General features: G+C 42.0%; 35 protein-coding genes. 12 read left to right on the forward strand and 23 right to left on the reverse strand.

The genetic code is table 11. From position 1 onward, the window contains the following. Together AC6RV6_RS02570 and AC6RV6_RS02575 are read right to left on the reverse strand one after the other, a co-directional pair. A partial coding sequence (locus tag AC6RV6_RS02570; RefSeq protein WP_500238734.1) for an Hpt domain-containing protein occupies nucleotides 1–2,223 on the reverse strand: 2,223 nt, incomplete at its 3' end. A 181-nt stretch (nucleotides 2,224–2,404) separates the two neighbouring features. Further along, entirely contained in the window at nucleotides 2,405–2,770 is a 366-nt protein-coding gene (locus AC6RV6_RS02575; protein WP_500238735.1) for a sll0565 family protein, read from the reverse strand. Nucleotides 2,771–2,898: 128 nt separating this feature from the next. Here AC6RV6_RS02575 and AC6RV6_RS02580 point away from each other — a divergent pair, with 128 nt between their 5' ends. Continuing rightward, a complete protein-coding gene (locus AC6RV6_RS02580; RefSeq protein ID WP_500238736.1) occupies nucleotides 2,899–3,174 on the forward strand; it encodes a DUF6439 family protein in 276 nt (91 codons plus the stop codon). Between the two features lie 11 nt (nucleotides 3,175–3,185). Here AC6RV6_RS02580 and AC6RV6_RS02585 read toward each other — a convergent pair whose 3' ends face one another. Both AC6RV6_RS02585 and rlmD read right to left on the reverse strand, forming a co-directional pair. After that, nucleotides 3,186–3,629, reverse strand: a complete 444-nt coding sequence (locus tag AC6RV6_RS02585) for an ATP-binding protein (protein ID WP_500238737.1) — start codon at nucleotides 3,627–3,629, stop codon at nucleotides 3,186–3,188. Nucleotides 3,630–4,054: 425 nt separating this feature from the next. Next, nucleotides 4,055–5,431, reverse strand: a complete 1,377-nt coding sequence (rlmD, locus tag AC6RV6_RS02590; protein WP_500238738.1) for a 23S rRNA (uracil(1939)-C(5))-methyltransferase RlmD — start codon at nucleotides 5,429–5,431, stop codon at nucleotides 4,055–4,057. A gap of 150 nt (nucleotides 5,432–5,581) precedes the next feature. Here rlmD and AC6RV6_RS02595 point away from each other — a divergent pair, with 150 nt between their 5' ends. Continuing rightward, nucleotides 5,582–6,067 (forward strand): bilin-binding protein, encoded by a 486-nt coding sequence (locus AC6RV6_RS02595; RefSeq protein ID WP_500238739.1) that lies wholly within the window; start codon nucleotides 5,582–5,584, stop codon nucleotides 6,065–6,067. Nucleotides 6,068–6,142: 75 nt separating this feature from the next. After that, entirely contained in the window at nucleotides 6,143–6,583 is a 441-nt protein-coding gene (locus tag AC6RV6_RS02600; protein WP_500238740.1) for a hypothetical protein, read from the forward strand. Between the two features lie 41 nt (nucleotides 6,584–6,624). Here AC6RV6_RS02600 and AC6RV6_RS02605 read toward each other — a convergent pair whose 3' ends face one another. After that, nucleotides 6,625–7,431 (reverse strand): hypothetical protein, encoded by an 807-nt coding sequence (locus AC6RV6_RS02605; RefSeq protein ID WP_500238741.1) that lies wholly within the window; start codon nucleotides 7,429–7,431, stop codon nucleotides 6,625–6,627. Between the two features lie 91 nt (nucleotides 7,432–7,522). On the opposite strand from AC6RV6_RS02605, the gene AC6RV6_RS02610 reads away from it, so the two are divergent. After that, a complete protein-coding gene (locus AC6RV6_RS02610; protein ID WP_500238742.1) occupies nucleotides 7,523–8,020 on the forward strand; it encodes a tetratricopeptide repeat protein in 498 nt (165 codons plus the stop codon). Nucleotides 8,021–8,119: 99 nt separating this feature from the next. Here AC6RV6_RS02610 and AC6RV6_RS02615 read toward each other — a convergent pair whose 3' ends face one another. The 3 genes from AC6RV6_RS02615 to AC6RV6_RS02625 all read right to left on the reverse strand — a co-directional run bounded on the left by AC6RV6_RS02615 (nucleotide 8,120) and on the right by AC6RV6_RS02625 (nucleotide 12,536). Further along, the gene (locus tag AC6RV6_RS02615; RefSeq protein WP_500238743.1) at nucleotides 8,120–10,345 is read right to left on the reverse strand and encodes an O-linked N-acetylglucosamine transferase, SPINDLY family protein; all 2,226 of its coding nucleotides are present in this window, start codon (nucleotides 10,343–10,345) and stop codon (nucleotides 8,120–8,122) included. Nucleotides 10,346–10,435: 90 nt separating this feature from the next. Beyond that, the gene (locus AC6RV6_RS02620) at nucleotides 10,436–11,098 is read right to left on the reverse strand and encodes a type IV pilin-like G/H family protein (protein WP_500238744.1); all 663 of its coding nucleotides are present in this window, start codon (nucleotides 11,096–11,098) and stop codon (nucleotides 10,436–10,438) included. Between the two features lie 106 nt (nucleotides 11,099–11,204). Then, nucleotides 11,205–12,536, reverse strand: a complete 1,332-nt coding sequence (locus AC6RV6_RS02625) for a class I SAM-dependent methyltransferase (RefSeq protein WP_500238745.1) — start codon at nucleotides 12,534–12,536, stop codon at nucleotides 11,205–11,207. Between the two features lie 550 nt (nucleotides 12,537–13,086). Here AC6RV6_RS02625 and AC6RV6_RS02630 point away from each other — a divergent pair. From AC6RV6_RS02630 to AC6RV6_RS02640, 3 genes are all read left to right on the forward strand, one after another. Beyond that, the gene (locus AC6RV6_RS02630; RefSeq protein ID WP_500238746.1) at nucleotides 13,087–13,290 is read left to right on the forward strand and encodes a TLTLP motif-containing protein; all 204 of its coding nucleotides are present in this window, start codon (nucleotides 13,087–13,089) and stop codon (nucleotides 13,288–13,290) included. Between the two features lie 164 nt (nucleotides 13,291–13,454). Then, nucleotides 13,455–13,976 carry an inorganic diphosphatase gene (locus AC6RV6_RS02635; protein WP_500238747.1) on the forward strand — a complete coding sequence of 174 codons (522 nt, stop codon included), beginning with the start codon at nucleotides 13,455–13,457 and terminating at the stop codon, nucleotides 13,974–13,976. A 601-nt stretch (nucleotides 13,977–14,577) separates the two neighbouring features. After that, nucleotides 14,578–15,462, forward strand: coding sequence for an MBL fold metallo-hydrolase (locus AC6RV6_RS02640; RefSeq protein WP_500238781.1), 885 nt, complete (start codon nucleotides 14,578–14,580; stop codon nucleotides 15,460–15,462). 165 nt (nucleotides 15,463–15,627) lie between these two features. On the opposite strand, the gene AC6RV6_RS02645 is transcribed toward AC6RV6_RS02640, so the two are convergent. Then, nucleotides 15,628–17,640 carry an ATP-binding cassette domain-containing protein gene (locus AC6RV6_RS02645; RefSeq protein WP_500238748.1) on the reverse strand — a complete coding sequence of 671 codons (2,013 nt, stop codon included), beginning with the start codon at nucleotides 17,638–17,640 and terminating at the stop codon, nucleotides 15,628–15,630. Nucleotides 17,641–17,849: 209 nt separating this feature from the next. On the opposite strand from AC6RV6_RS02645, the gene AC6RV6_RS02650 reads away from it, so the two are divergent. Both AC6RV6_RS02650 and AC6RV6_RS02655 read left to right on the forward strand, forming a co-directional pair. Beyond that, nucleotides 17,850–18,746 (forward strand): HipA domain-containing protein, encoded by an 897-nt coding sequence (locus AC6RV6_RS02650; RefSeq protein ID WP_500238749.1) that lies wholly within the window; start codon nucleotides 17,850–17,852, stop codon nucleotides 18,744–18,746. Then, nucleotides 18,743–19,510, forward strand: coding sequence for an HIRAN domain-containing protein (locus AC6RV6_RS02655; RefSeq protein WP_500238750.1), 768 nt, complete (start codon nucleotides 18,743–18,745; stop codon nucleotides 19,508–19,510). Before AC6RV6_RS02650 ends, AC6RV6_RS02655 begins: the two co-directional genes overlap by 4 nt. A 143-nt stretch (nucleotides 19,511–19,653) precedes the next feature. Here AC6RV6_RS02655 and devC (AC6RV6_RS02660) read toward each other — a convergent pair whose 3' ends face one another. Further along, nucleotides 19,654–20,823, reverse strand: coding sequence for an ABC transporter permease DevC (gene devC, locus AC6RV6_RS02660; protein ID WP_500238751.1), 1,170 nt, complete (start codon nucleotides 20,821–20,823; stop codon nucleotides 19,654–19,656). Between the two features lie 2 nt (nucleotides 20,824–20,825). Between devC (AC6RV6_RS02660) and devC (AC6RV6_RS02665) the strand changes: the two genes are divergently transcribed. After that, on the forward strand, nucleotides 20,826–22,052 hold the full coding sequence (gene devC / locus AC6RV6_RS02665) for an ABC transporter permease DevC (RefSeq protein WP_500238752.1): 1,227 nt from the start codon (nucleotides 20,826–20,828) through the stop codon (nucleotides 22,050–22,052). A gap of 2 nt (nucleotides 22,053–22,054) precedes the next feature. Here devC (AC6RV6_RS02665) and AC6RV6_RS02670 read toward each other — a convergent pair whose 3' ends face one another. The 5 genes from AC6RV6_RS02670 to AC6RV6_RS02690 form a co-directional block, all read right to left on the reverse strand. Further along, nucleotides 22,055–23,458, reverse strand: a complete 1,404-nt coding sequence (locus AC6RV6_RS02670; RefSeq protein WP_500238753.1) for a fatty acid desaturase — start codon at nucleotides 23,456–23,458, stop codon at nucleotides 22,055–22,057. Nucleotides 23,459–23,556: 98 nt separating this feature from the next. Further along, nucleotides 23,557–24,756 carry a hypothetical protein gene (locus AC6RV6_RS02675; RefSeq protein WP_500238754.1) on the reverse strand — a complete coding sequence of 400 codons (1,200 nt, stop codon included), beginning with the start codon at nucleotides 24,754–24,756 and terminating at the stop codon, nucleotides 23,557–23,559. Nucleotides 24,757–24,775: 19 nt separating this feature from the next. Continuing rightward, the gene (locus AC6RV6_RS02680) at nucleotides 24,776–25,384 is read right to left on the reverse strand and encodes an alpha/beta hydrolase (RefSeq protein WP_500238755.1); all 609 of its coding nucleotides are present in this window, start codon (nucleotides 25,382–25,384) and stop codon (nucleotides 24,776–24,778) included. Nucleotides 25,385–25,418: 34 nt separating this feature from the next. Continuing rightward, entirely contained in the window at nucleotides 25,419–26,261 is an 843-nt protein-coding gene (locus tag AC6RV6_RS02685; RefSeq protein ID WP_500238756.1) for a GNAT family N-acetyltransferase, read from the reverse strand. 12 nt (nucleotides 26,262–26,273) lie between these two features. Continuing rightward, nucleotides 26,274–27,548, reverse strand: a complete 1,275-nt coding sequence (locus AC6RV6_RS02690; protein WP_500238757.1) for an ATP-binding protein — start codon at nucleotides 27,546–27,548, stop codon at nucleotides 26,274–26,276. Between the two features lie 181 nt (nucleotides 27,549–27,729). On the opposite strand from AC6RV6_RS02690, the gene AC6RV6_RS02695 reads away from it, so the two are divergent. Together AC6RV6_RS02695 and AC6RV6_RS02700 are read left to right on the forward strand one after the other, a co-directional pair. Continuing rightward, a complete protein-coding gene (locus AC6RV6_RS02695) occupies nucleotides 27,730–29,286 on the forward strand; it encodes a polysaccharide biosynthesis/export family protein (protein WP_500238758.1) in 1,557 nt (518 codons plus the stop codon). A gap of 62 nt (nucleotides 29,287–29,348) precedes the next feature. Further along, nucleotides 29,349–31,628, forward strand: a complete 2,280-nt coding sequence (locus tag AC6RV6_RS02700) for a GumC family protein (protein WP_500238759.1) — start codon at nucleotides 29,349–29,351, stop codon at nucleotides 31,626–31,628. A gap of 11 nt (nucleotides 31,629–31,639) precedes the next feature. On the opposite strand, the gene AC6RV6_RS02705 is transcribed toward AC6RV6_RS02700, so the two are convergent. From AC6RV6_RS02705 to AC6RV6_RS02740, 8 genes are all read right to left on the reverse strand, one after another. Next, nucleotides 31,640–32,473, reverse strand: a complete 834-nt coding sequence (locus AC6RV6_RS02705; protein ID WP_500238760.1) for a carbohydrate ABC transporter permease — start codon at nucleotides 32,471–32,473, stop codon at nucleotides 31,640–31,642. A 102-nt stretch (nucleotides 32,474–32,575) separates the two neighbouring features. Further along, entirely contained in the window at nucleotides 32,576–33,727 is a 1,152-nt protein-coding gene (locus AC6RV6_RS02710; RefSeq protein ID WP_500238761.1) for a serpin family protein, read from the reverse strand. 90 nt (nucleotides 33,728–33,817) lie between these two features. Further along, a complete protein-coding gene (locus AC6RV6_RS02715; RefSeq protein ID WP_500238762.1) occupies nucleotides 33,818–35,137 on the reverse strand; it encodes a serpin family protein in 1,320 nt (439 codons plus the stop codon). Between the two features lie 113 nt (nucleotides 35,138–35,250). Continuing rightward, nucleotides 35,251–36,108, reverse strand: a complete 858-nt coding sequence (locus AC6RV6_RS02720) for a hypothetical protein (protein WP_500238763.1) — start codon at nucleotides 36,106–36,108, stop codon at nucleotides 35,251–35,253. Continuing rightward, nucleotides 36,105–36,656: a sigma-70 family RNA polymerase sigma factor gene (locus AC6RV6_RS02725; protein WP_500238764.1), complete on the reverse strand. Its 552-nt coding sequence runs from the start codon at nucleotides 36,654–36,656 to the stop codon at nucleotides 36,105–36,107. The genes AC6RV6_RS02720 and AC6RV6_RS02725 overlap by 4 nt, the downstream gene beginning before the upstream one ends. Nucleotides 36,657–36,675: 19 nt before the next feature. Further along, nucleotides 36,676–37,125, reverse strand: coding sequence for a DoxX family protein (locus AC6RV6_RS02730; protein WP_500238765.1), 450 nt, complete (start codon nucleotides 37,123–37,125; stop codon nucleotides 36,676–36,678). Nucleotides 37,126–37,249: 124 nt separating this feature from the next. Then, on the reverse strand, nucleotides 37,250–40,153 hold the full coding sequence (locus AC6RV6_RS02735) for a S8 family serine peptidase (RefSeq protein WP_500238766.1): 2,904 nt from the start codon (nucleotides 40,151–40,153) through the stop codon (nucleotides 37,250–37,252). Nucleotides 40,154–40,296: 143 nt separating this feature from the next. Further along, on the reverse strand, nucleotides 40,297–41,276 hold a 980-nt coding region (locus AC6RV6_RS02740; RefSeq protein ID WP_500238767.1), incomplete at its 5' end, for an HNH endonuclease family protein.

Here is a 41,276-nt window from a genome sequence, read left to right on the forward strand (position 1 = left end):
AACCATTGGCGTGTCGAAGGCATCTCCTAATAGGTCTTCAAGGGCGTCAGTATCTTCGCTCTTACTGCTTTCTTCTCCTGCAAACAAGTCGAATAATTCTTCATCGGGAGAAAATTCAGAAATACTCTCTGCGATCGCAGTTTCGGGAATATTTTCCAATAAAGCATCGAGATCTTTGATTTCCGATTCTTGACCAGTCATGTTTTCGTCCCCTTCGAGAAAGGCTATAAATTCATTATCTTGTTCTGCTTCGAGAGCGTCCGCAGATTCTAGAGGGCTTATCGTAATTTCTATATTGTCCCCTGTCTCTGCCGCAGGGATTAAAGTTGTTGCATCCAAGCCTGAAATTAGCTCGTTCGCGTTGTTTTTGACCTCATTCTTGCGAGGTTGGGCATGAGTGCGATCGCTAAAATCTGTTGATAGGGTTTGACCGCTTAAAAATGCTTCTAAGTCGTCCATCTCTTCAATATCGTCACCTTCTCCGTTTAACAACGCATTAAATTCATCATCCACATTGAATCCTTGTCCTCGGTATTGCCCGGGATCTGCAGGAGTTATTTCAATATTGAAGGTATCGTTTTGTACGAAAGTTTCAAAGGGATCGAAATCTTCTGAGTCAAGTCCAATGTCTGCCGGAGAAGAAGTTGTCTCACTCGAAACTGAAATATCAAGCAGATCGCTCATATCTTCCCATTCGGATAATTCTGGGGCAACTTCTTCTTTGTCGGGAACTGAAGCCAAGGACTCCTCACTTTGAGGATGGGTTGGCTCGGAGCGATCGGGGAGATCGAAGTCGAAAGAGTCGGGTTCAAGGAGATTATCGGTGTCACTATCGCTGACATCGGAGAAGATTGCGCCTAAGTCTTTGTTGAGATCCTCGTTCAATGTTTTGCTAATACTTGCAGGCTCTTGACTGGCGTTCGGAGACAAAAATTCTGGCGATTCTCCGGCGAATTTGGGGGCGGTTGCCAAGTTTTCGTCTTCTTCAAAGGAAAATCCTTCGCCGAACAAGTTATCAAGAGAATCCAAATCATTTTCGAGGGTTGTAGATTCTTCATTTCCGCTTGTTCCGAAGGCGAGAAGTTCGCGATCGCTTTGGGAGTCTGAAGGGAGATCGCTTTGAGGATCGACAAGTTCTGTTTCTGCTAACGCCAGATCGCCGCCAAATAAATCCTCTAATTCGTGCTTGAGTTCGGGATCGCTATCGACAGATCCGCCTAAGTTCTCTGGGGATTCTGGCGCGAATAGCTCCTCGAAATCGGTTTCAGTGAGAGACTGTTCTTTAACATTGACCAATTTGTTATTGTTATTGATAAATTTGCGAGAATCAATAACTTCTTCTTGCCAAGTTCCTTCCAGATTGAGAGCATCGCCTTCAAATAAGTCGGCGAGGTCGTTCAGTTCGCTGGCGGTTACTTCTGATATCTCATTTGAGGAGGTGAGGGGGGTAACCTGTTGAGCGAGGGCAAGAAGTTCGGGACTCGGAGCGATTTCGGTCTCTTCTCCTGCTACTAAGTGAGCGACGGCTTCTTTGAGATCTCGGACGATCCACTGTGTGGTGTTTTGATAGTCATTTTTTGGATAGGCGATCGCGGTTTGGGCAACTTCGAGAAAGTAAGTCCATTCCTTCCGAGTTGAGGACTGTTCTAACTTAGCGAGATGGCGACAGAAGCTTTGAATGTGGGTACGGCGATCGGGGGAGTCTCCTTGTTGTTGCAATTCGCTAATTTCGGCGAGGGCTTTGAGGACTTCCTCTTGTAGGGTTTGAGGCAGGGCAGAAACGCCATCAATGGGAGATGTTCCCGTTGCCAGTTTTTCGAGATGTTGGGGGATGCGATCGAAGAGAGGGTGAACTTTGGCCATCACTTTTTTGGCAAAGTCTTCGGGAATACTGAGGGTTTCTTCCAGTTTGTCGATCAGGGTTTGTAAGGCGTTACAAACCTGAGAAATGAGGGCGGTTAAAGTCTCATCAACAGTTAAGGGCGATGATTTGAGGGATTTAAAATAATCTTCAAGATGATTGGCAAGGGAGCGAATATTTTCCAACTCCAGCATTGCCGCGCCCCCTTTGATCGAATGAGCGCCGCGATAAATTTCTTGAATTTGTTCGGGATCGTCTACGGTTTCTTGGAAATTTTGCAAGCTCTGAGCGATCGCTTCGAGGTGTTCTTGGGCTTCCAAGATGAAATATCCCGTAATTTTTTGCAGTTGTTCCGCATCCATTTCCCTCTTTCCTCGAGCCTGAATAAATCTTGGCTCTCTCCAAACTGAATAGTTTTAATTTAGCGAATATTCGCGCGATCGACATCCTCTGGCGGAAAATTTATCTTGTGACGTTCTCTCTCGTTAACTTTTGCAGATTAATTTGTTGCACTTCTGAATAGATTTCCTTGTAGTCGGGAATTCAGGATTGAGAATTCATCATCGAGCGCAATAATAAACCGAGTAAAACCCCCAAACCCCCAAAGCGTACCGCCATCCAAAATGGTTCTCGCAACTGCTTCCAACGAAAAAGATGACTTTCTAAATTCAGGTCGAGCAATTCAATCTGTTGGGCAATTTCTGTAAGTTCTGGGTATAAAGGATGGCGTTTATTCGGCTTTTTTTTTCCTCTGTTGAGTTCTCGTTGTTTTTGCTGTAGCCTAGCTAATTCTTTTCGATCTTCTTTAACTTCACTGTAACGCTGTCGCAACTTGGCTAAAGTTTCTTCAGCTTCAATGAGGGCATTTTCAAATTCTTGCTCAAACTGGCGCTCTTTCTCGGCAGACATCTTAAACAATGAATAATTATCAATTATCAATTATCAATGGCAAGAAGAGAATGAGCAATAGGCAAAATCAAAAAACCGATCTTTAACGATTAAACTGGTAGAAAGGAAATTATTCTATCCTGAAAATTATGTCAGAAATTGCCACTCCCCCAAAAACCGAACTTCTGCAAGACTTTTCTACTTTGGAACTCGCTCAAGCCCTCGCCGATCGCCTTGCCATTACTCCTAACGACTGGCATCGCCTCAAAGCCGATCGCAAAGCACAAGCCGGACAACAAGCTACAGCCGCCTTGGTTTTTCTCCTCAGCGATCGCAAAGACGACGCGATCGCCCATCTTCAACAAGCAACGGGATGGTTGGATCGCTCGCTCTCCGCCCCACCTTGCCCAACCCACGGTAAGTAATAAAAAAAGAGTCAGCGCCAGATCGGTCGTTCGCGTTTGACTCTTTTGGATAATTTTAATTCGGTACCTTGGTGATTCCAGTGAACTTGGTCAAAAATTTGATGCAGCAAACATAAACCTCGACCTTGTTCTGATTCTTCTGGAGGGAGTAGATCTTCAGGATTATTCGGACAATAATAACTGGGTTCAAATCCCGTCCCTTGATCGGTGATAACCCAAGAATACAAGCCATCCGTTACGGAAAAGCGAACGCAAACTTGTTTGCTGGGATCGAGATTGTTTCCGTGTTTGGCTGCATTGACCAACGCTTCTTGCAGTCCTAAGCGAATTTCCGGCTGCCATTCGGTCGGAATTTTCGCTAACAGAATATCCAATACCGGACACAAATAAAGAGTAGAAGCGAAACTAATCGTTGACCAGCTTTCTTTTTTGACAGGCAGTGAAATAGAAATCACGAAAATTTACCTCTAACTCATCTTCACAGGAAACAATTGCACTCTTTTTCCGAGAACATTTTTAAGCATGATTCTGGGAAAACATGGCAAAGGTTTTTGATGCTGTCATTGCTGAATTCCTTAAATGATTAGGTTCTAAAATCGAAATTTTTTCTCGCGAACGTTTTCCTTGCATTTAAAAATTATTCTCAAAAATCGATCGCAGATTTTTGAATTGAGGCTTGCAGACAGTCAAGCTCTTCCTTTTTGCAAGAAATCTTCACGGGATTGCAGGAAGATTGCGATTCCGCAACACCCATTCATTATCTCAGAAAATTGGCTTTCTATTCTTTTATTATAACAAAGTAGTGCATGAGGTGGCGATTTTCCCGACTTGACAAAATACATTAAAAATGATAATGTCCTTGCTCAAATCTAAAACTCGTTTAAGGCGTAGAATGTTGGAGAAAAGCCGCACATTCAACGTGAGCCGTCTGGGGGAAAAAATCAACGGGCTGGAGATCGGTCAAGCGATACAATTCCGACTGGCAAAGAATTTTTAAATCTCGGGCGAGGGTTGCGGGTTTGCAACTGAGATAAACAAGGCGCGAAGGTTTGAGCCGCAAGAGGGTTTCGAGGACAGCGCGATCGCACCCTTTGCGAGGGGGATCCAAAAATACAATGTCAGGAATTTCTGACTGACGAGGAAGCCAGTCTTCCACGGCGGCTACCTCAAAGCGAACATTAGCGATCGCATTAAGAGCGGCGTTTTCTCGTGCTTGTTCTACGGCAGCAGCTTGTGCTTCAATGCCCACCACCTCGCGCACCTGTTGGGCAAAGGGCAAGCTAAAAGTCCCAATCCCGCAATAAGCATCTAACAGACGCTCTGAACCTTGTAAGTTGAGTTTTTGGAGAATGAATGCCAATATTGCTTCTGCGGCTTCTGTATTGACCTGAAAAAAGGTTTCTGGACGTAAATGCAACGCCAATCCAGCAAAGATTTCTCGCAGATAAGGCCGTCCCGCCAAACATTCTGTGCGATCGCCAAAAATTGTATTGGTCGGGTAAGGATTGTGGTTGAGACAAACACCCACCAAATTTGGATATTTCTGCATCCACGCCCGAGCCAACGCCGAGCGATCGCGCAACTGTAAATCCGTCGTGACTAAAGTTAATAAAACTTCACCCGTATGCCGTCCGATTCGCAGGGCGAGATGGCGCAATTGCCCTTGTTTGCGTCCTTCGTCATAAATCCTCCACCCTTGCGTCTCAATATCTTGCTTGATTTGCGCGAGGAAGGGGTTTAAACGGTTATCTTGAATCGGGCATTGATTGAGATTGACAAGTTGATGACTGCCTTTGCGGTAATATCCAGTCTGCACCTTTCCTCCTTCAGAAATTCCCAAAGGATAGGTCGCTTTATTGCGATAGGTTAAAAAATCTAATTCCGAAAGAAGGGGAGCAACCGGAGGCTCAGTAAATCCGCCGATACGCTGGAGTGCTTGTAATACAAGATTATGCTTGATTTCCTGCTGATAAGAGGAATGAATGTGCTGCCACTGACAACCTCCGCATTTGTCTGCCACGATACAGGACGGGCGCAGGCGATAGGGGGAAGGATGAAACACTTTTACGAGTTTGCCATAAGCATATTGCGGTTTAACTCGCAGCAACCGGACACTAACGCGATCGCCTGTCACTGTATCGGGAACAAAAACCGCTCTTTCTCCCCATCGTCCCACTCCATCGCCGCGATCGCTGACATCGACAATTTCCACTTCAATTAAGCTGCCCTGTTGCCAATTTGCTTCCTTGTTTCCCATGAGAAAATTTTAAGATTTATATCAATTTTGGGGCGATTGATTAAAAATTGTAAACGCGATCGCCCCAATTAGGTCGCAAAACCGACAATCTCTTTCTTTCTGACCCTCCGAATCGCTAAACTGACAATTGATATTTATTATGTTGTGATAATGAGCGTCGTTAGTAACGTTATCTTAAAAGCCGATGATGAACTCCGCTATCCCAGTAGCGGCGAGTTAACCAGCATCGATAACTTCCTGCAAACTGGAGAGCAACGGATGCGGATTGCCGAAACCCTAGCCGAAAGCGAGAAAAAAATCGTCGAGAAGGCTAGTAAAGAACTCTGGAGAAAGCGTCCGGACTTTATTTCCCCCGGTGGTAATGCCTTTGGTCAACGCCAGCGCGCCCTCTGCTTGCGGGACTATGGTTGGTATCTCCGCCTGATTACCTATGGTATTTTAGCGGGAGATAAAGGCCCCATCGAACAGATCGGGGTCATTGGGGTAAAAGAAATGTACAATGCCCTCAACGTTCCCGTTGCCGGGATGGTTGAAGCCATTAATTGTTTAAAAGAAGCCTCACTAGGATTGCTCGGGGCAGAAGATGCCAAAGCTGCCGAACCCTATTTCGATTACATCATTCAATCTTTGTCCTGAATTGGACGAGACGCGATCGCCCTATATCAACAGGGCGATCGTTACGATATTATTACGCTTTTTCCGAGAAAATTCGTGCCGTTCCCAACCCGTCTTTTAAGTCTTTCCCTCGGCATTTTATTAACCCTGCACGTCGTTTTGGGTTGGTCGGTAGCAGATGCAAATTCTCGCCCGTTAATCTGGTTGCTGGTCGGTTTTTTATTATTGTTAACAGCATTAGTTTTTACTGCTCCCAGTAGTATCGTTCGCAAAATTCTCACCAGTCCCATTCGTTCGGATTCGCGCGCGTTTATTTCGGTTATTCTGATTGCCTTTGCAACCGTTGTTTTAGTGGCATGGATTCACCATGTCGTGCAGTTAATTGCCCTGTTTGCAGCAGCCTCCTTAGTAAGATTGGAACTGCAAGAAGCCAACTTCGGAGAATGGCAAGCCTTTAGCTTGTTTGCGATCGTGAGTTTGACAGGTTTTAGCGCAGGAATTCTTGTCCATCAGTTATTAGTTAATCTTTCACAATGATTGTCTAACATTCCTTCTTTCCTCCTCAAAATCCCAATCTTTTAAGGATTAGACGGTAAGACAACTTGAAATCTTCCGTCTGGGTTTTGAATAATGTTTCCACCAGACTTATAGATATTTTCTATGGCAATTTTTTGCGTTTGTTCGTCTGAAGCCTGTTCGAGAACCATACCCCATGCTGCAACTTGAGTTGCTTGAATATTGGGGTTACTGGCTAAAAAGATGGCAGTATCGCGAGATCTTTTCGAGATCGCTTGACTTTGAGAATCGCCATAAGTAGAAGCCCAATCTGCGGCTTTCGTAAAAGTTTTTTGTGCAGCTTCGAGATCTCCGAGAAAGAGAATTTCATTGATGCCTTTATTCCGCAAGGCAAAATAAGAATATTTAGGAGTTTGCGAGGTTAATTGCTCAATTCCTCGTGTCATAATTTCATCTGTTTCTTGAGGTTTGGCCGCATGAATTGCACCACTGGTTCCCAGAAAGACATAGGCTGCGAGAAAGCGAGGATCGCGAGCGAGAATGATACGAAAATAGTCTAGAATAAGGGGATAGCCTGTAATATCACGAGCAGGATAGTCGCCAAAATATTGAAAAAATCGTAATAGCTCCCAATTAGCAAGAAGATTGTCAAACCCAAATACAGGAATCCGTTGAGCAAGTTGCAAGCGAGTTCGTTCTAATTCCTCTTCGCGTTGCACTTGTTCTGGAGTTAGCGTATTTTCGCGGTTGACGATCGCCTCGAGTCGGGGACGCTGCAACATAATGACGGCGAGAAAACATAGCGCGATCGCGAGAGAATTCCAGAGAGGAGAAGAACGAACCAACAAGGATAAATTGAAGCGAGACATGGGGGCGATCGTTTAAGATAAAACTTGGACAGCTTAAAATTGTAACGTTACCATCAGTATAGCAATATCGAGGAGCATTCCTCATTTAATAATGGTTAAACCAATTCAGCGCGTTATTATTGTTGTTTCTGGTCTGGCTTTTCTCAGTTCGATGGGAATTATGGCAGCTAGCGTATTCAGTGGTAACTCAACTTCTCATAATTCGGGACAATCGGGACAAGAACAACTCAATAGTGAGTTATTGGCACAAGAAAACGGCTATGCTGCTGTATTAGAACGCGAACCTGACAATGAACTTGCGCTACAAGGCTTGATCCAAACGCGCCTTGCTCTACAAAAATGGGAAGAGGTAATAGAACCCCTCGAAACCTTAGCAGATCGCTCTCCAGATAGCCCGGAAGTTTGGCAAGCACTGGCTGCCGTTCGCATTCAATTGCAAGATTATGAAGGTGCGATCGCACCAATGGAGAAATTGCTAGAATTAGATCCAGAGAATGAGGAACTCAAAAATCAACTCGAACAACTCAAACAAGCAGCAGAAGGTCAACCATCAGAACAACCACCAAATTCACCGCAGCCATCAGAATAGGAACAATTTCTCTTAGGAATAGCTTGCAAAAGAAGCGATCGCTATCCAATTGCTCCAATCCAAAAATACTGAATCTGAACTGGTATCGGTCATCAAAATTCAATTTTTCTGCTTATAAATATCCCACATTTGTTCGTAAGATTTTTCCATCTCTCGTGCAAATTGTTTACCATTCCAAAGAGGGGCTGTATTGCGGGATTGTCGCAATTTCCAAGCTATATTTTGGCGTAATGCTACATCTTGTCCCAAACGAACTCCCCACTCAATATACTCTTCATTGCTCCGCGCAATCCCTTCTGTGATTCCAGCATTCATCATCATTGTATAACTATTCCGGGCTGAGAATTGTTCCCCAACTTTAGTGACCAACGGAACGCACATCCACAAGGTTTCTAATGTTGTTGTCGCACCATTGTAAGGGTAAGTATCCAAAACTACATCCATTATACCTAAATTGGCACGATGAATGGCTTCCGTCTTATCAATATCTAAAAAACGCAAGCGATCGCGGGCAATTCCTTCTTCTTCTGCCAGAGAAAAAAAGATGTTTTGTAGCGCTTTCTTATCTGAAGTTCCTTTAATACAAAAATAACTTTTTGGGACTTCCTTAATAATTTTCAGTTGTAAGCGAATTGTTTCCAAATGGCGTTTGTATCCAGTTTGAGCGCTGTAATAAATAACAGCATCTTCTTCAACTCCCAGATCGTCGCGTCTCAAGGTAGGCGGATCGACTTCAAATCCATCTATGGCAATATAAGTATGGGGCAAACGCCAAATTTTTTCTCGATAATACTCTTGTGCGCTGTCGGGTAAAACGTAGGGATCGGCAATAAAATAATCAATGGTGGGAAGCCCCGAAGCATCCCATCCCAACCAAGTGACCTGAATGGGAGCGGGTTTGAGAGAAGCGATCGCAAAAGAAATATCTACGGTAATGCTATCTAAATCGATCAAGATATCAATTTTATCCTCAGATATTTTATTAGCGATTTCCTCATAGGAACTAGATTTGTAAAATTCATTGGCTTGGCTAATATACCATTCTTCTAAAGGAGTTCTCGCATTGCGATCGCCAATTAAATATTCATAGATAGTAAACTTTTCGCGATCGTGGTACTGAATTAACCATCTTGCCAACCATCCGACAGAATGCTCTCTCAGACAAGCAGAAAGATAACCGATTTTCAAACGCCTAGATAATTCTCCTTCTCTATCTTGTTGGCGTTTTTGAATATCTCGAGCAAATATTTGAATTAACTTTTCATATTGAATCGTCGTGTTTTCTTGACAAATTTCTACAATTTTATTTTGAACGCTCCGATTCTCTTTGGGTGAATCTTGAAAGTAAGGTGCAAAAAAATAACTGTTAAATAAGCGCGAAATTTGAAGTTTGCTTAAATCTTGAGGACGTTGCGCGATCGTTTCTTGAATTAATTCTTGATACTCTTGAAAGAGGTTGCCGGATTCCTCCCAGTATCCACCTGCGCTCATTAAAGCTCTTAATAATGTATTCTGGGCAAAAATTTTATCGGCAAAAGATGCAACAAGATCAACATACTGCCGAGCGATTGCAATTCCTTTTTCGTACTGCCTGGAATCTTGATACAGTCTTGTTAAATAGTTAGTTACTTCTGGATCTTCGGGATATAATCGCAAGGCCAACTCTACTAATTTAGCTGCAATTTTCGGCTGATGCTGTAAAAAACCTATTTTTCTAGAAGAATCGAGTAATATTTTGAAAAGGCTGAATTTGCGATCGCTATATTGAATAAAGTCTACACAAATTTCTGCCAATTCCAAAGAAGAAAAATCAAAGGGAGCGATATCTAGAATTTTTTGTAGTAACAATAAAAGCCGATCGCATTGGTTTGGCTTTAAAGTATTGTGTTGCAAAAGTTCTTCAATATCGAGCGATCGAATGATTTCACTGCTATAATTGCCAAGTTGAATGGCCAATTCTAAAAGATACAAACCATTATCGAGATCGGTGGGTGCAATTTCTTGTATTTGCGTGCGAATTTCCCAAGCCATTCTCTCATTTTTCTCTTGCTCTTGCCTTTGTGCAGCTTGAAGAAGAATTTCTGTTAACTCTTCATTCCAGCTTTCGACTTGCTCTGTTGTACCTTCGAGCATTTTTAGCAGCCAAGTAGTTTGTGCTTCCTCAGCTTTACCTTGCAAAAGTAACATCAAACCCAAGTACCAATAATTAGTCGGTTTTTGAGGCTGTGCGGAAATTGCCCGTTCGTAACACTCGGCGGCTCGATCGAAATCTCCAGCCTCGTAAGCATTTTGACCGTATTGTTGCCAGTCAATTTCAATAGTCATACATTCACCAATTAACCAATAAACTAAAGAGTGGGTAGAATTTTTGCGTACTACCCACTCTCATTTCTCATATTAGCCAACTAATTTTTACTAACCGCCAAGGGATTTCCAACCCACAGGGTTAGCACCACCCCAAATGTTTGCGTCAATTGGATTAGCACCAGCACAGTCTTGCTCGAAAGCAACACCTGTATCTGCTGGAGCATTTCCCGGAAGGCCAACAGGTCCCGCAAAAGTTGCCCCTGCTGCGACTACCGGTGCAGCTACAGCCGCCGGATTGATTGCTTTTGACTCGCAAACCACAGCAATAGAAGTTGCTTCACCACCTGCTCCCGTAACACCGATACCAACGGCTCCCACATAAGCTCTCAACGCATTCGCAATGGGATCGCCGTAAACTAGAACATTATTATGTTTATCGAGAGCAACATCCCCAGAACCCTTGATATAGTATCCATAGTTAGTGGTAACGGGGTCAATCCCAAGACCGAGGTTTGCCGGTATTGTGGTAAATCCACCCGCCTCGAGCAAGTAAGCCTGCTCGCCTCGAGATAACGCGCCCACGTTGTTACGTGCTTCTGCTTGCTTCGCCTTAGCTGCTTGACCCAACAAGGAAGGGAGGGCGATCGCTGCCAAAATCCCGATAATGATAATAACGACCAACAGTTCAATCAGCGTAAAACCTTCGTCGCCTTTTTTGTTTTTGTTGAAATACTGCAGAAATTTTGTTTGAAATTCCGGTTTGAGGTTCATATTTAATGCTCTCCGCGTTATTGTTGATAAGATTTTACGTCCCATCTATTAGGTAACTTACCCAGATTTTTTAATTTTGCGATCGCCTCCTCCCAAAATTTTTTCTTTACGACTGGGCTAAGGAGGTATAGCCGAGACTTTCCAAGCCAGTTAGCGTACTTTGCAGGAGTTGGAAAGCCTCAGTGTGAGTCGTTGGCTCTAAGGTTTCTAAATTAACAGGTCTGAGGGTTTGCCAACGTTCGATCAAAGCAGAGAGAGATTGAGGGGAATCCCACAAAAGCGGAAAAAGACAAGAGGCGATCGTGATATCGAGGGAAACAGTCTGTCCTCCTGCAATGGGAATGGTTTGGCTGACGGGAAATAATTGCAATTTCTGGCGCGCTTCTTTTAGAACTGTCCGCATTAGAGGCATTTTGGCGATCGGATGCAGATCGACGATCGCTGTCTCCCAATCTTCATCCTGCCATTCTGCTACAGGAGTGAAGGAATGAGCGCGATCGCGATGACCGCACCAAAAATCCAAGAGACGATGAACAGGATGCAGCAACTCAAACAACTGTAACTTTTCTTCAAGAGTAGCTTCGGGTAAAGTCAATGCCCAGAATACAGGTAAATTGTCGGGTTCTTTAAAAAGCTGCTCGATATCCCATTGTCGCCAATTCACCATGCTAATGAATTCAAGATCGGCTTCCCTTAAAAGAGAAAACATATCGGGAATTGTAAAGCCGCGATCGCCTTGCAAGAGTTGATTGCTTAACAATCTTGTCGGGCTTTTTTCCTTTTCTAATTCTTCTCTCCACGTTGTTTTTTTGAGATCGACCCAATCCTGTAACGATTTCATAGTTTCTACCGCAGTTTCTAAAGCCATTTCTTCGGGATTATCATCCATTAATCCCATCGTCGCAAACAGTTTTTGGGCACGAAAAAAATTCCTGCGCTGATATTGGCTGTGCAAGTTACTGCGAATAATCCCATCTGGTTTTAAGACTGCTTTCATTGCCTGCAACCCTCGGGCAGGATCGGGAATTAAATACAGCACTTCATCGCAATTAATGTAGTCAAATTCTAAGCCTAATCTCGGTAGATCGTAGAGAGAAAGTACAAAAAATTCTACATTCTTGAAATTGTAATGTTCTAAGCGCTTGCGAGCGAGTTCAATGGATTGCGCGGAGAGATCGACTCCGACAATTTTTGCCCCCGGATTGGCATAAGCTAACGCTAATGATTTATAGCCCGTACCGCATCCCGCATCTAAAATCAGTTTTCCTGTAGAATCAATGAATTGGCGATTTCTCAAGTAATATGAGGTTGCTAGGCTGTGATTATATAGCACGCCCAAATCATCTTTGGGAGATTTATCCAAGGAAACTTGAGGATAGGGTCCAAAATCAAATTGCTTGCGAATTTTATCAATAATTTCTGGGTCTTTTTCTGGCATGATTCAATTATACTGATGATTTTTGAGTCTTTTTTCAAGATTCCCACTTTTCGGGAACAAATTAAATCTCTTGCTCATTTTCCAATCCAAAAAGCTATACTTCATGGCTTACGCAGTTAAACGCGATTTCGCTCCTCTTGGCTTTTTGAGAGATTGAGAGATCTTAATACTCAACCCTAAAGTGTAGTCATTATGAGTTTATATAATTAAGTTTGAGCGCATTTATCGCTAAGCGATCGTACTCTGTTTGCGAGCATTGGCAGCGAACGGAAAAAAAGAACATTTCGTAAAATCCGTCACAACCTTCCCAGAAAAGGAACTGTAGAGTTATTCATACCCTCCGATTGCTTATCTTGATGCCGCCGAAATTTTCTATCCTTAAGTATGGATAGCCTTTTCGGTGGTTTCATTTCATGGGGAGATCGCTCGATATCGCGATCGCGGCAGTTGTTAGTCCTTGTCGAAGATTCCTAAAGTTAGTTGTACTTGAGACAATCTCTAGCCGAGATATAGCTACAATAGAAGTAGAATATTGAGTCCCTATATTTTCATGGAATCGAGCGATCCGTCTGTTAAAACGCCTTTAGAATTGCCAACTCAAAGGTGGGCTGGAATTTTAGGGGTAGCGATCGCGATTTTAACCTTGGTTGTTCCCACCTTTGCGATCGCTTACTATTCATCCCTGAGTCCCAAGGATTTTCTCTCGCCAACAACAGACCGACCACCATCTTCACAGGAAATAATTTCAGTTTGAACGATCGCAACTGGAATTATCCCCCTCATCATTTTCTCGTGCAAGAGTAACGCAAAGTCCCGATTGCTGGTATTATCTTTGAGGCAACCCCGATTGTATAAGAGGGGATAGCGATTCTTGTCGCTAATTTTTGAGCTAACTATTTTTTTGCGTGGAGTAAATTTATGGATTTATCGCGGATTCCTCCTCAACCCGAGCCGGGTACCATCAATGTTTTAATTGAAATTCCCGCAGGTAGTAAAAATAAATACGAATTTGATAAAGATCTGAATGCTTTTGCCCTCGATCGCGTCTTGTACTCTTCCGTACAGTATCCCTACGATTACGGTTTTATTCCCAATACGCTTGCCGATGACGGCGATCCCTTAGATGGAATGGTGATTATCGACCAGCCTACCTTCCCGGGTTGCATCATTCCCGCCCGTCCCATTGGCATGCTGGAAATGATCGACGGTGGCGATCGCGATGAAAAGATTCTCTGCGTTCCCCTCAAAGACCCCCGCTATAACCAAGTCAAATCTCTAGAAAATATTGCTCAACATCGTCTTGACGAAATCGCCGAATTTTTCCAAACCTACAAAAACCTCGAGAAAAAAACAACCGAAATTTTGGGTTGGAAAAATGTTGCTGAAGTTCTGACCCTTGTTGAACGGTGTATTCAAGCGGACGCATCGGGAAAGCATTAAATCGCGAAACGGATATTTAGCAGGTCTCTATTCAGACTGAGATATCAACGAATAGAACAATCCGTAATTTGGAGATCGTTGTTCTCATTGTGATTGAACTCACAAGTCAAGTTTTCCCAATCGCGCTAATATGTATGAAATTCGGACTAAAATTTCCTGAATTCATTGAGGGTGCCAGTAGAGGTAAAATAGAATGCAAGCCTAGACCCATACGCCTAGACTATAGTTATTAACTAACTATATAGATGGTTACAGATTACCAAGACAGATTTTGTAGTACGTCATGTAGCTCTACCTATAGTTGTAGCTTTTGTTGTATTGAACAGTCCGATCTAACAATCTAATTAATATGTCTAGGCTGCGATCGAACAATCATCTACCAATTTCCCTAAACTTTTCCAACCTGTTAGTACTTGTTGATTAACAGTTTAATTTTTTCTCATCCGTTCTTTCTCAATCGAATAAAATTTTCTGAATGAGAAGCAAAAAAGTGGAGAAACTTGAAGGAAAGGTTATACTTTATGATAGCTGCTAACTCGAGGCTTGAACTCATCTAATATTTATGCCACTAGATACCCAGCCAGCAGCCGTTACCTTAGCAATGCCGAACACTGATATCCAGGAGGAAAGCCTTGCTGTGAGCTTTGATGTGCAGTTTTGGGGCGTTAGAGATCAAATCGCAACTCCGGGGAAAAATACCATCCGCTATGGTGGTAATACGTCCTGTGTAGAAATGCGTGTAGGAAAGCATAGCCTTATCTTTGACGGCGGCACTGGATTGCGAATTTTGGGGAATCATCTCCTCAGTAAAATGCCGATCGAAGCCCATATTTTCTTTACCCATTGTCATTGGGATAGAATTCAAGGCTTTCCCTTTTTCGTTCCAGCCTTTATCCCCATCAATCACTTTCACATCTATGGTGCCACAGCTTCTAATGGCTCATCTTTTCAACAACGCTTGAGCAAACAGATGCTCGGACCGAACTTTCCCGTTCCCATTCAGGTAATGCAATCCAAATTAGATTTTTACGATCTGGCAATTGAGGAAAAGCAGTGTATAGGGAAGGATATTTTTGTTGAAAATATACTCCTCAATAACTATCATCGTTCGGTTGGGTATCGCATCACTTGTTCGGATAAATCAGTGGTCTATGCGATGAGTCCGGATTATTCTTTAGAACCGAATAGTCCTGATGCCCAAAAATTATTAAAATTAGCAGATAAAGCAGATTTACTTATCTTGGCTTCTCCCAAAACTATTTATAAACAAGAGAAAGAGGGAGAAAAAATCAATCCAGAATTGGATAAGAGTTGGAAATTTTGTATCGCTTTAGCAAAGGAAGCCGGTGTAAAAAAAGCGATCGTTTCCTTACACAGTCCCGATCACGACGATAATCACCTCGATCGCATCGAAAAGCAACTGAAGGCAATTTTCCCCAAAGCATCTCTAGCCAGTGAAGGCATGGTTATTTCTCTTTCCGAATAATTTATTTTCGGCATAGTTTATTGTTGGCGCTGGTGGGTGTATAGTCTTTTAGGATCGAAATAGTACAGAGACATCATAATCTATTCGCGACGGTCAAACACGAATTACTCAAGTCCTCATCTGCTAATGTTGTGCGGCTCGATCGTTGCTAGGGAGGCGATCGCACTACAGATAAGTAAAACTTTTTCGGAGTGTATCGATAGCGTCTGGCAAAACGCCTCCGAGAGCATTAACGATTTCCAAAAACCTATCTCGATCGCCAGTATTGAATTCAGCGTTGTTGAGCTTATTAAGCGCATGAACGACAGCAATGACTTCGCGATTTTGCGGATCGATAATCGGCAGAGAGAGAATATTGCGCGTCCTAAATCCTGTTTCTCGGTCGATATCAGGGTTAAAATGAGGATTTCTATAGGGATCGTTAACGATCGCGGGTTGACCTGTTTTCGCCACGTAACCCGCAATTCCAGTTTCAAGGGGAATTTCGATCTCAATTCGTTCTCCATTCTTACCGAGTGCATTATCAGCTCGTAATGTTTGTTTGTCTTGGTTGATAATAAAAAGCGTTACTGTTTCTGCTTGCAATACTTGAGCCATTTTCAAGGCGAGAACGTCACCTAAATCATCTAATTTATGTTTGAGCAGAGAGTCTTGCACCATAAACTTATTCTGGTGAACTTCTGCAAGCTCCTGATTTAATTCCTCTAAGAATTGAATGAAGTGATCGACAGAAAGCGCCTCAACTTTACGTTTCAGGTCGTCAGGATCGCTTTTTAGGGTTTGCGTAATAATAGAATGACCTTGTTTGGCATATAAAATACTAGACTGAAGTACCAATTCCAAAGACTGTGTAAGATCGAAAAATCGTTCTTCGTCCTTGCGATCGAAAGGGGAATCTCCTTTTTTATTCAACACTTGTACGACAGCAAATACTTCATTTTGCTCATTAAACATGGGTAAACAAATCAAATTTCGCGTGAGAAAACCCGTATCGCGATCGATTTGTGGATTAAAACGTGCATCGTTATAAGGTTCGGGAATATTTACGCTTTTTCCTGTTGTCGCAACACTTCCAGCAATCCCTGCATTAATGGGAATTTCAATACTAATTAATTCTCCACCTTTCCCCCGAGCATTTTTAGACCAGAGTTTCTGATTTTCGCGATCGACTACAAAAAATGTCACTTGTTCTGCGTTCAATATTTGAGCAATTTTTACCGATAATGTTTGAATAATTAATTCTAATTTACCGCCCAAAGAACGACTTTCTAGGAGAGTCATCGTATTGAGCAATTGCGAAAATTCAGCATTCAGTTTGTCTAAAAACTTCGAGAACTGTTCTGTAGAAAGAGGGCGGACGGTATCGGCAATTTCCTTGGTATCCATCTCTAAAATTGAGGATACTAAGCTACTAATACTGCGAAGGAGCTCTCCTTTTGCTTGGGATAAACGCCCATCATCTAAACTAATCACCGTATCGGCAAGTTCCAATACTCGACTATCGTGCGTGACCAGCAATAATGTTCCATCTCGTTCTTTTACTAAGTGTTGCATCATGGATAAAACTTCCAAACTAGAAGAGCGATCGAGGGCGGCGGTGGGTTCGTCAGCTAAGATTAATGAAGGTTGATTGACGAGAGCGCGAGCAACGGATACTCTTTGTTTCTGTCCGCCCGATAAAGCGTTAGGTTTATAATTAATTCGCTGTCCTAAACCTAGTTTTGTGAGAATTTCAACGGCGATTTCTCGTTTTTGTTGTTTATATTTTCTATTTCCTCGTTTTCTGCGATCGCCTAATTCTACAGCTAACTCGACATTTTGCACGGCGGTTAAAGAATCGAATAAATTATGAGCCTGAAAAATAAAACCGATCTTGCGCCGTACTTCTACTAATGCCAATTCTGACAGACCGACTAACTCGCGATCGAGAACTTTTAAGCTTCCGTCCCGAGCCGATCGCAATGCACCCATTAAGGTTAATAAAGTGGTCTTTCCGGAGCCGGAAGGACCGGTTAAAACTACCGTTTGACCTTTGAATAGATCCAAGTTGATATCGAAGAGAATTTGCTTGCGAATATCCCCCCGACCAAAATAATAATTCAAATTACGGATGCAAATGACAGAATCATTTGTGGTTTTGGGTGCTATATTAGAGTTTGCAAGCAGGAGATCGGACATGGTTGTAGGAAAATAAACAAAAACTTGAGATGCTACCGAACTTGTTATGTCAAAAGGGAACAGGGAATATAAAGCTGTCACGCATCCAAATTGGGATATTTTAGCGAGCAAGATGTTTATCTACGGGACGCTACGCGATCGCATTATGACAATAATATAATACTACGATGGCAGTTACGCTCCTCTCCCCTTCCCTGAAAAAAATAATAATGAAACATCAGTTTGAAATTATTTCTCTCAATTCAGAACAAATGAGAGAAGCTCAAGAAGAAATGATGGGGACTAAACCCAAATTTTGGCTAAATCATCCTCAACTGGGTCGCTGTTTATTCAAATATCCTCGTCCCAATACAGGAGAAGATTGGTCTGAAAAAATAGCCTTTGAGTTATGTCAACTTTTAGACTTACCATCGGCTCGCTATGAGTTAGCAGAAACACTAAACAAAAAAAAAGGAATCATCGGTGTAAATTTCTTAAAAAGAGGTGAAACATTAGTTCATGGAAATGAAATTCTGAATCGTTTACTCCCGAACTATTCAACTGTAGCAACTTATAACAATCATGAATATACTATTGGAGTCGTAATGAAGGTTATTAAAATTAACAATGTTGGCTTTCCCTCTAATTGGAACATTCCTTCTACATTTACAGATGCTAGAGATTTATTTGTAGGCTATTTAATGCTCGATGCTTGGATTGGGAATAGCGATCGTCATCACGAGAACTGGGGGTTTGTGAACTCTCAAAAATATTCAGATCAAAAATATCTTGCTCCTACCTACGATCATGCTTCTTGTTTAGGTCGAGAACTTTCCGACGAAAGACGCAAGAGCCGATCTGTAGAAGCCTATGTTAAGCGGTGTTCATCTGCATTTTATCAGTATAAAACCGATAAAAAACCTCTGAAAACTTTAGACTTGTTACAGTATATTGTGACTCAATATCCTCAAGCGAGTCAAGAATGGCTGAGTCGTCTCGAGCAAATTACTGAAAAACAGATAGACTGGATATTACAAGCCTTTCCCGAGCATCGTCTCTCCGCAGTAGCAGGACAGTTTGCCAAACAGATTTTACTCACCAATCAAAATAGATTACTCTCATTATGATGTCCCCCCTCAAAATCATATTTTTAGCTTGGCAAGATCATAACAGTCGCTTGTGGTTTCCAGTGGGTCGCCTCACTTTTGATGGAGAAATCTACACCTTTGTCTATATTCAAGGGGCAAAACGAGCCACACAATATGGATTTACCCCCCTCATTTCCTTTCCAGAATGGGAGCAAGAATATCGCTCCACTGAATTATTTGCAGTGTTTGCAAATCGAGTTATGCCCCCTTCTCGACCAGATTATCAAAACTTTCTCAGTCGCTTCAACTTGTCGCCCCAAAATCTCGATATTCTGGAGTTTTTAGGACGGACTGGAGGACTCCGAGAAACCGATTATTTTGCCGTTTTCCCTTATCCTCAACAGGATGAGCAAGGGCAATACCATCTCAACTTTTTAGCTCATGGTTTACGACATTTACCCGAAACAACACTACAACGCATCGAACAATTAAACATCGGAGAAACCCTTTGGTTAGCCCATGAATTTCATAACCAATATGACGATAAAGCCTTAACACTCAATACCCCAGATCACTATATTGTCGGCTATTGTCCGCGCTATTTAATCAGTAATATCTTTGAAATCCTCATGCGCGATCCAAATCTAGTCCGGGTCACAGTGGCTAAAATTAGTCACTCTCCTATTCCTCTCAATTATCGTTTGCTATGCAAAATAACCTATTCAGGTGTTGTCGGATATGAACCGTTTACACAGGAAGAATATCAACCTTATTGTCATGTTTATTCTACCATTCAAAAATAAATCCCATTCAACAAAAGTTAAAGCAGTCAAAATACAATCTTAAATTGATCTTGAAAAACACGAAACCTATAAAAGGCAAATCTGGAAAAGCATTGGGTAACAAAGCTTCATAGCGTTCTAGTGTAGTATAATGAACTGATTTATTATTGGAATCCTTCAGCCGGATCGATATTCCGAACTTTTAATATAGAAATAAATCCCGAAATCGAACACATCACCACAGTAATAATCAACATATTAACGGCTCTCAGTACGGTCATTTTGAAGACTAAACCAGTAAGCCCTGCGAGAAGGCGATATAAACTCATTGAGATTAACAAACCCGGGACAAAACCCAATCCTGTTAAAATGACCACTTCCTGTAAAACGATCGCCAAGAGATAACGATTGGGATAACCCATTGCTCGCAAAGTGGAATATTCCGGCCAATGATCCGAGATATCGGTAGATAATACTTGATAAACTAAACTAATCCCAACGATAAAACTCATACTGGCAAGCATATTAAAAACAAAGCCTACGCTGGTCGTCTTTTGCCAATAATCTAATTCCCGTTGGATAAAGTCTTCTTTGGATAAAACGGTCACATCGTCGGGTAATGTTTGGCGCAATCTGGCAATCAAAGTAGAAAGCTCGATCTCTTGCGTCACTTGGACTACACCAATATCAATCTCCTGCAAAATTCGACCCGCAAGAGTGGGATTGGAGGGAGAAAAATAGCGGAGAAAATTGCGATCGCTCATGATAAAGTTGCCTCCCCCCGCAACGATCTCGCTGCCAAGATTAAAGGTACCGACAATCTGGGTTTGACGATTACCCAACTCGCTTTCGACTCCTGCGTTTATGGGTCCTACTGAAGATTTCGAGAAGCGATCGACTAAAACGGTATTGGGGAGTTGCAAGATTTTCTGATATCGATCCACCTCGGGGAGCAAAAAGAGCGGATTTTGTAGATTAAAAGCAAGAACTCTGACGACACCATACTCATTAGTTTCCGCATTTTTCCATTCAGCAACGCGAATATAGAGAGGAAAAGCCGTTTTAACACCACTGAACCCCCGAATGCGATCGAGCCACCGTCGAGGAAACTTTTTCGTGCTTCTCATGAAGTAGCGGAGTTTGTGGGTGATGATAATTTCGCCATTGAGACGTTCGATCAATTGCACTTGACTGTCATAGAGAGCATTTTCAAAACCCTTAAATGCGAACATCAAAAAGACAGCAAATGTCACACCAGAAATTGCGGTGAGAAAACGGCGGGGTGAATGGGTTAGATTCAGCCACGCTAAGGGTGTTACCTTGGAAGAAAACATCAGTGCAAAACAATAGGATTGGATTTAACTCTCAAGCAAACGATCGCTTTGAGATAAGATACACCAATCGCGATTTTTACTTTGACAAGATGGAAAATGTTCCTGTAGCATGGCTCAATTTGCTCCATAATAAATCTCGATTCTTGGCCGCGATCGCCGGGGTGGGTTGTTCTGTAACGCTTGTTTTTGTCAACCTCGGCACTTTGGGAGCAATGGAAAATGCGGCACTTGCATTTTACCGCCAATTGAATGCCGATGTCTATTTACTTTCTACAAAAAGTAAAGATCCGACTGTATCTACTGTTTTTTCCATTCGACATTTGTATCGGCTCGAGGGATTAGCAGAAGTCAAACGAGTGATGCCTCTATATTCAGGTCAAACCCAATGGCAAAATGCCGTGACGGGTAATGGTCGTCAGATTCAAGTCTATGGATTCGATCTGAAGAAAGCAACATTTTTCCCAGAATTATCGCCTGAAGTTATTACCGGCTTACAACCTCCCGATACAGTTATCTTCGATCGCCGTTCCCATCGCGAATACGGGCCTCGATATGTCGGCATTACGAGCAAACTTGGTGAAGAAATCGTGGAAATTATCGGTTTATTTTCCTTGGGGAATAGTTTTGAATACGATGGCACGATTTTATTAAGCGACCAAAACTTTCAACGTTTATTTTCTCACTCTCTTAATTTAGCGAGTGAAGGATTAATCCAACTTGAGGAAGGAGTAGATGCCGATCGCTTTGTTCGCAAACTGAATCAAAACCTATCCCCTGATGTTATTGCCTTAACGCGACGGGAAATTATGGATCGAGAGACAAATTTCTGGATTCATGAGTCCACCTTTGGCATAATTTTTCAAGCGGGAGCCGCGATCGCGTTGATTGTTGGCGTTGCAATTCTTTATCAAGTTTTGTCTAACGATATTACCTCTCATTTACCCGAATATGCTTTTCTCAAAGCAATGGGCTATCATAAACGCTACATTTTATTGGTCGTTCTACAAGAAGCAACAATCCTCGCTTGTTTGGGGTATATCCCGGGTTTTTTCATGTCTTGGGGATTTTATCAAGTTATATTTTCAGTGACGGGTCTTCCTTTCTATATGGAAGTTCAAAGAGCAACTTTCATCTTTTGCTTAACTGTGATTATGTGTTTGACTTCGGGGGTCATTGTCGTGAATAAAGCGACACGACTCGATCCCGCAGAAGTATTATCTGCCAGTTAAAATTATAACTTCTCTATTTCCAATTCTTCTGGAGGAAGAGCCATCTTCGTAATATGCCTTTGAAAGGATTGCTGGACTTCAATATAGGTTGTTGCAATATAAGGAACACCATGTTTCTGACATACACTTTTAACAATCGGTGCAATTTTTTTCAACAAACGAGGCTTAAAAGCAGGGAATAAATGATGTTCGATATGGTAGTTAAAATAACCATAATTAAATTCAATAAATGATAGTATCCAGTTGGTTGGATACCAGTCTCCTGATGTTTTAACTTGGGTTTTAGCCCAAGAAAATTGATGATGATAACCATTGACATCTTCATTTAAAGCTAAAACATGATGAGTTTCTTCATGATTATTGTATAACAATAGAAATGCTGAATAAGAGAAAGAGATTGAAAATATAGCAAACAGCATCATAGCATGAGCAAAACCATGTAAATACATAGAATAACCAACCAAACAAAATACGATTAATTTGGCTACAATATGTCCAACAATTTCATATTGATGGCGCAGAAATTCTCGATTCTGAATCAACCAAACTGTACTCATAAAGAAAGCACGAAAATGATATATTATCAGCCCTAGCCAAAAACTTATATGTTGATGTCCATGATAGTTCTGATGTTTCACATATTGATGAATACGCAGAGGGTCATACTGATTAGTTTGATGATCGATGGATGAATGAGGTTGATTGTGATGGGTTTGATGAATGATTTGCCATTCTAACCATGAAAATCCACTTAAATCCATAAAATGGAGTGCCAAAAAATTTAATAACTTATTTTTTGTAAAGCCAAAGTGTGCCACCATGTGGGAGACTCCCGCGCAAGCACAAACCATCTGAAATCCAAGTAATATTGCTGCGACAATCGAGCCTTCGATCCAAGTTAAATATGATAAAATAATAAATAGTATTCCATAATAGAGGAGATATAAAATTCCTTCAAATTTAGAGTAATGAATGGATTCATTGTTTTCTTTTAAATATTCTTTGACCTTGGTTTTTAATTCCAACCAAAATTCATCTTTGTTGATTTCTTTATAAACAATTCGATCTAAATATCGGCCATCGCTGTCTTTATGCAAAAAATCCTGCTTGACATCTAGATACCCTATTACTTTTATATTATTTCTCTTTAAAAAATCTTCACTTTTTATTAGCTCTTCTACATTAGTGTTAATATGTGCGGATGAAAATAAGCCGCTACAATCCGTTCCTAAAATTCCTCGAAATGTATCCCCAAAAGGATGTTTTTCGACGAAATCCGTGATATCATAAATAACACCATTAATGGCAATCCAAGCATCTGAGTAACTGGAATGCTCTTTTAGTTCTGAGTAACTAACGAATTTGTTTTTGTACGAATCATATTCTTCTTGTTTGTTATTACTCATAATTGTGTGTATTTGTTACTTTTGCATCTATTCAAAAATATAACACTTGTTTTTTTAATGTCAAGATTTGCCGTAGTAAAAATTTTCCTAGATCCCTACTAGAGATTATCATTAATAATAGACAAAAGACGTTTATTAGCTTGCGACCAGTGCAATTGCGCGATCGCAATATCTTCTTCTGGCTCTAATGTCTCAGTTTTTCGGATCGAGCGAATTGCTTCTTCTTCATTTTGATAGAAGAGTGCGTTTTTGAATTGCTTGAAAAAATGATTGGAAGGATGATCGGGGAGGATTGCAAATTTTCCCATCGCCAGTGCTTCAGCCGTGCTAGTGCAGAGCATTTCGGAGAGAGAAAGATTAATAAAGGTCTTATAGTTTGCCAGATCGAGATCGGGAGAATTGGTACTATTGAAATAGTTGATATATGGGGAATTCAAATATTCAAGATTCTGAGCAAGCCTAGCATCATATTGCTTTTTAAGGGATGGAGGTAACTCATCGGGGACTCTTAATATTTGACCATACACATCCAAGAATATTTTATACTTCACTGCCCATTGAAGGAGAACATCGACCTTTTTGAGATGAGTTAATTTACCGATATAGTAGTTTCCTGATATATTTTTGCTTTTTTGAGCTACTGTAAAAAACTGTTCGCCAACACCATTCACGTTTTTGACATAACGGCGATCGTGCAGTTTTGGTAATACTGGAACTAAGTCAATTGTGAGATCTAAATGACGGTTTAATAATGTTCTACCTAGAGTTTTTAAGACTTGAGTCCCGAATTGTTCCTGAAAAATATTTGCCGCAATTTCCGGGATAAAATAAAACCAATTTGTTTCAATGATTCCAATCGTTAATTTATATTTGCATTTGAACTTTTTTCGAGTGAGTAATTTAAGATTGGGTTTCATATTGTTGGGATGGCTCATTAATTGAAGCGGATCTTCTAGAATAAGAATGTCGCCAGAAAAAGGATAATCAATAATACTTTCCTTGGGATAGAGTGAATTACTAAATTTACGATAGATCGCTTCATAAGACCGAATTTTAAGATTATTTTGACACCAAGATGTATCGGCAACAGAGCCTTTGAGGTATTCATAGGATAATTTTATAGTCTCATCCCTCTTTAAGAGCTTAGTAGATTCACAAGTTTCAATTGCATTGGTACATTCAGGAATTATGAGTTCCACTTGGAAATCTTTGGAAAGATAGGCAGCTCGTAAAAGTGCATTAATGCTCATACCAGTTAGCCAAGGTAAAGCAGCAGTCGTGACAATACTGATATCCATAAGTTTTCTTTTCAGAACTTCATGAAAGAGCAGCAATAAACTCTTGTAATGCTGATAAGGCTGAATCGTTTATTTCGTGAGCCATTGGGAATTCTTGGTATTTGATTGAAACTTCTCGTGCGGTTAAAGTTTCTTTAACATCGCGAGCGGCTTGTATGGGAACGACAGGATCGAGTTCTCCATGTACGATTAAGGTGGGTGGCGATGTGTTGTCAGCCTTGGGGAGAGCGTGAAAGTAACCGCTAACACTACATAATCCTGCCAATGGTAACTCAAACCCTACATCTAATGTCATGGCTCCTCCTTGGGAAAAGCCAAAGAGTACGGTACGATCGAGAGGAATTTGAGTTTGTTCGGGAAGCGATCGCAGCCAAGTCAGCAATAATTCCCGGCTTTCTGCCAATCCTTCGCGTTTTTCGGTTTCCAGAGCATACCACGCCCGACCCCACGGAACTTGAAAATGAGGAAAAGGTGCATTGGGAAACAAAAATTGGTATTCGGGAAGATCGAGAAGGTTAACTAAACCTGCCAGATCGTCTGAATTTGCACCCCAACCATGCAGCATTACTAAAAGACGAGTTGGAGTTTGGCCATTACGAGGCAGAATAGAACGACTTTCTAAAGACATGAAAATAGGAAAGAGGTAATGAGAGAAACTCTCGCTATTTTAATTGTTTACCAAAAAGTGCATAATGTCGAATGGGTTGTGCATAATATTGACTAATATTGCTGGAAGGATTAGCACGATTCATCAAAGCATGAATAACTTTTTTATAACCCATTTGGGATGCGATCGCATGGCATTTTTCGACTAAAATATTCCCCAGCCCAGCATACTTTCGCTGAGGAAGCACGGCAACTGTTTTGAGAATTACTGTTTCGATCGCGTTTCTTCGTTGCACTTCTAAGGCATCAGGGAGGGCAAATAAGAAGCCGATCGCTTGGTTTCGCTCTTCAGCAATGAGAACGAGTTCCGGCTGAATATAGGGCAAAATCGGACGATAGAGGGCGATAAATTCAGGTGTAGAGATGGGTTGATAGAGGAAGTTTTTGCGAAATGCCACGATCGCAATTTGATAAATTTTTTCGAGTTCTGTTTCTAAGTTTTCTGGATTTAACGAACGAATGGTTATACCGCGATCGCCTAAGCGTTTTTGCACGGAAATTAAACGGCGATCGCTCATTTGTAAATCCGTACACAGGGCAGAATAATAATGCGCGATCGGGAAAAAATCTTGTTCTAATAAGGCTCGATATAGCTCATCGGAAGCATTGGGTTCGAGGAAAAAGGGGGGATAATTTCCCCGTTCCATCACGAGGCGATAATTATGCCATGTATTGCGATCGATGGGAGCGATCGCAAATGTACATCCTTTTTCCTTTAACTGCTGACAAGAGGTTTGGAGTAAAATTTTGGGATTATTTCCAGAGAAATTGCCAATATATCCTGTTGCATTTCCTTGATAAGCGATCGTATTTTCCCACCAAAGAGAATAAGATTTCATTTCAATAACCGATTACTCATTAACCATTGCCAATTCTGCCTTAAGAAAATCAACAAATTGTCGAGCAGTCCGTCCAGAACGTCCATTATGACGGGTTGCCCATTGTTTGGCACGAAATTCCAAATCTTCTTTTTTAAGACTTATATCGGCTTCTTTGGCTAAATGACGGACGATTTCTAAGTAGGTCTCTTGGTTAGCGGGTTCAAAGGTTAACGTTAAGCCAAAGCGATCGCTAAACGATAACTTTTCTTGCATGGTATCCCAAGAATGAACCTCATCGCTATCCCTCGGACGGGGACGATCTTCAAAGAATTCGCGAATTAAATGACGGCGGTTAGAAGTCGCATAAACTAAAACATTATTTGCCCTTGCCGTAATACTCCCTTCTAAAACCACTTTAAGAGATTTAAACGCCTCATCATCTTCTTCAAACGAAAGATCGTCCACAAAAATAATAAATTTTTGCGGGCGATCGCGTAATTGTTCTAAAATCTCGGATAAGTCGCGCAATTCCGATTTGCTAACTTCAATTAAACGCAAACCGCGATCGCTAAATTTCCCTAATAACCCCTTCACCAACGATGATTTACCCGAGCCGCGACTGCCATAGAGCAGGACGTGCAAAGCCGGATAGCCGGATAATAAGAACTCTGTATTTTTAATTAAAGTTTGTTTAGGTTTCTCATAGCCCACAATTTCAGTGAGTTGAATGGGATCCGGGTGAGTAATTCCTTTTAATTGTTTTGCTTCCCAACGAAAAGCACGATAGCGAGCAAAAAGTCCCGTCCCATTTTGCTGATAGTGTTTTACTAATTCGGGTAATGTCTGACTCCAATTGTCGCGATCGTGGAGAAAATGCGATCGCCTTGCTTCGAGCTTCCAAACGATCGGCAACTCCTTCATTTTACAGATACCTCGCACCCATTGGCTTAACTGTTCGCCACTACAACGATAGAGAGAATGTAGGGTTTGCAAATCGTATTTAACCGCATTAATTAAAGCTGGAGGTAATGTATCGAGGGAAACCTGTTGGACTTGTCGGCTAAACGGATTGTCGTCCCATAAAATTTGTTGGATGAGGTAATCCTCCCAGTTTTGCCCCGTCGTTGCCAAGGCTTTGAACCAATCTCCATAAGCCTGTAAACAATGAACGGAATTGCCTTCATGTAGGGTGTGAAGTAGGGAAAGAAATGCTTCTCCAACTTCGTTATCGAGAACATTTTGATAAAGCAGTAATGAAGCGGCTTGTTGTTGGAGAAAATGGATGGAAGGATTGACCGAAGACATAAATTTTGGCGACTAACAAAGGAAAATTAAGATATCGATCGTGGAGAAGAAAAACCCAAATATAGTTTATCCTGTTTCGAGCGATCGCTTAAAATAAATACCAGACGGTTATCGGCATGCTTTCTCTCCCCAAAGCAAAAAGCGATCGCTATGACCGTTCATCCTTCATTGCTTATCGTTCATGGAAATGCTCAGAGTATTTTTACCGATATTTTTTCTCAATATTCTCGCTGGATTTGGCGGCGCGATCGTTTTTCTTGCTGCTCCCGCTCGAGGGCAAATTCCCATTTTCGAGGGACAACTTCAAGAAGATTGCCCCGACTGTATTTTTACCCCAGCCCCCGCGAATCTCCCCAACCCTGCGAATTTCCCGACCAATCGCGGCTTGGAGGGAGCCTATTTACTCGGCGGCGGCGATATCGTCACCATCGATGTTTTTGAAGTTCCTCAATATAGCGGCCTTTACCAAGTTCCCGTAGATGGCGTTATTTTTATGCCCCTGATTGGTGGCGTATCCATAGGGGGATTAACCCTAGAAGAAGCCACTCGTACCATTTCCAGCGAATATGCCGCCTACCTCAAGCGCCCCTTAGTCACTATGCGTCTCGTCAATTCTCGCCCTCTCAATGTTATTGTCGCGGGGGAAGTCACCAATCCGGGAGCGTTTAGCGTCAGTTTGATCGGAGGGGCTGGAGATAAACCGGGAATCCAGTACCCCACTATTACCGCCGCCTTAAGCGAAGCTGGAGGCATTGCCCTCAGTGCTGATATCAGCCGTATTCAAGTCCGTCGCCGCAGTTCTGATGGAGGTAGCGATCGCCTCTTTGAAGTTGATTTAGCCAGTATTTTGCAAGCCGGCGATCGCACGGTGGATCTAACTTTGCGAGATGGGGATACGATTTTCGTTCCCGTGCAACCCGATATCGATCTTCGCAACCTGCGCCAACTCGCTACCCTCAACTTTGCCGCCGATATCGAAACCGGACGGACTGTATCTGTTGTCGGAGCAGTAAAACGCCCGGGGTCTTATAATATTATCGGAACGGCACTATCAGGAGGAGGTGCAACAGGACTCACCGGAGGACTCCCCACTTTAACCCAAGCTCTGCAAGAAGCCGGAGGTATTCAGATGACCGCCGATATTCGCAATATTGCCATTCGCCGTCTCACTAAAGCCGGCGGCGAGCAAATTATCCCGATTAATCTCTGGGAACTCTTGCAAGCTGGCGATATTGCTCAAGATACGCCCTTACAAGCAGGAGATACGATTGTCGTCCCCGAAGCCCGTCAATATTCCACGGCAGAACTGAGCGAACTGGCAACGGCTCAATTTGCCCCCACTTCGATTCAAGTCAGCGTTGTCGGAGAAGTCCGGGATCCCGGTGCGATCGACGTTCCTCCCAACACAACCCTCAATCAAGCCTTGATGACCTCGGGCGGATTCAATCGCGATCGCGCCTTTCGGGAAAACGTGCGCCTTATTCGCCTGAACGCTGACGGAACGGTTATTTCTCGAGAAATTGATGTAGATATTGCCCGTGCAACGGTTAACGAACAGAACAACCCCATTCTCAGAGAAAACGATATCATTCTCGTAGGGCGCAATCGCAATGCCAAACTCTCCGATACACTCACGACCTTTTTTAATCCCGGACCCGGTGCTCTTGCCATCTTTTCCATTCCTGCTACTATTTTTGGTATTTTAGAAACCTTGGGGATTATAGATATTCCGAATTAAAATTTTACTAATGACTAATTCACTGATAACTGTTTACTGATAACTGTTTGCTGTTCCCACTTATGGCACCCAAACCGGACTATCCTTTTTTTGCACCGCAATCTTCTGAATACTCTTTATCTCCTTCTTCTCTAATTCCCAATCAACAAGAAGAAACCAGCCTAGATTTAGCATGGCTTTTTTCTGTTGTTCGTCGCCGGATCGGGATCATGGTGATGGTATCGGGAGTTTTAGCGATCGCGACGGGAGGGGCAATTTTTTTAGAGTCCAAAAAAATTGAAGAGGCATTTAAAGGCTCGTTTCAAGTTTTAGTCGAACCCGTTACCGTAGAAGGACGTTTGGCTCGTTTATCTCTACTTGCTCAAAGCGGAACTCGCACGACAACCGCCACCGAATTATCAAAAGAAGGGGTAGGTCGCTCGGATTTGGTAGATTACGAAACGCAAATTCGCGTCTTAAAAAGTCCTAAAATTTTAGATCCATTAGTCGAAAAAATACAAGTTAAATATCCCGATATCAAAATTGGTGATTTACAGAAAAATTTATCTCTCGAACGCATTAAATATGAAAAAGATGGCAAATTTGAAGGCACAAAAATTTTAGAAGTTATTTATGGCGATCCCGATCCGGATAAAATTATCTTTATTTTAGAACAAGTTAAAGAGGTTTACTTAGAATATTCTTTAGAAGAACGTTTAAATAGTCTCAATAAAGGAATTGGACATATTAACGATCAGTTACCTCAATTAGAAACACGAGTCGATCAACTACAAAAACAACTCCAACAATTACGCGAACGCTATCACGTCAATTATCCCGAAGAAACAGCCAAAGATCTAGCCGCTCAAGCACGAGATTTAAGCAGCCAGCGCATCCATACCCAAGCTGAATTAGAAGAAGTTAAAGCCAATTATACCAGCCTCAAAACACAAATCGAATCGGGAAATCCCATTCCTCTTATCTTAAAAGATACAGAAACTCTACAGGCTTACGCGCTGCTCCTCAATCAATTGAATACTATTGAAGCCAAGATTGCTACAGAGTCAGCACAATTTAAAGCAGATAGTCCTCGCATGGAGGTTCTCCATGAAAGACAGAAGAATTTAAAGCGAACTTTAACCCGAGAAGCGAATAAACTTTTGGCAACTGTATCGGTAAAAATGCGGGATCTAGAAGCGCGAGTTAGCTATCTCCAATTGACCGAACAAGGATTACAAAATCGCCTCGATACTTTCCCGAACGTTTTGCGTCGCTATACCGACCTCGAACGCAATCTTGCGGTTGCATCAGAGAGTTTAAAAACATTTTTAGAAAAGCGAGAAGGCTTGCAATTAGATGCTTCTCAAAGCGAGATTCCTTGGATGTTAATCAAAGAACCCGACTTGTGGAGATATCCGAGTGGCATACCATTGTCATTTAAAAGCGGTAATACCAAACGTCAACTCGCGATCGCTATCATTCTTTCATCTCTGGTCGGTGTAGGGTTCGGCTTTATTGTTGAAATTCTTCACTCAGTTTATCATACCCCCGAAGAAATCAAAAATGCGACAAAATTAAGATTATTAGGGGCGATTCCCGCATTTAAAAAGCTAAAAAAATATGAGAAAAAACTAGAAAAACTGGCAAAAAAAGAGCAAATTTTACTCGTTCCTTCTGATTTTCCTCAGCCTCATTATCCTCCTGCTTATTTAGAATCTTTTCGCTCTCTTTATACGAACATTGACCTCTTGGGAACGAGTCGTTCTCTTGTCATTGGCTCGGCGGCTCCAGGAGATGGAAAATCAACGATTGCTCGCCAATTAGCAGAGACGGCAGCGAGTATGGATCGACGAGTTTTATTAGTTGATGCCGACCTGCGAAAACCTCAGTTACATTTGCGTTTGGGGTTACAAAATAATCTCGGACTCAGCGATATTTTGCAAAGCGATCTGAGTTTAAACGATGTGATTCAACAATTTCCCCTCGAAGAAAATCTCTTTTTCCTCTGTGCCGGACAAACTATCATCGATCCGGTGAAATTATTATCATCCCACAAAATGCAGCATTTAACCGAACAATTTCAAGGCTTTTTCGATCTGGTTATTTATAATGTTCCTCCCCTCGTCGGTTTGGCAGATGGTCATATTTTAGCGGCAAAATCTGACGGAATTATTCTGGTCGTTCGTTTAGAAAAAACCGATCGCGGTTTGCTCAATAAAGCGATCGAAAATCTCAAAATTTCTGGGGCTTCCGTTCTGGGTTTTGTGGCTAATAATGTTAAAAACTACATTCCCGTTCCCTATCTTCTTCCTCGAGAACGTCCTTCTCGCTTTCCTCGTTTGCGTCATTTCAATGAGAAATGAACATTCCCATTTTATCCTTTGACTCCGCTTCCAGTTTCTGTCGGAATAATATAACGTTGAACGAAGACAAAAAATAATAATGCAGGGGCAATAGCAATAATAGAACCAGCAGCAACTAAACGCCAGTTTAAATCTTCTCCTCGAAATAACTTAGAAACACCTAAAGGAAGGGTATAATATTCAGGATCGGTAATCGCAATCAACGGCCAGAGAAAATCGCTCCAAGAACCGATAAAAACAAAGATTGCTAATGTGACTAATGCCGGACGAACGGCAGGAATCATGACATGCCACCATAAACCCAATTCTGTACAACCATCCATGCGAGCGGCTTCTTCGAGTTCTTTGGGGACGCTTTGGAACGCTTGGCGCAAAAGAAAAATACCAAAAGCAGATGCGATCGCGGGAAAAATAATTCCTAAATAGCTATTGACTAAATTTAATCTCACAATGAGAATATATAAAGGAATCATGACAATTTGAAAGGGAATCATGATTGTAGAAACCACAAGGGCAAAAATCCAATCCCGCCCTTTAAATTTTAATCTAGCGAGAGGATATGCCGCTAAAGAAGACGATAAAAGATTGAGAAAAACGGTTAAGATGGCGATTAATGTACTATTGAATAAATAGCGCCCAAACGGATGTGAGTTCCAAACTTCACGAAAGTTATTGAGGGTGGGTTCGCGAGGAATGAGTTGAGGAGGAAACCCAAAAATTTGTTCTGCGGGTGACTTTAAAGATGTTCCCAACAACCACAGTAAAGGAAATAACATCAAGAAAGCTAGGAGAATTAAAATAAAATAAGTTTGCAATCTTTGCGATCGCGTTTTACTTTGAGTCATTTTAGCCCACATTTTAGCCTACAACGAACGGCGAACAGTGAATAAAGGATATTGTTATTATATATAGAATCGCATGAATAGGTTCTTTTTCTTAAAAATTGTTCATTGCTCATTGACAAGGGGATTCATGACACGACCCATAAATAAAATACTACCCGATTCCGTGTCGCGAATTAAGAATAAAAAAGGTCGATCGACTTTAAATTGTTTGGTAACGCGAGGGACGCTGCGAAAACCTATAACTGCTGAAGTCGTGGCAGCCGCTTCCGTACCTTGTTCGTTGACTTTAATAAAGGCTTTATGAACGACATTTTGCAAAACGAGTTCGCTCTCATTGCTCATCCCTGAAAAATCCGAAAAAGGGCTAAATGCTTGCTGCATTCCCATTGTTTCTAACGTCTTTTTTAGTTTAAATTCAGAAGTTATCGAGAATTTGGGGAGGAAAATTTCAGTTAAATCCCCCGTAAAATTTCTTTCTAACTCTGATAACCGTTGAATGAGATTTTCGCCTGTTAAATTTTGTTCGAGTTGCTCGATCCCATCAATTTCTCGGGGGAGCAAAATCACTATTGAGAAAGAACTATCGCGATAGAAAAGTTCTATAATTTGCAGATCGGAGTATTCGATGGAGGAAAAATTTTGAATATTATGGTGCATCATCGAAATGGAAATCGAATGATTTGACGAGAGCCAAAACGTATCCTCTTGTGTATTTTTCTCGGGGAATTGTTCTGCCCAACTTGCTTGAAAATAAATGACATTTGTGAGAACCAAGCGCGTTAGGCGATCGATAACGTCGGAGGGTATTGCATCTTGAATTTTTTGATTGGTTCTTTTTGCGACCCAATTGTTAATGTTTTGACGAGTTGCTTCGGGTTTTTTTGTAAAATCAACTCGAGCAACTGGGGCTGCATAGCGATCGCGCGTTAACTTTAAAAAGCGATCGCAAACCGTAAAGTCTTGTTGCAACCAAATACGATTGGCCATTTTGAGAATTTCGCGAGCAGACTCCTGAAAATACTGTAAAATTTCGGCAAATTCGGCGTGTAATTGTTCTGAAGGGACATTAAAATGCAAAACCTCTGCCATTTCCCTTGCTGTTTCCTGTCTTGCTCCACCGTAGGTCATTGCCAAGGACACGGATACGCTAAAAGGAGAAAAAAATAAATTTTCGCCTGTTGGTTTGAGGTGTTGATAAAGAGCGATCGCAAATTTTGTGTTATCGCGAACGATGGTTTGAGTATCTTTGCTCATTACTAAATATAGGAATTTATTCTTAAATTATTGGAATAGTAGGAAGAATAAGTCAAGACTTGTTGTTCAAAGGCAATATTTAACCTTCATTTATTCAAGGGGATTCAAGACGCGACCTATAAATAAAATACTATTCGATTCTTCATCGCGAATCAAGAATAAAAATGGGCGATCGACGGTAACGGTTGCAATCAGAGAAGGAAGTCCTCGACTGCCCCCAATTACTGAGGTTGTCGCTCCTGCTACTGTACCGTGTTCGTTAACTTTAACAAAAGCTTTGTGTGCAACTTTTTGTAAAACGAGTTCCTCTTGCGTGCTAATTCCAGAAAAATCTGAAAAGCGATTAAATGCTCGCCGCATTCCCATTGCCATGAGAGTATCTTTCAGTTTAAAATCAGAAGCGATCGCAAATTTTGGTAAAGAAACCTCAGCCAACTTATTATCAAAATAGTAATTTAATTCTGACAACCATTGAATGAGATCGCTTGCCGTTAAATTTTGTTCGAGTTGCACGATTCCATCAATTTCTCGGGGGAGTAAAATCACCATTGAGAATCGAGAATCTTGGTAGAAAAGTTCGAGAACCTGTAGATCGGGATATTCGCAATAACCAAAATTAGAGATTTGATGGTGCATCATCGGTACGGAAAGCGAGCGATCTGATGCGATCCAAAAAGGCTGTTCTCGGGTATTTTCTTCGGGAAATTGTTGCAACCAACGATCCTGAAAATAGATAACATTGGTCAGGACAAATTGTGTTAAAGAACGGATATCTTGGGGGGAAAGTGCTTCTTGAATTTGCCGATTTGTTCTTTGAGCGACCCAATTATTAATTGTTTGACGAGCCTCTTCCGGATTCCCATTAAAGTCAAGTTTAGCAACGGGTGCTTGATAAGCATCGCGGGTCAAGGCAACAAAGCGATTTAAAACAGAAAACCCTTGTTGTAACCAAACGCGATTGGCCATTTTCAATGTTTCGCTGGAGGAAGTTTCCAGACTCTGTAATAGTTCGGCAAATCCGGCGTGTAATTGTTCTGAGGGCATATTAAAATACAGAACATCCGCCATTTCTTGCGCGGTTTTCTTTTTTGCGCCGCCATAGGTCATGGCGAGGGCAATTGAAATACTAAACGGGGAGAAAAATAAGTTTCCGTCTGTTGATTGGAGTTGTTGATAAAGATCGATCGCAAAATTTGTATTGCTGCGAACGACGGCTCGAGCATTGTTGCTGATTTCGCCGTCAGATAGAGATTTGCGATCGCTTTTTTCGGTTTCTTCCTGCTTTTGCAAACAACAAGAAGGATTGGCGGCCCCTTGCTTTGTCCCGTCCGAGAAGGACAATAGTAATATTGTCGTCAGTCCGCAAAGACAAAGAAATCGGCGAAAGAATAAGCGTTGTTTCTGTTTCATGGGGAGTCCCGAAGATGGGCGATCGCGCACCTGCTAAACGCGATTCTAGCATCTCGAACCCATGAACAAAAAAGCAAGATCGCCGATAATGGTGAAATAATAAGGTTTTTCCTTTAAATACCTTCGATCGCTGCAGCTAAACGATTGAGGCGATCGCGAGGAACTTCTGCGACCAGTGCGTAGAGAAACTTGTCATCTTCCCAAAGCACGATCGCTGGGCGATGGCGACGTTCGATATAAAGGCGACCGGAGCCTGGATGAGGATAAGTTGCGGTTTCTGGTTTCACGAGTTGGTAAAAAGAGAGGGGGCGATCGCCCTCGAGTTGATACGTTAATCGCACGCCTTTGGTTTTCACCAAACTACACAAACTACCGCCGATAAACGTTAATTCGTCGCGATCGAGTTGCGTGATGGGTAAAGAAACATTCAGTTCGCGATCGAAGCGTCGGGCCAGTTGTTGAACCGTCATTTCTGGTTTCTCGTTGGGATTTCCGGCTTGTTGAGTGACTTTAATATGATCGTTTGTCAGTTCGGAAAGTCCATCCCATTGATTTGCCAAGATAACCTCGGGAGCGATCGCGATCGTTCCGACGGTTTCGGGAGTCATTTGCTGAGACGTAGATTGAGATACAGCCTGTCGCAGTCGGTAATTATCCACCCCGAGGGCGAGGACGAGTAATGCTGCGATCGCTCCGGTTACGGCTTGGAAATTACGCGATCGATACCAATAGAGTCGGCGGGGATTTTCCACCCCGGCGAGAATTTTCTCCCGCAATTGAGGGGTTGGTTCTTCCTCGGGCAAGCCATAGGGCAAACATTCTAATATCTCTTGTAAGAGATCGCTTTCGTCAACGAGACTGGGATCTCGTGCAAGTAAGTGATGAAATTCTTCTGCTTCTTCTGGGTTGAGATTGCCCATAACAAAGCCCGCCATCAATTCTTCCATCCGAGAAGGCGAATGTTCGCTCATGTTTCGATGTCCCCCATAATTTCGGTTAATGCGTCCCGCAGGTTCAATAAGCCCCGCCGCGCCCAACTCTTCACGGTTCCTAGAGGTGCGTTCAATTGTTCGGCAATTTCGGTCTGGCTTCGGCCTTCATAGTATGCCATTTCTAAAACCCGGCGCTGATTGGCTGATAAGCGCTCGAGGGCGCAGCGCACGCATTCTCGTCGCTCTTCGAGAAATACACGGTCAAAAGGTGTGAGACGAGGAGAATGGGGCATATCTCGAAACCAGCGATCGCGCGTTTTGCGGTGGGTAGAGCGTTGGCGCAAGCGATCGATCCCTCGCGATCGCGTCAGCATGGTTAGATAGCTACTGAGGGAGCCGCGAGTCGGATCGTAATGATTGCGCCGCCAGAGGGAGAGAAAGACCTCTTGGGTGAGATCTTCTGCATCCCGAGGGTCGTTTAAGAGTTTGAGAGCAAGGGTATAAACCAAGCTGGCGTAGCGATCGTAAAGTTCTGCTAAAGATTTGCGATCGCCAGCTTGGACGAGTTGGGCATCAGTCTGAGGCATTGCTGATGCAGCCTGCAAGTTAGTATTTTTCAGCAGCAAGACGCGATCGCTCCTCTTTCAATTTCTGACGCTTCCGGCGTTTGGCATCCCAACTCGGAGCATCGGCACCCCGCAGAAGTAAGGAAAGGCCGCATCCTGCCATGACCAGACCGTAGGTGAATTTATAAGGATTGCCAATGGTGAAAAATCCCGGCACGATAAAGGTCATTAGCCCCATCCAAACAAAAATCGCCGCAATATACCGGGTGTAAAAGCCACAAATCATGGCAATACCCAAGGCAATTTGGGGCAGTCCCGCGACGAAGAGAAAGACATGGGGATCGATAAAAATAAGCTGCTGAAAGTCTTTGACGTAGACCTCTGCCATCGCTGGGGTGGTGATTTTCTGTACGCCCCAGAGAATGAGGGGAACGCCGACGAATAGCCGTAAGATTAAGTTTTCGTAACGGATGTAACGTTGCCAGTCCATATTTTTTGAGCCTCACACTCCCATGATTTACCTTTAATACGCAGGAGGAGAGCGATCGGATGCAGCAATGAGAAAATTTTTTGGGTGACTTTCAAAATTAAGGGACTCGGGGGGCAAATTGCGATTAGGCAAACTGCGATCGCCCCTCGTACAAGTTCGCCAGTTCTCCATTCCGACTCAAAGCAACGGCGCGACGGATAGCCCCATCAGCATTGACCAACCCGTGACCGAAAGCGTCGTCTTTGCCTTCTCCTGCCGCAACGCCTTGATTCGTGGTGGTTAAGTCCATGGCCGTATCGATGAGAATTTGCCGTAATTCCCCCGCACTTAAAGCCGTATTCACGCTCCAAACGAGAGAGGCAATGCCCGCCATATTGGGATTTGCTGCTGAAGTGCCGCCAAAGGTCTGATGATTGCCAAATTTATTCATGGCGGGGGAATCCGTGGCAGACATGAGGGTTAAGCTCGAGCCATAGTTAGAATAAGCCGCGCGATCGACTCCGATCGCATTGGTTAGCCCATCAATTTTTGTTGTACCTACTTTTTGTAATGCTCCGATCGCCATCACATTGTCGTGAGTGGTTTGCAATCTTGCCACACCACCACTCAGTTGTCGATTGTTAGGAATATCAATATCTTCGCCACCATTCCCAGCAGCGACGGCGAAGATGGCGCGATCGGCGTTCTCTCGCAAAAGTTCTTCTAACTGCCCTTGAGTACCGCCACTATTCAACCAGAATTCGCCTTGAACGCCGGTTTGGAAGACTACTCGCTGATTATGGGTCTCGGCGTAAGCGATCGCGTCTTTAATGGCGGTTTGCAGGTTGACCCCATCAATATAAACATTAGTCACATAAATATCACTTTCCCAATTAATACCCGTCACACCAAAGTTATTATTACTGGTTGCTCCCATAATAGTCGTCGCTGAATGTCCGTGACCGTAATTGTTATAACCATCAACGTCCGTTGCATCAGTAAGTAAACGATTCTCTAAATCTAAATCGTAGACTCCTTCCGAGGAACCAAATTCGCTTAAAATTCCCGTATCGAGGGTGACTAATAAAACATCTTGAGACCCGCGACTAAATCGCCAAGCACTCTCAACATTAGAAACCCGCAAATTCCACTGGCGATCGAAGTGCGTATCATTGGCGCTGACCTGTAATTCTAAATTGTCCCCCGAGGTAAACTCTAATTGTTCGATACCTTGGAAATAAATTTCATTGCCATTGGTTAAGGTGAGAAAATCAAAAGCCGTGCCTCGGAAAATGGCTTGTTTGCTGGTTGAATTAAACGGATCGTAGTTAGCCAAGTTAATGCCGTTAATACTGGCAATACTGCTACGATCTAAACCTAAAGAAAGGGTATCGGTTCCCCCTCGTCCGACAAAAACATGACCGATTCCAGTCAAATCGTTATAGGTTAAAGTTTCTCCGGCAACTGTACCAAATTGAGTTGTATTTTCATTCCAACTTAGAATGTTTAAATTTTGGAAGAATGAGTTTACTTCCAAGCCACCGAGAGTATTGGCAACGGTGCGAAAATCGTAACGTCCTCCTGTTAAATTAAAGCTATCTAAATTAATTAATCCATCGCTTAAACTCGCATTATTCCATGTGCCGAGGGTTGAGATGAGAGCGCCATTTTGCCATGCTTCCAAACGGACGCTATCTAAATCAAAAACATTTTCGAGATCGTAATTTACGCGCAATGCACCGCTTTGAAATGCAGTATTAGCCGTCGTATCTCCCGAAGCATCAAAGATATCAAAATTGCTAAAATTGCCGGCGAGAGTGTTTAATTGAAACTGGCGTTCAAAACTGTTACTCGCTGCACCCATTTTATCGTAAGCGATCGCACGCAAACGATAGTCCCCACTGCCTAAGTTACTCAAGTCTAAATTATAAGCAAAGTTCGCCCAATTCTGACTCCATGAGCTTGTTACTAAATTGGTGATTTGCTGAGGAGAAAAGATTTCCTTACTATTCAACCACAAACTAAATTCTACGCGATCGAGGTCTGTTCCGCCATCATCATCGAATACCCAAGCATTTTTAATCGTTAAAGTCTCATTAGAATTGTAGACATTTTTCTCGATAGTGAACTGTAATTTTTCTGGTGCATTGTTCCTTAAAATTGGGTCTTCGATGATAAACGAGCGCGAAAATTCTTCGCTTGCTGCATTCAATTGGTCGTAAGCAATGGCGTGTAAGGTGTACTTTCCGACATCTAGTCCGGAGAGGTCAATTTTATGGACAAAACTCGCCCATTTTGGACTCCAAGATGCTTGACTAAAATTAGCTTGTTCGGAAAATGCGATCGCTTCTCCGGTAAAATCTTCGAGGGTAAAGGTTATTTTTTGTAGGTCGATCGCGCCGTTTTCATCAAAAGCCCAACCCTTTTTAATTTCTAAAATCTCTCCACTTTCATACGCAATTTTATTGAGAGAAAAACGAGGCGATTCGGGGTTATGATTCGGGTGAGAAGCAGGATCTGTAATGGCAAAAAGGCGCTGAAATGAAACACTTGCCGATCCAGAACTATCATAGGCGATCGCAGATAACGCATAGTTTCCTTCAGTCAGTCCCAAACCGTCTAAACTCATCAAATGGGTAAAAGTTCCCCATTTGTTATCCCAAGAAGCGACGGTTATCTCATTAATTTGACCGAGATTAATTAACGAGGTCTTGTTTTGTTGGATTTCTAATTCAATGCGATCGATATCTGTTGCACCATCGCGATCGAAGATCCAGCCATTACGAATTGCAATACTTTCTGTCAGGTTATAATTATTCTTATCGAGGCTGAAAGACAAGCGATCGGGTGCTGTATTGGGAACCGGTGGTAAAAACCGATCCTGCATGGATGCAATGCTATTGGGAGGGGTTGCAATGTTGAGAGAGGCACTTTGACTCGCATTTCCTGCAATATTAAGCGGATCGTTCAATTCTGAGGTTGAGGCGATCGCATGAGGGGTGATATTCAGATCGTCGGTGTGGTATGGGGTGGGTGTTGAGTTGTACATGGGACACCTCGGGTGTTGCTTGCGATCGCGTTGAGTTTTAGCTGAACTTCTATTTTCTATGATGACAGAAATAAAAGCGATCGGCAATTCTCTCGTAACGGAATACAATCGATTTTAATGAAAAGATTGCTTCTGTGTCATTCTTAAAAATCCATACCCCAAACTTTCATTGCGATATCAACTAAAATTGTTTGACGTTTATCAATTGTGTGATGATTCCACTCATCAAAATTGACTAAACCAAATTGTTTCATAGCACGATTGAGTTGTGTATTATGACCAACTTGAGGAATTTCAACTAAAGAGTGCGTAAGTATTATTCGTGATTGCTGATAACCCAAAATTTTATCACTGTATGGTTTATCCGAAATTGAACTATTTATAGTTTTTTCGAGCAGTGTTAAATTACCAAGTTTTTGAGAATAAGAATCATTTTTAGAAACTGGGAGTATATGTTCTATTGTGATTGATTTATCTAAATAAAACTCTATAGGTTTTGAATTTCCATAGGATTTTTCTTCAATAAATTGGCTAATCTTTGCCAGCAAATAACGCAAACGAAATTTAGCTAAATTAGAACCAGATGTACCTATTAGAGAAGATTGAAAATCTTCTTTTAAAGATTTAAGTATAGGAATAAAATTCATTTGGATAAAATCATCTAGTTGCTCACTAGATTTAACTGTTTGTAGCTTTCTACTCCATTGGGAGAATTCTCGTGTGAGGTTAATATCTTTCCGTCGTGCTTTTCTTGTAAGAGAATAAATAAAAAATACGTTTTCTACATAACTTGATAACTTTTCAAAAAGTTCTATCTGTAAAAATCGACCTCCTAGCAATAAGATAAAATGTTGTTTGACTCTTCCTTGTATTTTGGAAATATTTTTAAGGTACTTGTTGTCTGAACCATCAATATTTTTCGCTTGAGTAAACTTACAATAATGATCGGCAGCTAAAATTAAATTATCAAGAAATTTAATCGGATTACTTTGGATTTTATATTCCTCACCTTTTTTGAGAAACCAATCGTAAATTTCCTCCTCGGGAAAATTATTTGACAAATCAACTTTAGGGTCTACCGAAGTTGTTGTGCTAAAAAGAGATAAATAGTACAGTAAAAATG

It is taken from the genome of Spirulina sp. LEGE 11439, from assembly GCF_059821285.1.

What these genes read in the sequence shown, in the direction of transcription:
- AC6RV6_RS02575 (WP_500238735.1), bottom strand. Translation starts at nt 2,770, where the DNA reads ATGTCTGCCGAGAAAGAGCGCCAGTTTGAGCAAGAATTTGAAAATGCC.
- AC6RV6_RS02580 (WP_500238736.1), top strand. Translation starts at nt 2,899, where the DNA reads ATGTCAGAAATTGCCACTCCCCCAAAAACCGAACTTCTGCAAGACTTT.
- rlmD (WP_500238738.1), bottom strand. Translation starts at nt 5,431, where the DNA reads ATGGGAAACAAGGAAGCAAATTGGCAACAGGGCAGCTTAATTGAAGTG.
- AC6RV6_RS02595 (WP_500238739.1), top strand. Translation starts at nt 5,582, where the DNA reads ATGAGCGTCGTTAGTAACGTTATCTTAAAAGCCGATGATGAACTCCGC.
- AC6RV6_RS02605 (WP_500238741.1), bottom strand. Translation starts at nt 7,431, where the DNA reads ATGTCTCGCTTCAATTTATCCTTGTTGGTTCGTTCTTCTCCTCTCTGG.
- AC6RV6_RS02610 (WP_500238742.1), top strand. Translation starts at nt 7,523, where the DNA reads ATGGTTAAACCAATTCAGCGCGTTATTATTGTTGTTTCTGGTCTGGCT.
- AC6RV6_RS02615 (WP_500238743.1), bottom strand. Translation starts at nt 10,345, where the DNA reads ATGACTATTGAAATTGACTGGCAACAATACGGTCAAAATGCTTACGAG.
- AC6RV6_RS02620 (WP_500238744.1), bottom strand. Translation starts at nt 11,098, where the DNA reads ATGAACCTCAAACCGGAATTTCAAACAAAATTTCTGCAGTATTTCAAC.
- AC6RV6_RS02625 (WP_500238745.1), bottom strand. Translation starts at nt 12,536, where the DNA reads ATGCCAGAAAAAGACCCAGAAATTATTGATAAAATTCGCAAGCAATTT.
- AC6RV6_RS02630 (WP_500238746.1), top strand. Translation starts at nt 13,087, where the DNA reads ATGGAATCGAGCGATCCGTCTGTTAAAACGCCTTTAGAATTGCCAACT.
- AC6RV6_RS02635 (WP_500238747.1), top strand. Translation starts at nt 13,455, where the DNA reads ATGGATTTATCGCGGATTCCTCCTCAACCCGAGCCGGGTACCATCAAT.
- AC6RV6_RS02640 (WP_500238781.1), top strand. Translation starts at nt 14,578, where the DNA reads ATGCCGAACACTGATATCCAGGAGGAAAGCCTTGCTGTGAGCTTTGAT.
- AC6RV6_RS02645 (WP_500238748.1), bottom strand. Translation starts at nt 17,640, where the DNA reads ATGTCCGATCTCCTGCTTGCAAACTCTAATATAGCACCCAAAACCACA.
- AC6RV6_RS02650 (WP_500238749.1), top strand. Translation starts at nt 17,850, where the DNA reads ATGAAACATCAGTTTGAAATTATTTCTCTCAATTCAGAACAAATGAGA.
- AC6RV6_RS02655 (WP_500238750.1), top strand. Translation starts at nt 18,743, where the DNA reads ATGATGTCCCCCCTCAAAATCATATTTTTAGCTTGGCAAGATCATAAC.
- devC (WP_500238751.1), bottom strand. Translation starts at nt 20,823, where the DNA reads ATGTTTTCTTCCAAGGTAACACCCTTAGCGTGGCTGAATCTAACCCAT.
- AC6RV6_RS02670 (WP_500238753.1), bottom strand. Translation starts at nt 23,458, where the DNA reads ATGAGTAATAACAAACAAGAAGAATATGATTCGTACAAAAACAAATTC.
- AC6RV6_RS02675 (WP_500238754.1), bottom strand. Translation starts at nt 24,756, where the DNA reads ATGGATATCAGTATTGTCACGACTGCTGCTTTACCTTGGCTAACTGGT.
- AC6RV6_RS02680 (WP_500238755.1), bottom strand. Translation starts at nt 25,384, where the DNA reads ATGTCTTTAGAAAGTCGTTCTATTCTGCCTCGTAATGGCCAAACTCCA.
- AC6RV6_RS02685 (WP_500238756.1), bottom strand. Translation starts at nt 26,261, where the DNA reads ATGAAATCTTATTCTCTTTGGTGGGAAAATACGATCGCTTATCAAGGA.
- AC6RV6_RS02690 (WP_500238757.1), bottom strand. Translation starts at nt 27,548, where the DNA reads ATGTCTTCGGTCAATCCTTCCATCCATTTTCTCCAACAACAAGCCGCT.
- AC6RV6_RS02695 (WP_500238758.1), top strand. Translation starts at nt 27,730, where the DNA reads ATGGAAATGCTCAGAGTATTTTTACCGATATTTTTTCTCAATATTCTC.
- AC6RV6_RS02700 (WP_500238759.1), top strand. Translation starts at nt 29,349, where the DNA reads ATGGCACCCAAACCGGACTATCCTTTTTTTGCACCGCAATCTTCTGAA.
- AC6RV6_RS02705 (WP_500238760.1), bottom strand. Translation starts at nt 32,473, where the DNA reads ATGACTCAAAGTAAAACGCGATCGCAAAGATTGCAAACTTATTTTATT.
- AC6RV6_RS02710 (WP_500238761.1), bottom strand. Translation starts at nt 33,727, where the DNA reads ATGAGCAAAGATACTCAAACCATCGTTCGCGATAACACAAAATTTGCG.
- AC6RV6_RS02715 (WP_500238762.1), bottom strand. Translation starts at nt 35,137, where the DNA reads ATGAAACAGAAACAACGCTTATTCTTTCGCCGATTTCTTTGTCTTTGC.
- AC6RV6_RS02720 (WP_500238763.1), bottom strand. Translation starts at nt 36,108, where the DNA reads ATGAGCGAACATTCGCCTTCTCGGATGGAAGAATTGATGGCGGGCTTT.
- AC6RV6_RS02725 (WP_500238764.1), bottom strand. Translation starts at nt 36,656, where the DNA reads ATGCCTCAGACTGATGCCCAACTCGTCCAAGCTGGCGATCGCAAATCT.
- AC6RV6_RS02730 (WP_500238765.1), bottom strand. Translation starts at nt 37,125, where the DNA reads ATGGACTGGCAACGTTACATCCGTTACGAAAACTTAATCTTACGGCTA.
- AC6RV6_RS02735 (WP_500238766.1), bottom strand. Translation starts at nt 40,153, where the DNA reads ATGTACAACTCAACACCCACCCCATACCACACCGACGATCTGAATATC.